A 54,800-nucleotide genomic window follows, 5' to 3' on the forward strand; every position below is an offset into this window, starting at 1 on the left:
CCCCGGGCGTCACGACTTCCGGGACCCGAAGGTCATCTGGGACGCCGACCGCGGCCGCTGGTTCATGGCCAACGCCGAGGGCAACCGGCTGGGCTTCTACGCCTCGGCGAACCTGCGCGACTGGGAGGAGGTGGGTTCGTTCCATCGGGACGACCTCGGCCTGCTGGAGTGCCCCGACATCTTCCAGATGATCGCGGACGACGGCACCGCCCACTGGGTGCTGGGCATCAGCGCCAACGGCAAGGCGCGCGACCTCCCGGCCACGTACGCCTACTGGACGGGCACCTTCGACGGTGCCTCGTTCACCCCCGAGGCGGCCGAACCGGAGTGGCTGGACCGGGGCTTCGACTTCTACGGGGCCGTCACCTACGAGCACTACGACGACGCCGGCCGGCTCGATCCGTCGTTGCGCCGGGCCATCGGCTGGGCGAACTTCTGGGACTACCCGCACAACTCGCCCAGCCTGATCACGGACGGCTACAACGGCGACGACATGATCGTCCGCGACGTCCGCATGGTCCGCGCGGGCGAGCGGTACGTGCTGGTCTCGCAGCCGACGGCGGCGCTGGCCGATTACACGTCGAAGGCGCACGAGATCGGCACCATCCGGCTCTCCGGCAACCGCGACCTGGAACTGCGCTCCCGCGCCTACGAGTTGGCGTGCACGCTCGTCTGGGATCCGGCGAACCGGCCGGACAACATCGGGTTCGAACTGTGCCGGGCTCCCGGCGGCGGCCGCCATGTTGCGGCCGGGGCCTTCCTGGGCGGCGGCTTCACCTATGTCAACCGTCGGCCCACCTTCAACCCCGGCAACGGCGGCGAGTCGCAGGTGCCGTTCGACGTGGGCTCGGGCCGCCTCGACGTGCGGATCCTCGTCGATCATGCCAGCGTCGAGCTCTTCGTCGGGGACGGTCGCGTGGTGCACTCCCACCGAGCTTTCCCGCTGGCCGGGGACGACGGCATCCGCCTGTTCGTCCACGGCGGCGAGGCGGCCTACGAGAACCTCGTGATCCGAGAACTCGACGTCACTGGCTGACCGAGACACCGACTAGGCGGCCTCGCTCCCGGCGAAACGGGCCATGCCTGGCGCACAGCTTCATTCCCGGCGGGTATGGCGCGGTATCGATGCGGACTGCGCCATACCCGCCGGGATCCGGCACGCCATAGCCTGATCTCCATCCCATCGGCGGACGAATCAGCGGCCGCCGGGAGAATGGAGGCCCCCTGACGCAATGCACCGCCAAGAGAGCCGCTGCTCCGCCGACCGGGGATGGCGCGCATGACGACACTGCCTGACCCGACGACTCCGCCCGACCGCACGGGCGACCCCTCCCGCGGTCGTGGCGCCGAGCCGCTGCTGGCTCGGCTCGCTCTGAACGACGGCGAACGAGACAACAGAATCGGACCCAGCGAGGACGTGTCTCCTGTGCGGACGGCCGGGGCGTATTTCGCTGCGCTGCTGGCCCCGTTCGAGCGGTTCCTGCTGCCGGCCGGAGCGGGCGCCCCCGCCCCGCTGCTACTGGAGGAGGCGGAGGGTCCCGGCTACGTCCGGCAACGCTGGCAGCTCGAGCTGTACGCGGGCATGCCCCTCGGCGTCTACGTCCTGCGTCCCTCCGGCCCCGGGGCCGCTGCCCGCGGCGAGCAGGACACCGACGCCGACGCGGCACGCGTCCTCGGAAGCGGCGTCCCCTCGGCGCGCCCGACGGTGCTGGCGATCCACGGGCACGGATACGGCAGCCGCCAGCTCGTCGGCCTGAAGGCCGACGGCACCGTCGATACGGACCGTACCGACGGCCACGCGCACTTCGGAGAGACGCTGGCCCGGCTGGGCGCGAACGTCGTGGTGCCGGACATCCTCGGCTTCGGCCCGCGACGCAGCGCGGCGGATCTGGAGCCAGCGGAGAACTCGGCGTGCGCCAGTCTGACCTCGCATCTCTCGGCGCTCGGGCTGTCGCTGGCCGGCGCCCGCGCGGCCGAACTGATCGGCGTCCTCGACTCCCTGCCCGCGCTCGGGCTCGATGCCTCCGCTCGCCTCGGAGTGGCGGGCCACTCCGGCGGATCCCTGCTAGCGGTGGTGACGGCGCTGGCCAACCGGCGGATCTCGGCTGTCGCGCTGTCCGGCTACGTCAACACGTTCGCGCAGAGCATCCTGGCCATGCGCCACTGCCCCTGCAACTACCTGCCGGGGCTGCTGCGGGTCGGCGAGATGCCGGACCTGCTCGCCGCCCTGGCGCCGCGGCACCTCCTCGTCGAGGGAGGAACCGCGGACCCCATCTTCCCCATCGCGGGGTTCCGCACCGCCGTCGTCCAGCTCCGGGAGGCGTACGCCGCAGCCGGCGCCGCCGGCTCCTTCCTCGCCGTCGAGCACGACGGCGACCACCGAGTCGACGGCGGCACAATCCACCCGGCACTCGTTGCCACGCTGACCCGTGGTTCAGTGGGGTGTACATGATTCCCCGCTTTCAGCGACGGCATTGGCACCTGGGGCCTACCTGATCAGGGCTGATCGCGCCCACGCCGGACGAACGAGGGCCGAAAAGGGGGAACCGTGCACGCCGCACTCCCGTGTCGGTACCCACCGACGTTCAGATGAGCAAGCGTGACCTACGCTGGAAGGACGGTTTGCTCAGATGAGCGGCGGGGACCATCCGCCGCCGTCGTCCGACCGGCTGCCCGCCAGGAGGAGGAGCCCATGTCAGCAGGTCATCAGGAGCTGTTGGCCGATATCGCCACGGCCTACTACGTCGACAACGCGCCCAAGGTCGAGATCGCCAAGGCGCACGGCCTCTCCCGGTTCCAGGTCGCCCGCTATCTCGAGGAGGCCCGGCGGGAGGGCATCGTGACCATCAGCATCCACCGCCCGGCGCGCGGCCGGATCGACGTCGCCGCGCTCGCAGCCGCGCTGGGCGTTGACGGCATCGAGATCGCCGATCGCCCGGGTGCCGACCAGACGGCCCGCGACAAGGTCGCGGAGGAGGCCGCCGCCGTCCTCGTCGCCACCGTCCGGGACGGGGACACGGTGGGCGTCTCCTGGTCGCGGACACTGAACCTCATGGCTAGCCGCCTCGCTCGGCTCCCGCAGTGCGACATCGTCCAGCTCGCCGGAGACCTGAAGGTCGGGAACGACGGCGGCTCGGGCCAGTTGCTGCACCGGCTCGGCGCCGCGGCGGGTGGGCGGACCTGGCCTCTGCCGACCCCGTTGATCGTGGAGACCGCCGAGACGGCAGCGAGCCTGCGTCGCCAGCCCGAGATCTCCGAGGCCCTGGCCAGGGCGGACGGCCTCGACGTCGCCGTCGTGGCTGTCGGCACCTGGGCTCCCCAGCGCTCGACCGTCTGGGAGCGGCTGGAGGAGCAGGAGCGGACCGAGCTGGCTGCGCACGGCGCCGTGGCCGAGGTCTCCGGCCGGGTGCTGGACGAGCAGGGTCGGCCGATCGAGAGCCCGCTGGACGCCCGGGTGATCTCCGTGACGCTGGAGCAGCTGCGCCGGGCGCGCACGACCATCGCCGTCGGCTACGGTCGCGACAACCTGCCCGGCCTCGTAGCGGCCCTGCGCGCCGGGTTCATCCAGCGCCTCGTCGTGGACGACGAGCTCGCCCTGGCACTCGCCGAGCACGCGGGCCTCTGAACGGCGCGGCCGCCGGAGCCCGGCGGCCCCGGCGGCGCCGAGGGTGCCGACTGTTGCTCAGCGTCCCGTCCAGCGCCCCGTTATTCAGTCCCCGATCAGCGCCGTGGCGGCTCCGCCACCGACGCGCGCTCGATGAGCCGGGTCTCGAGCGTGTGGAAGGCCGTGGCGGTGTCCGGGCCCTTCTCCTCTCCGTCGATCCCGGCGAGGAGGACCTCGGCGGCCTTGGCGCCCAGCGCCAGCGTCGGCTGCTCGATCATCGTCAGCGGCGGCTCGATCACGGCCGCCCACGAGCTGTCGTCGAAACCGATGAGCGAGATGTCCTCGGCCACCCGCAGCCCGGCGTCGCGGAGAGCCCGGAGCGAGCCCGTCATCGCATCGTTCTCCGTGCAGAACAGGGCGGTCGGAGGATCGGGGAGCTCGAGCATCCGCGCGACCTCGACTTGGGCGTGCTCCTCGGTCTTGGCACCGACCATCACGAGGTCGGCGTCGAACACGATGCCTTCGTCGTCGAGCGCGTCCAGATAGCCCTGCAGTCGCTCGCCGTCGGTCCAGAGATTCCGTACGGCACCGTCCACCAGGTCGCGCCGCCGCCGGGGCCGGCCCTCGATCGGCGGGCCCCAGACGAACCCGATCCGCCGGTGCCCCGCGGCGATCAACCGGGCCACCGCGTCCCGGGCAGCAGCCCGGTTGTCGATGAGGACGGCGTCGAGGTCCAGGCCCGGAACGGCGCGGTCGACGAGGACGACCTTGATGCCGCGGGCCCGCGCCTGCTCGATGTGGCTCGCGGACGCCGCGTCGAGGGCCGCCGAGGCGACGATGATGCCGTCGACCCGCTTGTCGATGAGGACGTTGGTCGCCGCCACCTCCTCGGCGAGGTCCTCGTGGGTGCTGAGGACCAGGGTGTCGAAGCCGCGCGCCCGCGAGGCATCCGAGATGCCGCGGACCACGCCGCCGAAGAAGGGGTTCGCGATGTCCGCGACGATGACGCCCAGCGTGTGGCTCACGCCGGTCGACATGCTGCGGGCCAGGGCATTGGTGCGGTAGCCGATGCGCTCGGCGGCGGCCAGGACCCGCTCGCGGACCTCGGGGCTGACGTACCCGTAGCCGCCGAGGGTCCGCGCGGCCGTGGAGCGCCCGACCCCGGCCTCGGCCGCGACGTCGGAGATGGTGGGCGGGACCGAGCGTTCGGTGGTCATCGCTCCCGCCCCCTTCCACGTCACCTGTTCACCGTTCAGCCACTGCGGACGGCGCCGCGCTGGGGCGGCCGTGCGCGAACGCGCCCTCCACCAGGCACTGGTCCCGCGCCGCCCGTGCACCCGCCTCGAGCCCGGCCTGCAGCTCGGTGGCCGCCGGCGGGCTGCCGCGGCGCCAGCCCAGACCGTGCAGCTCGACGAGGAATCCCGCGAGGAACGCGTCGCCGCAGCCCATCGTATCGACAACGGGCACGTCCTCCGGAACCAGCTGCGCCGGCGCCGTGGCGCGCAACCGCCCGTCCGTGACGAGCGCGCCGCCCGTCCCCCGCGTGCCGAGCGCGAGCCCGGCACCCCGCCGCACGGCGTCGTCGAGCAGGGCGAAGGACTCGTCCTCGTCCAGCCCGGCGCAGGAGAGCAGGACCAGGTCCGCCGACGGCGCGATCCGGTCCAGGTACTCCGGAGTCCGGAAGTCCGGCTCGCTGGAGAGGTCGAAGCTGACCAGGACGTCGTGCCGGCGGAGCCGGGCCAGTTCCGACTCGGTGCCGGAGTAGACACTCGAGTGCACGACGTCGAAGCCCGCCGCGTACTCCTCGCGGCCCTCGTCGAGGTCCACCGGCTGCCGGACCGTCACGCCGCCACCGTTCCAGCCGAGGAACACGCGCTCGCCGTCGATCACGCGCAGCGTCGAGACCCCGGACTCGCCGGGGCGGACCAGGCAGCGGGCGGTCCCGACCCCGGCGTCCTCGATCGCCTGCCGGAGGAACCGGCCGGACCAGTCGTCCCCGAAGACGCCCAGGTACTCGGCCTGTGCTCCCAGCCGACGCGCGTACACGGCCACGTTGACGGCGTTCCCGCCGGGGTAGTCGATCCCCCGGTCCAGGAAGCGGTCGACGATGTTGTCGCCGAACCCGAGCAGTCTCATGTCCTCTGCCCCGCCTCTCAGTACTGGAGGACGCGGTAGTAGCGGCGGAGGTCCAGCGAGTGGTCGCGCACGCGTTCCAGGTGCTTGCTCACGCGGCCCATGATCGTGTCCAGCACGATCGGGGCGATGAGGGCGCGGTTCTCCGGGCTGAAGCCCTCGAGCACGTAGTTGCGCGTGTCGAAGACCGTGACGTCCTCGGAGATGCGCTTGACGAAGTTCTCGGCCCGGTCCGTGAGCGGGCGCGTCCGGTCCTCGCCCTGGAACACGAGGACTGCGGTGTCCTTCTCGAGGAGCTCGAGCGAGCCGTGGAAGAACTCCGCGCTGTGGACGCGGGTGGTCCGGATCCACTGCATCTCCTCCAGGATGCACATCGAGTAGAGGTAGGTGAACGCCCAGAGCGGGCCGCCGCCGATGAGGAAGTAGTAGTCCGTGTCCCGGTGCGCCTCGGCGAAGGCCTCGGCCATCGGCTCGGCCTGCCGCGCGACGCTGACCATGGCCTCCGGCAGGTTCACGAGCTCGTCGGCGAGCGACGCGTAGCCGTCGAACTCGCCGCGCCGCTCCAGCAGCCGACCCACGAACAGCAGCAGCTGCATGTCGAACGGCCAGGTCTTCGGCTCGGAGACCAGCGCGTGGTCGACGGCGGTCGCGATCGGCGACTCCGGGTAGCCGGTGAAGGCCACCGTCGTCGCGCCCGCCGCCTGGACGTACTCGATGGCACGGACGACGTCCTCCGTCGTCCCGGTGACCGAGGTGAACACGGCGACCGTGCTCTCGCCGAGCAGGGCGTCGCCGGTGACCACGAGCTCGGCCGCGATCGCGGAGCGCACCGACAGCGTGGAGCGCTCGCGGGCCAGCAGCTCGTAGGGCCACATCTGCGAATAGGTGCCGCCCGCCCCCACGAGCAGCACGTTGTCGACGCCGCGGGCGAGCAGCTCGTCGACCAGCTGCTCGATCCGCGGCCGCAGGGCGACGGCGCTGGCGAGCTGGTTGCGGAAATCATTCTCTTCGAAGCCGAGCATGTTTGATCCTTTCTCGCGATCCGGCGCACGGGTCCCCGCAGAAACGGAATGTGGTACCGGTATCAGGTGTGCCTCATCGTGGCATAGGTCGGCGAAAAGCGTCAACACCCCCGATTTATCAGGGATTCAGAGTCTCAGGAAAGAGATTCGGAAAAACTCTGGTACCGGTATCAGGTTTTGGTTACACTCGCCTGACAGCTACACCGACGTTCCGACGGCGGTCCGGCGACCGCTCCAGGGCGGCCCCGGCCGCCCCTCAGAGAGGCAGACATGCGCACGAAACGCACCATCACGGCCGTGGCGGCGACCGCCGCGACCGCACTCGCACTGGCCGGCTGCTCCAGCGGGGCGGCCCAGCCCGCGGCCGACGTCACCGGCGAGCCCGTCTACGAGGGGAAGCTCTCGATCCTGACCAAGTTCGCCGGCGAACCGCTCGAGTCGTACTTCGCGGACGTGGCCGCGGAGTACGAGGCCGAGCATCCCGACGTCGACGTCGAGCTGATCCAGGAGACCGATCAGTCGATCAAGGACAAGACGAAGACGCTGACGGCGTCGGGCGCCCTGCCTGATGTCTACTTCACCTGGACCGGCGACTGGGCGCAGAACTTCGTGGAGGGCGGCCTCGCGGCGGACCTCACGGAGCTGATCGCCCCGGGCACCGAGTGGGGCGAGCGCTTCGGCGAGGCCTCCCTCTCCGCCTTCGAGTACGACGGCAAGTACTACGGCGTCCCGCTCTACAACAACGGCAAGTTCATGGGCTACAGCAAGTCCGCCTTCGCCGAGGCCGGCGTCGAGGTGCCGACGACCTTCGACGAGCTCATCCAGGCGTGCGGACCCCTCCGCGACGCCGGCTACGAGCCCATCGCGTTCGGCAACAAGGACGGCTGGCCGGCCCTCCACTACCTCCAGCAGCTGTTCGCCTACAACGTGCCGAGCGATGTCCTGCAGGCGGACTTCGACCCGGAGACCGCGCAGTGGACGGACCCCGGCTACGCGAAGTCGCTGGAGCAGTTCCAGACGCTCGTGACCGAGTGCACCGACACCGGCACCGGGACCAACGGCGTTCTCTACACCACCGCGCAGGAGGCCTTCGCCGGCGGCCGCGCGGCCATGTACTACCAGGAGGTCCTGGAGTTCGACACCGTCACCGCCGAGGGCAGCACGCTCACGGAGGAGGACTTCGGGATCTTCCCGCTCCCCGCCACGGCCGACGCCGCCGGCGACCCCCAGGCGCTCGAGGGCGCTCCCGAGGGGTACCTGATCAATGCGAAGTCGCCGCAGGCCGCCCTGGCCGCGGACTTCATGAAGTTCGCGACCCAGGAGGAGCACGCCACGACGCTCTCCTCGCCGCCGTACGGCCAGCCGAGCAGCGTCGTCGGAGCCGTCACCGAGGAGACCTCCAGCAAGGCCGTCTACGAGGGCATCACCCAGGTCAACGAGGCGTCGCAGCTCGTCGCCTGGCTGGACACGGTCACCGTGCCCGAGGTCGCCGGCGCGTGGCTCGCCGGTGGCGAGGCGCTGATCAGCGGCAGCTCCACTCCGGAAGAGGTGCTCGAGAGTGTTCGCGCAGCGAACGACGACGCCAAGTGAGGCGCGGGTGCCGGGCGACGCCGCCCGGCACCCCGGCCCCACGGCCGCGCCGGCACCGGCCGGACGCGCCGGGGCCATGAGCCAGCCGGGCCCGACGCGCACGGCGCGGCGCTGGCGGCGCGGGAGCGTCGGCGGAGCGAGCCCGAAGTCGCGCCGGGCGCGGATCCTCGGCCTGGCCTGGGTCCTGCCGGCGCTCGTGGTCCTCGCCGTGTTCGTCTACCTGCCGCTGGTGCAGAACTTCGTGTTCTCCACGCAGGAGTGGGACATCTACTCCGGCGCCTCGGAGTCCGTGGGGCTCGAGAACTACGAGAAGCTGCTCGGCGACGAGGTCTTCTGGCGGGCGCTGGGCAACAACGTCCTGTACGCCCTGCTGTCCATCGCCTTCCAGGTCGCGGGCGCCCTGGTGCTCGCCGCGATGATCGAGAGCCTCCGCAGCGCCCGGTGGCGGAAGGCCCTCCGGGCCATCTACTTCATCCCGTCGGCCATCTCCCTCACCGTGGCCGGCCTGCTGTTCTACTTCATCTACGAACCCAATCTGGGCCTGCTGAACCACCTGCTCGACGCGGTGGGACTCGGCTTCCTCGCCCAGCCGTGGCTGGGGCAGGGATCGACCGCCATGGTCGCGATCATCGCGATGAGCCAGTGGCAGGGCTTCGGCTACTCGACGCTGCTGTTCGCCGTGGCGATCCAGCGCGTCCCCACCGAGCTCTACGAGGCGGCCGCCCTCGACGGCGTCGGACCGATCCGCCGCTTCTTCCACGTGACCGTGCCGCTCGTCCGGGAGATGACCGGACTGATGGTGATCATCACCATCTCGGGTGCCTTCCAGGTCTTCAACGAGGTCATGGTGATGACCAGCGGAGGCCCCGACAACTCGACCCAGGTGCTCGCCACCTGGCTGTACCGCAGCGGCTTCGTCCAGAACGACTTCGGCTACGCCGCGGCGATCGCGACCGTCATCTTCGTGGTGACGCTCGGCGTCGCCCTCGGCCAGCTCTGGTACACGCGACGCAGAAGGGTGGATTTCTGATGACCCGCACTGGATTCCTCGGCGCGATCAGCCGCGTCTTCCTGTGGTCGTTCCTGCTGGCGCTGGTGGTGGTCGTGGCCTATCCGCTGCTGTGGATGGTGCTCAACGGCTTCAAGACCAACGCCGAGCTCTTCGGGAACCCGTTCGCGCTCCCGCTGCAGCTGAACTGGGAGAACTACGCACTGGCCTGGAACAACGGCGTGAGCGACTATCTCACCGCCAGCGTCCTGGTCACGGTGACGTCGACGGTCGCGACCGTGTTCATCAGCGCGTGGGCCGCCTTCGGCCTGACGCGCGTGCGGATGCCCTTCGGCCGGACGATCTCCGGGATCATCCTCGGCGGCCTGATGCTCGCGCCCGCCGTCGCACTGGTCCCCCTGGTCCGGATGTTCCAGGCCATGGGCCTCTACAACACGTTCTGGGCGCTGCTGATCCTCTACACCGCCTTCCGGATCCCGTTCACCACGTTCCTGATCCGCGCGTACATGATCGATCTGCCGCGCGAGATCGACGAGGCGGCGGAGGTGGACGGGGCGAGCCGTTGGACGACGTTCTGGCGGATCACCCTGCCGATGTGCAAGCCGATCATCATCTCCACGGTGATCCTGCACATCCTCTTCGCCTGGAACGAGTACCTGTTCGCGATGGTCTTCACCAGCGGTACCGCGGTCCAGACGCTGCCGGTGGGCCTCACGAGCCTGATGAGCCGGCACGGCACCGACTACCCGGTGGTGTTCGCCGGCATGGTGGTCGCGGCGCTGCCGGTGATCGTGCTGTTCTTCGCGAGCCAGCGCTACTTCATCAAGGGCCTCTCGGAGGGGATCGGTAAATGACCCGCACGCCGCTCGTCGACCGCGTGGCCGGCTCGAACTTCGCCTACCAGCACCTCCCGCTCGAGCGCTGCCTCGACGACCTCGCCGACCTCGGCCGCACCAGCTTGGAGCTATGGGGCGTCGCCCCGCACGCGCACGTGCCCTGGCTCGAGGACGACGACGCCCGCCGCATCCGGTGGGCGGCGGAGGAGCGGGGCCTGCGGATCGCGTGCTTCACGCCCGAGCAGGTCGCGTACCCGGTCAACGTGGCGTCGCCGGATCCGCGGTTGCGAGCGGCCAGCATCGCGATGTTCCGGCGCGCGGCCGAGCTCGCCGCCGGGCTGGGCGCGCCGATGCTCCTCGTCACCGCCGGTCGCGGCGGCGAGGACGAGCCGCGCGCGGCGGGGTGGGCGCGCGCCGTCGATGCCCTCGCGGAGATCTCCGCGCACGCCGCCGGACTGGGGGTGGAGTGCGTGCTCGAGCCCCTGCAGCGGGTCGAGTCGAACCTCGTGAACACGGCGGCAGACGCCGCGCGGATGCTGGCCGACGTCGCCGACCCACGCCTCGGCGTCGTTCTGGACACGGTCGGCGCGGCGGTCGCCGGCGACACCGTGGACGACTACGCGGAGCTCCTCGGCGAGCGCGTGCGCCACGTCCACCTCGTCGACGGCGCCCCCGCCGGACACCTGGCGTGGGGCGACGGGGAGCTGCCGCTGGGAGAGATCGTCGCCGCGCTCGACCGCTGCGGCTACGCGGGGCTCGCCACGGTCGAGCTGTTCGGCGACGGCCGCTACGCGCTCGAGCCGCGGCCCGCGCTGGAGCGCTCCCTCGCCGCCATCCGACGCGCCGGCACCGGGCTCCGGATCGCCTGAGCTGCGGTGCCCGGGAGCCGGACCCCTCCAGCGGGCCTCACTCCTCCCAGACGACGTCGTCCGGGGCCTTGTCCGGGCGCCAGCCGCGCCAGACGGGATGGCGGAGCCGGCCGCCGCCGGTGACCTCCGAGTAGCGGACCTCGCCGACCAGCCGGGGCGTCACCCAGTGGGCGTCCCGGGCGTCCGCCCGCGGGACGTCGGCCGGCGGCGTCTTGCGCTCGAGCCGGCGCAGCTTCGCGGCGGCGTCCTCGAGGTCACGGTCGTCGAACCCCGTCCCGACGCGTCCCGCGTAGACGAGCTCGCCGTCCTCCGGCACGGCGACCAGGAGCGACCCGATGCTGGAGGCGCGCGAGCCGAGCCCGGTGCGCCAGCCGATGACCACGACCTCCTGGTGCTTCTCGTTCTTGATCTTGATCCAGTTCCGGCTGCGCCGACCGGGCTGGTAGGTGGAGTCGGCGCGCTTGGCGATGATCCCCTCGAGGCCCAGCTCCTGGCTGGACTCGATCGCGTCGTCGACGCCGCGGCGTCCGTCGGCCGTCGTCCTGCCGTCGTCGTCCCGGCTGGATCCGTGGGCCGGCGGCAGGTGGATGTGCCCGCCCTCCTCGACGGCCGCGAGGAGGGCCTCGCGCCGCTCGGTGTAGGGGTCGCGCATCAGGGCGCGGATGCCGCCGCCGTCGGGGACGCGGAGCGCGTCGAAGAGCATGAGGTGCACGGGGACCCGCTCTGCCGCGGCCTCGATCTCCTTCTTCTTCGTGAGCTTCATCCGGGTCTGCAGGAGCCCGAAGTCCGGGCGGTGGCCCGCGCCGAGCGCGACGATCTCGCCGTCGAGCACGGCCCCGTGGAGGTCCGCCCCGTCCTTGCCGAGTCCGGCGAGCTCTTGCAGCTCCGGATAGAGGGCGGACATGTCCCGTCCGTTCCGGCTGGTCAGCTGGACCTTCCCGTCGACGATGCCGACGATCGCGCGGACCCCGTCCCACTTCATCTCGAAGACCCAGTCGTCGTCCGGCGCGAGGTCGCCGACCCCGCCGGCGGTCGCGAGCATGGGCGCCGGGGGCTCCTCCAGCTCCTCGGTCCAGCGCGCATCGCCCTGCTGCGGCTTCGACGGGGCGGAGCTGCGCTGGGCCTCGCGCCGGGCCGCCCGGGCCCGCGGCGACCGCGGCTGGTCCTTCATGAGCTTCAGCAGCCAGTTGTCCTCGCCGCCCATGCCGGGCGCGTTGATGAGCGCGAAGCGCCGCGGCACCCCGCCGAGCCCGCCGTCGGGCCGGCCCGAGAGCACCGCGATGACCTCCTTGCCCTCGCGCCACTTCTCGATCTCGATGGTCCCGCTGTCCCAGATGGAGACCTGCCCGGCCCCGTACTCGCCCTTGGCGATCTCGCCCTCGAAGGTCGCGTACTCCATCGGATGGTCCTCGGTCTGGACGGCGAGGCGGTTCTCGTCCGTCTCCAGCGGCGGCCCCTTGGGCACGGCCCAGGAGACCAGGACGCCGGAGTGCTCCAGGCGGAAGTCGTAGTGCAGTCGCCGGGCGTGGTGCTCCTGGATGACGAAGATGGGCTCCTCCCCCTCGCGCGGGGCGGGCGATTCCTCGGGCACCGGCTCGCGGGTCTTCGTCGCGTCCCGTTTGGCGCGGTACTCGGCGAGCCGGTCCGCGGGCGCCGGCGCAGCGCCGCCGTCCTCCTTCTTCCCCGTCCGGCCCGCGGCGTCGCTGCCGCCGGGCTTCTTCGACTCCTTCGACTCCTTCGATCCATCGCTGGCGGACGACGGCTGCTCGGCGGCCTTCCGGCCGGCCTTCGGACCAGGCCCCTCGGTCTCCGAGGTGCCCTGCCAGCCCTGCTCGGCGATCGGATCCAGCCCGGACTCGACGCGCTCGAGCACGTCGAGGTAGTCCAACTGGGCGAGGTCCGGGCGCTGGATCTCCTTCCAGGTGCGCGGCGCCGCGACCATCGGCTGGGCCCGGCCGCGCAGGGAGTACGGGCAGACGGTGGTCTTGTTGCCGTTGTTCTGGCTCCAGTCCACCAGCACCTTGCCCTTGCGGAGCGTCTTCTTCATGTCGGAGACCACCAGGTCCGGGTGGTCGGCCTCGAGCGCCCGGGCGAGCTCGTGCGCGACGTCGGAGACCTGCTCCGTGGTGTAGGTCCCGTCGAGCGCCACGTACAGGTGGATGCCCTTGGATCCGGAGGTCACCGGGACCGCGGTGAGGTCCATGCCCTCGAGCAGCTCCCGGCACAGCACCGCCACCTCGGCGCACTCGGCGAGCCCGGCGCCCTCCCCCGGGTCCAGGTCCAGCACCATCCGGTCCGGGTTCCGCGGCGTCCCGTCCGGGGCGAACCGCCACTGCGGGACGTGGACCTCCAGCGCGGCCACCTGGCCGAACCAGGCGAGCACCGCGGGGTCGTTGGCCAGCGGGTACGTGTTCGTGTGGTCCTTGTGCTTGATGGCCGCGCGCGCGATCCAGTCCGGCGCCGAGTCCTCCAGGTCCTTGCGGAAGAAGACCTTGCCGGGCTTCTCCTCCGTCCCGACGCCGTCGACCCAGCGCTTGCGGGTGACGGGCCGCCACGCGGCCTGCGGGATGAGCACGTGGGCCACCCGCGCCAGGTAGTCCAGCACGTCCGCCTTGGTGGTCCCGGCCTCGGGGTAGAGGACCTTGTCCAGGTTGCTCACGCGCAGCCGCTGTCCGGCGACCTCCACCGTCTGCCGCTGCGATCCGCTCCGTCCCGCCATGCTCTCCTCCATCCCGTCGGCATCCGGCACCCCGCGCCCGGCAGTCCGTGCCGACGATCCGCGCCTGCCGTCCGCGCCAGCAATCCCCGGCCGACCAGGGCCGCAGGGCACCGCACTGCTCCCACCCTGTCCGTCGCGGGCGGACTTGGCCAGAGGACCCAGCGAATCCCTAGCCAACTCCAAAGGTCCGGTGGTTCACTGTGCCCATGAGGGCCATATGGACGGGCGCTGTCGCCTTCGGACTGGTCAACGTGCCGGTCAAGGTCTACGGCGCGACGACGGACCACGACATCCGCCTGCACCAGGTGCACGACGCCGATGGCGGGCGGATCCGCTACGAGCGCCGCTGCGAGGTCTGCGGGAAGAAGGTCGAGTACGAGGACATCGACAAGGCCTACGACGACGGCGACCGCACCGTGGTCCTCTCCGATGAGGACATCGAGTCGTTGCCGGCGGAGAAGAGCGACGAGATCGACGTCGTGCAGTTCGTCCCGAGCGACCAGATCGACCCACTGCTCATGGACAAGAGCTACTACCTGGAGCCGATGTCCAAGTCGCCCAAGGCCTACATCCTGCTGCGGCGCACGCTGGAGGCCAGCGACCTGACGGCGATCGTCCGGTTCTCCCTGCGCCGGCGCACCAATCTGGGCGCGCTGCGCGTGCGGGACAAGGTCCTGATCCTCCAGCAGCTGCGCTGGGCCGACGAGCTGCGCGAGGTGGACTTCCCCGCTACCCAGAGCAAGGCCAAGGTGAGCGACCAGGAGCTGAAGATGGCCGCCGCACTCGTCGACCAGTTCTCCGGCGACTTCACACCCGAGGACTATGTGGACGAGTACCAGGAGGAGCTGCAGGTCCTCATCGAGGAGAAGCTGGAGAAGGGCGACGCCCTGGACACGGACGCCACCTTCGGCGACGCCGAGGCCGCGCGCGAGGAGGCCGAGACCGACCGCGGCAACGTCGTCGACCTGATGGAGGCGCTCAAGCGCAGCGTCGAGACCAAGCGCGGCGGCGGTTCCCAGCGCACCTCCGCGGCTGACGCGGACGACGACGAGAGCGACGACGACACAGACGCAGACGCAGACGCAGACGAGAAGTCTGAGTCGTCGCGGAAGTCGGCCTCCTCCAAGAGCGGATCGAAGACCAAGGCGAGCGGGAGCAAGTCGAGCGGATCGAAGTCGTCGGCCAAGAAGTCGACGGCGAAGTCCGGGACCGCCAAGAAGTCCTCCGCGGCGAAAAAGTCCGGGACCGCCAAGAAGTCCTCCGCGGCGAAGAAGTCCGGGACCGCCAAGAAGTCGTCGGGCTCCTCCGGCCGCTCCTCCTCCGACAGCAGCAAAAAGACCACCAAGAAGAGCGCCTAGGTGAAGGCCGAGTCCCTGTCGCCCGCGGCCGACGGGCTGATCCACGTCGAGCCCGGGGAGGGCGGGATCCGCCGTCGTCGTTCCGGCCGGGGGTTCGCCTACTACTCGGCCAACGGGCGCAAGCTCGGGCCCGGGCAGCAGCTGGACCGGATCAAGGCGCTGGCCATTCCGCCGGCGTGGAACGACGTCTGGGTCTCCTCCCACCCCGAGGCCCACATCCAGGCGACCGGGGTGGACGACGCCGGCCGTCGCCAGTACCTCTACCACCCCGCCTGGCGCGAGCAGCGGGACGCCGAGAAGTTCACGCACTCGCTCGCCTTCGCGCGGCGGCTGCCCACTCTCCGGCGGGCCGTGACGCGGGACCTGCGCCAGTCCGACGACGGCCGGCGCCGGGCGCTGGCGGCCGCGGTCCGATTGATGGACCGCGCCGGTCTGCGGGTCGGCGGGGCCGAGTACGCGCAGGAGAATGGCTCGTTCGGCGCGTCCACGCTCCAGCGACGGCACGTGAGCGTCGAGGACGGGACGGTCCACCTGAGGTTCCGGGGCAAGTCCGGCAACGAGTGGGACGTGCGGATCGAGGACGAGCTGCTGCTGCAGTACTTCGAGTCCGTGCCGGCGGGGCCGCGTCCGGCACCGGCCCTCTGCTTCGCCGTCCCGCGCGACGGCGGGCGGGGCGGCCGCCGCTGGGCCTGCATCGACGCCGCCGCCATCAATGCGTACCTGGAGCGCATCGCCGGCCCGGGGTTCTCGGCCAAGGACTTCCGCACCTGGCAGGGCACCGTGGCGGCGGCACGCTCGCTGGCCCGCTCCTACCGCGCCGGCGACACGTCGCCGGCGGCGGTGGCCGCGGCGATGAAGGCGGCCGCCGAATGGCTCCACAACACGCCGGCCATCGCCCGGGACTCCTACGTCGATCCCCGCGTGGTCGAGCTGTTCGAACGCGGCCGGGTCGCCGACTTCTCCCAGCAGCCGGACCGCGCCGTCGTCGCACTCCTCGCCGAGGGCGAGAGCGCATGAGGACCCGCGCCACCGCGCGCGGCTCACGCGCCGTCCTGGTGCCCGCACTCGTCGTCGCGGCCGTGGCGGGCTGCACCGGCGCCACGGATCCGGCGGCCGAGCGGAGCGCCTCGCCCACGTCGGAGGGGCCCGCTTCGGGCCCGTCCGGCCTCGAGGCGGAACCCTCCGAGCTCGACGTCTCCACCGTCGCCTCCGGTCTCGACGCACCCTGGTCCATCGCGTTCCACGGTGACACGCCCCTGCTGAGCGAGCGGGACACGGGACGGATCCTGGAGCTCGCCGAGGACGGCGCCGCACGGGAGATCGGTGCGATCGCCGAGGCCGCACCGAGGGGCGAGGGCGGCCTCCTGGGAATCGCCGTCCGCGAGGACTACCTGTACGCGTATTTCACCGCACCGGACGAGAACCGGATCCAGCGGTACCCGTTGACCGGCGAGCCGGGCGCTCTGGGCCTCGGCGAACCGGAGCCCCTCCTCGGCGGGGCGGACGGCCTCGACGGGTTCGACGCGCCGGACGCCGCGAGCTACCACAACGGCGGACGGATCGTCTTCGGTCCGGACGGGATGCTCTACGCGACCGTCGGCGACGCGGGCGACGCCGCCAGTGCGCAGGATCGGGAGGACCTGAACGGCACGATTCTCCGCCTGACGCCCGACGGCGGGGTGCCCGAGGACAATCCCTTCGAGGGCTCCCCGGTGTACAGCTACGGGCACCGGAACCCGCAGGGCCTCGCGTGGGACGAGGAGGGCACGCTCTACTCCAGCGAGTTCGGGCAGAACACGTGGGACGAGCTCAATGTGATCGAACCCGGCGGGAACTACGGCTGGCCCGAGGTCGAGGGCGTCGGCGGGGACGATCGGTTCATCGACCCGGTCCAGCAGTGGTCGCCCGCGGACGCGAGCCCGAGCGGCATGGCGATCGTCGGCGGCGGCCTCTGGATCGCCAACCTGCGCGGTGAGCGCCTCCGCGAGGTCCCACTGGAACAGCTGCCGCAGGAGGACGAGACGCAGGAGGACCTCGACGCCGCCACGGAGCACCTGGTCGGCGAGCACGGGCGCCTCCGCGATGCAGCCCGTGCGCCCGACGGATCGCTGTGGGTGCTCACGAACAACACGGACGGGCGCGGTACCCCCGGGCCCGACGACGATCGCCTCCTGCGCGTCGAGAGGACGCCCTAGTCAGACCGGCCAGGCAGTCGCCGCCGCTCATTCGGCCGCGGCCTGCCCGGTCGCCGGGGAGTCGAGGTCGCAGGCGCGGGCCACCCGGTCCACGGATCAGGCCAGGCCGGTCCAACCCGAGTCGCGGAGCGCCTCGAGCGTCGCGCGCGAACCCACCGTCTTGAAGCTCCGCAGCGCCGCGGCGTAGTGGCGCGCGAACTCCTCGCTCTCGACCAGTTCGCCGAACAGCTCGGCGTCGCGCAGGAACGCGAGCTCGTCGTCGTCCTGGCGCGCTGCCGCCGCCATCACCCGGTCCTTGAGCCGGTCCACGACGTCGATCGGCGCGGCGGCCTCGTCCACCCCCTCGGCGTAGCGGGCCCACGAGGCGACGATCGCCGCGCTCAGGGCGACGGACCGCCCGGCGGACGCGCCGCCGTCGTGCAGGTTTTGGACGATCACCGGGACCAGCCACGTGGGGATGCGGTCCGAGGACTCGGCGCAGAGCCGGGCGAGGGTGTCGCGGACCTGCTCGTTGGAGAACCGCTCGAGGAGCTTGGCCTGATAGGCGGCGAGGTCGATGCCGGGGACCGGTTTGAGGGTCGGCTCGGCCTCGCGTCGCATGTACTGCGCGAAGAACTCGGCGAACAGCGGGTCCTGCGCGGCCTCGTGCGCGTAGCGGTAGCCGGCCAGGTAGCCGGTGTAGGCCATCGCCTGGTGCGTGGCGTTGAGCAGGCGCAGCTTCATGAGCTCGTACGGCTCGACGTCGTCCACGACCTGGACGCCGGCCTCCTCGAACGGCGGGCGGCCGGCCGGGAAGTCGTCCTCGAGCACCCACTGGATGTAGTCCTCGCAGACCACGGGCCAGCGGTCGGCGATGCCGTACTCGGCCTCGACGGCGGCGCGGTCGGCGTCCGTGGTGACCGGGGTGATGCGGTCCACCATGGAGTTCGGGAACGCGACGTGTTCGCCGATCCAGGCCCCGAGGTCCGGGTCCTTGAGCTCGGCGAAGGCGGTGAACACCGTGCGGGCCAGGTGCCCGTTGCCCTGGATGTTGTCGCAGCTCATCACGGTGAAGGGCGCCGTGCCCGCGGCACGACGGCGGCGCAGGGCCTCGGTGATGTAACCGAAGGTGGTGGTGGGGAACGCGCCGGCGCCGGAGTCCGCCGTGAAGTCCGCGGCGAGATCGGCTGCGACGGCGGGGGTCTCCGCGAGGAACTCGCCCGTGCGGGGGTTGTAGTTGTAGCCGCCCTCGGTGACGGTCAGGGAGACAATGCGGACCGCCGGATCCGTCAGCCGGGCGAGGACCGCCTCCGGCTGGTCCGGGGCGAAGAGGTACTCGGCGAGAGAGCCGACGACGCGTGCATCGCGACGGCCATCAGGAGACTTCTCGACCAGTGTGTAGAGGCCGTCCTGGGCCGTGAGCGCGTCGCGCATCGCGGCGTCGTGCGGCATCAGGCCCACGCCGCAGATCGCCCAGTCGAGGGCGAGACCGCCGTTCATCAGCCGGTCCAGGTAGAGCGCCTGATGGGCGCGGTGGAAGCCGCCGACTCCGAAGTGGACGATCCCCACCCGCCGGGCCGAGAGATCGTAGCCGGGCACCTGCGCGCCGCCGGTGGAGGCGGCATCGAGCGTCCGGAGCGAGAGGTCGACGGCGGAGTGCGCCGCACGGGGTTCGTTCATGACTGACTCCGCTCGTCTGTTGGGCGCGGCCGCCGCCCCGCACCGGGCGATTCGCGCCGGGCCGGACAACCCCGATGGGTGGTGCGGCGCACCTTCGTGGACCCAGTCTAACATTTGAGCGCATGGTGAGCATCATATGAGCAGGCCGGCTTCCCGGCGGGTCAGCTCTGGACTTCCGGCCCCGCAGGTACTGGACTGGAACCACGACGACGGAGCGACCCGAGGCGATGAGGCACAGTGGCACACGAGACGCGGACACGGACAGGAACGGCCGGCGCGGTTGGCGCGGTTGGCGCGGTCCTCTGGTTGATCGCCGGACTGGTGATCGGGGCAGCCGTCTTCTACGCGGGCAACTGGGGCTACTCCCTCATCTTCTGGTCTGGGGCCTCCGTCACCGCGCTGCTCCTCGGCGGCGGACTGATCCTGCTGGCGCTGCTGATCGCCGCCCTGCTGGCCGGCTGGTCGCGGGCCGCCGCGGTCGGGCTCCTCGTCTGCCTCGGCGCCCTCGCCATCGCCGGCGCCGTACCGCGACTGCTCGGACTGCCCCTGGCCTTCTCCAGCCTCGGGCTGTTCCCGAGCTTCGCCCAACTCGTCGACGCCGCCCGGATGAGCCCCATGACCTTCCTGCTGATCGGCCTGGCGGCGGGAGCGCTCATCCCCCGGCGGAGGCGGGGCGCCCGGTCCGAGTGACCGCCGGCCGACGCACGGGGACCTCTGGAGCGGCGGGGAGGTGCACGGTTCCCCGTTTCGGCAGAGCGGAAGGGCCAGCTACCAAGCTCAGGCTTTGTCGACCGCCGCGGCCCCGGCCCCAAAAGGGGGAGGCGTGCACGGTCCGCCCGCGTTCTCGCCGGGAGGACGGCTGCGGGCCACGCCCACCGGGGTGGACGCGGCCCGCACGGCGCTTCAAGCGTTCAGGTCAGCCCTTCGGCTTCCACTGCTCGAAGTCCGCGGCCACGTCGCGGTCCCACGGGGTCTCCAGGGCGCCGTCGATGTAGTCGTCGAACCACGCCTCGACCTCCGGCGACTGGAGTGCGGCCTGCAGGGCCTTGCCCTTCTCGGACTCGGCGAACCCGGGCTGCCCGGCGACCAGGCAGATGTACGGCAGCGCCTCCTCGATCGACTCGAACGCGAGGGCGTCGGCCGGCGTGTGGCCGATCTCGGCGGCCAGGCGGACGAACATGAACCCGGCGTCGACGTCCGGCAGCGTGGTGGCGAGCGACTGCTGGTCGACCTCGACGAACTCGAAGTTCTTCGGGTTCGCGGTGATGTCTCGCTGGGACAGCTCGATGACCGACTTCGACTCGTCGACCTCGATCAGTCCCTCCTGCGCCAGCAGCTTCAGGCCTCGGCCGTTGTTGGACGGGTCCACCGGCAGGGCGATCTGCGCGCCGTCCGGCAGCTCGTCGAGGGAGGCGTACTTGTCGCTCCAGATGCCCGCCGGCGACGAGTACACGTAGAAGCTCGCCTCGAGCTCCAGGTTGTTGTCCGCCGCGAACTGCTCCAGGTAGGCCCCGTGCTGGAAGAAGTTCGCGTCGTACTCGCCGTTGGCGACGGCGATGTTCGGCTGGACGATGTCCGTGACGAACGTCGGCTTCAGCTCCCAGCCCTCCTCGGCCAGCAGCTCCTTCGCGATGTTCAGCGGCTCCTGGTAGGGCGCGGACTCGGTGGCGATGATGGTGATGGTCTTGTCCTCGGCGGCGCCGGCCAGGCCACAGCCCGTCGTCGCGGCGAGCCCGGCGATCGCCGCGGTCGCGGCCAGTCCGCGGAGGGCGGTGCGGCGGGTGATGTCGAAGGTCATGCGTTCTCCTTGAGTTCCTCGGATGCGAGTGGTGATGCGGTGGAACCGCCGCGGACGGCGTCGCCGATGGCGCTGAGCCCCTCCGGCGTGGTCCCGTTGATGTAGTAGTCCCCGAGCGAACGCGCTCGGAAGGCGATGGGGTTATGCGTGGCGACGGTCTGGGCGTTGCGCCAGTGCCGGTCCAGCCCCTTGGCGGAGCTCGTCGCCGAGGCGCCGACGGTCTGGAACAGGGCCTGGGCCGCGCCGAGCGCCAGATCGGGCACGCTGACGTGCGCCGCCTCCACCGCGAGCTCTGCCGCGTACGCCTCGGCGGGCACGTCGCCCGGCTCGTTGGAGAAGCGGACCGCGCACGCGTCCCAGGCGGCGTCGAGTGCCCGCGCGGCCGCGACGACGGCGGCCTCGGCCGCGAACGCCTGCGCCGCGATCCGCCCGACCTCCGCCTGGATCAGCGGGTCCTCCCGGAACGGCACACCCGACCCGGTGTTGAAGGTGCGCTTCCGCCCGGCGACGAGCGCCGCGGCGTCGTCCCGGGCCGCCCGCGCGATGCCCGCCTGCACGGCGAGCAGGACCAGCTGGAAGAACGCCGCCTCGTGGACCGCCTCCTGGGTGCCCTTCACACGCGGCAGGACGTCGGCGTCGTCCACCGCGACGGCCTCGAACTCCGTGGTGCCGGTGCCGGTGAGGCGCTGGCCGAAGCCGTCCCAGTCGTCGTGCACGCGCACGCCGTCGGCGTCCACGCGCACGACGGCGAACTGCCGTTCCCCGGTCGACGCGCCGTCCGGCCCCGTCACCTGGGCGCTGACGCGCGTGTAGGTGGAGTAGATGGTGCCGGTGCAGTAGTACTTCTCGCCGGTCAGCCGCCAGACGCCGTCGGCGTCGCGGCGGAGCGAGGTGTTGAGCTCGCCGAGGGCGTTGCCGCCGCGCTCGGTGGATGCGTTGCCCACCGTCTCCCCCGCGACCAGCCGGGCGTACCAGCGGGTCCGGACGTCGTCGGGCTGCCAGAAGAGTGTCTCCGCGAACCCGAAGTGGGAGCGGTACAGGTGCCCCACGTTGGAGTCGGCGGCGGAGAGGTCCACGAGGAGGCGGATCACCGTCTCGAGGCTCGCGCCGTAGCCGCCGCGCTCGGTAGGGACGCGCAGGGCGCCGAAGCGCTCGGCGTCGAGCCAGGCGACCGGCTCGACGGGCAGGACCCGCTCGCGGTCGCGGTCCCAGGCGCCCGCGGCGATGCGGGCGAAGACGGGCGCGAAACGCTCGCGCAGGATCTCGTAGGTGCTCATGCGTTCGCTCCCTCCGGCACGGCGGCCGCGGTCGGGTCGGCCGGCGCGGCGGCCGAGTTCAGGTCGGTGCCGCGTCCGCGGAAGGCCGCCGCGGGGTGCGAGGCCTCGACGCGGGCGCCGCGGCCGAAGACCTTCTCCCGCAGCGTGCCGGGCGCGTACTCGGTCTGTGCGAGGCCGCGGCGGCGCAGCTCCGGCAGCAGGCCCTCGATGAAGTCCGTGTAGGAGTCCGGGAGGACCTGGTTCATGACGTTCACGCCGTCGATCCCGGCGTCCTGCCACTGCTCCAGGCGGTCGGCGATCTGCTCCGGCGTGCCGGCGATCTGCTGGCCGAACGCCCGGGCGCGGGCGATCTCGCGCAGCGACGGGTTGCCGTCCGGGGCGAGCCGCCGCAGCGTCTCCAGGTGGCCCTGCGTGCCCTCGGTCTGCACGGAGCCGGCGCCGAGATCGTCCAACCGCGCGTCGAGGTCGTGCCCGCCCAGGTCGACGCCGAGGCCGCCGCCGATGTGCGCCAGGATGTACTCCAGGTCCAGGGACTCCTCGAGGCTCTCCTGCTTCCGGCGCGCCTCCTCCTCCGTGCCGCCGATGACGAACGAGAGGCCGGCGAAGACCTTCACGTCGTCGGCCACCCGCCCGGCGGCGACGGCCTGCTCGCGCACCAGGGCGCTGTTGCGAGCCGCGCTCTCCGGCGACGGGGCGAAGATGAACGTGGCCTCCGCATGGCGGCCGGCGAACGCCCGCCCGCGCGGTGACGATCCGGCCTGGAACAGGAACGGCGTCCGCTGCGGGCTCGGCTCCACCAGGTGGGGACCGTCGATACTGTAGCGCTCACCGCGGTGGTTGATGCGGCGCACCTTGGCCGGGTCCGCGTAGCGGCCGGCCGCCTTGTCGGCGAGGACGGCGTCGTCGTCCCACGAGCCCTCCCACAGCGCGTAGACCGCCTCGGCGTACTCCTCGGCCCAGGCGTAGCGCTCGTCGTGCTTCTCGAGCTCGCCGGCCCCGAAGTTCCGGTGCGCGTTCTCCAGGACGCTGGTGACGATGTTCCACGCGACGCGGCCGCCGGTGAGGTGGTCCAGGGTGGAGAGCTGCCGGGCGAACTGGAACGGCTCGGCCTGGATGATGGAGCTGGTCAGGGCCAGGCCGATGTCCTCGGTCGCGCCGGCGAGGGCGGAGGCGAGGACCAGCGGATCGTTCGCTGGCACCTGCAGGCCCTTCTCGACGTGGCGGTGCCACCCGCCGTCGTACTGGCCGTAGAGGCCGGCGACGTCGGCGAAGAACAGCGCGTCGAACTTGGCGTCCTCGAGCTGGCGGGCCAGGCCGGTCCAGAGGGACAGCTCGTTGAAGCGGTGCTGCTGGGCCTCGGGGCGGCGCCAGTGGCCGCCGAGGATGTGGTTGGGGGTGTTCATCAGGAACGCGCTGAGGAGCAGGCGCGGACGGGGCGAGGGCATGGGTGTCCTTAGGCAGTGGGGACGGACGGGACGCGGTGTGGTGCTGCGGGTGGCTCGACGGCGTCGGGCACGACGGCGGTCGCCGGCCCGCGGTGCGGGTGCGGCTAGCGCTTGTCGAGCACTCGGGCCAGGCGGGTGCCGCCGATCTGGACGACCTGCACGAGGGCGATCATCAGGACGATCGCGGCGAGCATGACGACGGTCTCGTAGCGGTAGTAGCCGTACCGGATGGCGAAGTCGCCGATGCCTCCGCCGCCCACCAGGCCCGCCATGGCCGAGTAGCTGATGAAGCTCACGGTCATGATGGTGATGGAACCGATCAGCGCCGGGCGGGCCTCCACCAGGAGCACGTCCCGGACGATCTGCCCGCGCGTGGCGCCCATGGCCCGGGCGGCCTCCACCACGCCGCTGCCGAGCTGCGTGAGGTTCTGCTCCACGAAGCGGGCGAAGTACGGGATGGCGTTGATGGTCAGCGGGACGATCACCGCCGCGGTGCCGATGGTGGTGCCGACGATGAACCGCGTGATCGGGATGATGGCGATCAGCAGGATCAGGAACGGGAAGGACCGGATGGTGTTGACCAGCGAGTCGACGATCCGGTGCGCCCGCGGCCGCGGCTTCAGGCCCACCGGCGAGGCCGAGTAGAGCCACACGCCCAGTGGCGTGCCGAGCAGGATCGCCAGCGGGATCGCGACGAGGAGCATGACGAAGGTCTGCCCCATCGCGACGCCGATCTCCGGCAGCAGTTCGATGATGCGGTCCAGGCCGAGCCCGGACTCGCTGCCCGTGGTGGGCGCGGAGGCGCTAAGCATGGGCGAGCTCCTTCCCGTCGCGGCCGCGGAGCGGTGCCCCGGAGGCCGGGTCGCGGCGGCCGGCGAGCGGCGTGCGGTCCAGGTGGATCTCCTCGTCGAGGAGGTAGCGTCCGATCTCGGTGCCCGGCTCGAACGTGCCCGCGGCGAGGTCGGCGACGTCGAACCGCTCCACGACGGCGCCGTTCTCCATGACGGCGACGTTGTCGGCGATGGCCTTCACGACGTTCAGCTCGTGGGTGACCACCACCGTGGTGATGCCGAGACTCTGGTTGATGTCGGCGATGTACTGCAGGACGGAGGCGGTGGTCCGCGGGTCGACGGCGGACGTCGGCTCGTCGCAGAGCAGCACCTTCGGGTGGGTGACCAGGGCGCGGGCGATGGCGACGCGCTGCTTCTGCCCGCCGGAGAGCTGGGCCGGGTAGCTCGTGGACTTCTCGGCGAGGTCCACGATCTCCAGGGCCTCCTGCGCACGCCGACGGCGCTCGGCCTTCTCGATCCCCGCGAACTTCAGCGACAGCTCGACGTTCTGCAGGGCCGTGCGGTTGTTGAGCAGGTTGAAGTGCTGGAAGATCATGCCGATCTGGTGGCGCTCCCGGCGGAGCCGCTCGTCGTCCAGGGCGGTGAGGTCGACGCCGTCGAGCACCACCTGGCCGCGCGTGGGGCGCTCGAGCAGGTTAATGTTGCGCAGCAGCGTGGACTTGCCCGCCCCGGAGAACCCGATGATCCCCTGGATCGAACCGGCCGGGATCTCGAGGCTGACGTCGTTCACCGCGGTGAAGTCGCCGTCCTTCCCCCGGAAGGTGGTGGACACGTTGCGAAGACTGATCATGCTCTCCTCCATCGGTTCTGGCGTTAGCACCGTTGCCGGTCCGCCCGTGGAGGGCGGCGACCGGGTGGTTGCTGCGGCGTCGTCGAGCCAGATCTCTCGGCCGCTCTGGATGGTTGTTTCGCGAAGATTCTCGTGGCGCGGGGCTCGCGATGACCCGTTGCCTCCACTGAATCGTGTGACGCTCCCTCGACACAAAACACCGGACTCCGGAAGTCACCCGGCGACCCCGGCGCCGTCACATGACAGCTTGTGAAGCCTGCATGACGTTCTGTGACGCGGCCTCAGGCGTAGGACTCGGGGACGTCGCCCGCGGAGTCGTGCGTCACCGGGGCCCGACCGTTGACCTCGTAGTCGCCCACGATCCGGGCGCGGTAGATCGCCGGGTTGTGCGTGGCGATGGTGCGCGCATTGCGCCAGTGCCGGTCGAAGTTGCAGCTCGTGGAGGTCGACGACGCGCCGAGGCCGTCGAACATCTTGGACGCGGCGGCGAGCACCAGCGGCTGCACGGCCGTGTGGGCGCGGTTCGCGGTCAGCTCGCAGACCAGGTGGCGCTCGTCCTCGCTGAGCCCCTCGTCGGCGAGCAGGGCCTCGACCTCGGCGACGGCCGCCAGGACGATCGACTCGACGGCGAGGACCTGCCCGGAGATCTCGCCGATGAGCTGCAGCACCTGCGGCTCGTCGCGCAGCGGAACACCGGTGCCGGTGGTGAAGTTGCGCGTGCGGGCCTGGACGGCGAGCCGCGCGTCGGCCAGGACGGCCCGCGTGATGCCGGCCTGCACCGCCAGCAGCACCAGCTGGAACACCGTGGACTCGACGTGCTCGAACTGGTCCACCGGCACGATCAGCGTGTCGACGGGGACCGTATCGAACTCGGTGGACCCGGTGCCGGTGAGCTGCTGGCCGAATCCATCCCAGTCGTCGTACATCCTCACGCCGCTGTGCTGGGTGGAGACGACGGCGAGGTGCCGGCCGGGGCGCTGCGGGTGCGTCGCGGCCACCACGGTCCAGTCGGCGAAGATCGTGCCGGTGCAGTAGTACTTGGTCCCGGAGACGAAGACGCCGTACGGCGTGGCGCTGATGGCGGTGTTCCAGGTGCCCAGGGCGTTGCCGCCGCGCTCGGTGTAGGCGTTGCCGACGATCTGCCCCGCGACGACCCGGTTGATCCACTTCTCCCGGACAGCCGGATCCGGGTGCATCTGGATCTGCTCGACGAAGGCGATGTGGGCGCGCAGCAGGTGCGCGACCTGCGAGTCCGCCTCGGCGAGCTCGATGAGCAGGCGGAACGTGTCGAGGAGGGAGGCACCGAAGCCGCCGTGTTCCTGCGGGATCCGCAGCGCGCCGAACCGGGCCGCGTTGAGCCAGCCGACCTGCTCGATCGGAAGCTGCCGCTCGGCGTCGCGCTGGCGGGCGCCCTCCGCGATGCGGGCGAAGACGGGGCGGAACACGCTGGCCAGATAGTCGTAGTGGTCGCCCACCGGGGTTCCGGGCGTGAGCTTGATGAGGTGCCGGGGCTCGCTGGCAACGTCGGTCATGAGAGATCTCCCTCCATCGGTCCTGGCGGTAGCACCTTCCCGTTCCCACGCGAGCCTGGACGGTTCGCGTTCGGGTGGGGGTTGCTGCGGCGTCGTCGAGCCAGATCTCTCAGCCGCTCTGGATGGTTAGTCGTTTACATTCCGCCACAGTCCGACGCATTCTGACAAACGCGCCCCGGCTCACGGCGTCATATTCACCGGTCGGCCGCCGTCCCGCGAGCCCCACGCCGACGCGGCCCAGCGAACCCGCCCAGCCTCCGCGCGCTACCCCTCGCCGTGCAGCGCCGTCCGAGTCCGGCGGCGCTGCAGGCCGGCCAGCAGGAACAGCGCCAGCGGCGGTACGGCGCGCGTCAGGGCCTCGACGACGGCGGCACCGAGCGGGATGCCCTGCGCCTCCAGCGACATACCGAAGGCCCCGACGGGGACCAGGAGGGCGGCCAGCGCGACGCCGGCGCCGATCGCGAGGAGCCGCCGTCGCACCAGCACCGCCCAGAGGACCAGCGGGACCGCGAGCTGCACCGTCAGCGACCCGAGCATGAAGAAGAGCACGGCTGCCACGACGGCGACCAGCACGGACACCCCGGCGACGAGCCGATACCCGGCAACCCGCGGATACCCGGTCCGCCGGGCCTGCCGCAGGGCTGCGATGGGGGCCAGCGTCGGCGCCAGCATCGCCAGGTAGACGAGCGCCACCCACCAGTACCCCGTCGTCCCGGCGAGCGCCGGCACCACCAGCTGGGGCACGTACGCGACGGCATGGATCCACAGCAGCGCCTCGGCGAAGCGCTCCGTCGGTCTCCGGGCTCCGTCGCGGCCGTCCGCCGCGCCGCCGGGCGTCCCGGACGGCGGCCGGGAGGATGCTCCCGACGACGCCGTCCCCGGGCTGGGCCCGCGCCCCGGGTTGGGTCCGCGCCCCGGGTCCCCCGATGGTCGACTGCTCATGCCTCCGAGTCTGCCGCCAGTCCGGCGGATTTCCCAGCTCCACGAGGGGGCGTCCGCAGCGCCGGCTCGTCTTCTGTGCACTTCCCCGGCCGCGGTGCCCCGGGTTGGCCTATGATCCTCGCAGGGGTACGGCGCGCTCGGTGCCGGAGTCCCTTCCACTGCTTCCCCGGGAGTTCTCATGTCCAGTGTCGGGCTTCTCTATGTCGGCGCGGTGCTCTGCGTCAACGGTCTGGTTCTGATCGGCCTCGTCCGCCCGCGCGGCGCAACCGTCCTCAACTTCCTCGTCGGCGCCCTGCAGGTGGTGTTCCCGACGATCCTGCTCAGCGGCGCCGGCGGCGATCCGGACGCGATCCTCGCGGCGTCCGGCCTGTACCTCTTCGGCTTCACCTACCTCTGGGTCGGCGCCATCAACACCTTCGACCTGCCCGCCGAGGGCTTCGGCTGGTTCAGCCTGTACGTGGCGATCGCCGCCGTCGTCTTCGGCGGGGCGGCCGTCGTCCTGCAGGCCGACCCGGTCTCGGCCGCCATGTGGTGGCTGTGGGCCGCCCTCTGGTTCCTCTTCTTCCTCCTCGACGGGTTCGGCCACACCTGGCTGCGCGTCCCGATCGGCTGGTTCGCGATCTTCTGCGGCATCGCCACGTGCACCCTCCCGGCTCTGCTCCAGCTCCTCGGGCTGTACGCGCCGTCGCCCGTCGCCGGCGCCGCCCTGGGACTGGTGGGCACCGCGGTTCTCGTCCTCGCCCTGACGCTGGGCCGGCGCTCGCTGCGGCCCCGGCGCATCGAGACCGACGCCGAACTCACCGGGGATCCCGAGGCCGCCGTCGCCCGCCCGGCGGCCTCGGCCCCCGCCCCAGCGGAAGGCCAGTCCGACGCGGAATCCGGCGCGGCCCGCCCGAGCGATGGCGTCTCAGAGCCGGGTCCGACGGAGATCGCCGCGCGGATCGTCACCCGGCGCTGACCTTCCCGCACTCCGCTCGCCGGGCCCGGACCTGCTCCTGGGCCTAGGCGTCGGCGTCGGCGGACGACGGCTCCGCTGCCGCCGCGTTCCGGCGGAACTGGAGAACCGCGAGCACGAGGAGCGCCGCCGGCGGCACGATCCGCACGGCCCAAGCCAGCGCCAGGCCGTTCAGCAGGAACAGGGGACCGTCGAGGGCTACCGTGACCTCGTAGAGGACCGTCGGCAGGGTGATGGCGGCGAAGGCGATCCCGGCCCCCACCATCAGCAATCGGTGCCGCAGGATGAGCGCCCAGGCGATGAGCTGAATGAGCCTGACGTCGTGCCCAGTCACCACCGTCAGCACCGTCGCCGCCACGGCGATGGCGCCCACTAGCCACGCCGCTCGACTGAGATGGGGGAAGCGGCGCGCCATGACCAATACCGCCGCCGCCGCGAGCAGCGGCACGGCGCTCAGGACCAGCGATGTCCAGAAACCCCAGGCCAGGAACTCCGGGGTCAACGTGGAGCTCTGGGGGACCATCATCCACGCGAGGCTCGGCAGATAGGCCACGCCGAAGATCACCAGCAGCCGCGCAACGAACGCGTCGTCCTGTGCGGTCGTCGGTGCGGGGAAGGACGGCGCGCCGCCCCTCTGCCCGTTCGTCGCGTCACTCAGCATCGGCTTCCCCATGGCCCGAGTCTGCCGCCAGTCGCCCGGGAAGACCACCCCGGTCCGGTCACGTTTCCGCCTCTTGTGCCACCCCCTGCGTCGCCTGCCCGTGCCGATAGCACCGACGTCATCACATTGTTGCGTGCGGCGTCACCGGTTTTGCCCGGTGCCGGATCGCGGCGTTTAGTGGTGGAGAACCCATCCCGAGCGGCCGAGAGATCTGACTCGACGACGCCGCAGCAACCACCGGGGACCGCGCACGCGGCCCGGACGGTGCTACCGCCAGGACCGATGGAGATGAGCATGAGCACTTCAGCCCCCCACGCCGTCGTACCCGAGAGCCTCGCCGACGGCCCCGCGTACCCACACGCCGCCCTGCCCCGCACGGACGCGGAGGCGGCCGAGCAGCAGTGGACCGAGTCCGAGCGACTGGCCCACTGGGACGCGGCGGCCCGCCGCCTCGACTGGGCCGAGCCGTGGCACACCACGCACACGTGGATCCCCGCGGACCCGGATGCCAGGCGCGGGCCGCAAATCACCTGGTTCGACGGCGGCCGGCTCAACGCCGCGGTCAACTGCACGGACCGCCATGTGGCGGCCGGGCGCGGAGACAAGGTCGCGCTGCATTTCGAGGGAGAGCCGGGCGATCGCCGCACCGTCACGTACGCCGAGCTCACCGAGCTGGTCTGCCAGGCCGCCAACGCGCTGGAGGAGCTCGGCGTCGGCCGGGGCGACCGTGTGGTGATCTACCTCCCGGTCCTCGTGGAGACGGTGGCCATCACCCTGGCGTGCGCCCGCATCGGCGCCATCCACTCGCTCGTCTTCGGCGGGTTCTCCGCCGAGGCGCTGAAGTTCCGCGTCGAGGACACCGGCGCCAAGCTCCTGGTCACCACGGACGGCCAGTTCCGCCGCGGCCGCGCGGTGCCTGTGAAGGAGAACGCCGACGCGGCCGTCGCCGGCGAGAACAGCATCGAGCACGTCCTCGTGATCGACCGCACCGGCCTCGCGGACGTCCCCTGGACGGAGGGCCGGGACGTCTGGTGGCACGACGTCGTCGACCGGCAGCCGCGCACCCACACGGCCGAGGCGTTCGATTCCGAGGCGCCCCTGTTCATCATGTACACCTCCGGCACCACGGGGAAGCCGAAGGGGCTGGTGCACACCACCGGCGGCTATCTGGTCAACGCCAGCTGGTCCCACGAGTTCCTCTTCTCCCACCCCGACCCCGCCCGACGCGAGCAGGACGTGCACTGGTGCACCGCCGACCTGGCCTGGGTCACCGCCCATACCTACGAGATCTACGGGCCGCTCTCCAACGGCGTCACGCAGGTGATCTACGAGGGCGTCCCGAACGCTCCCCACCCGGGCCGGCATTTCGAGATCATCGAGCGCTACGGCGTGACCAGCTACTACACCGCGCCCACCCTGGTCAGGTCCCTCATGGGCTGGTTCCCGGACGGCGTCCCCGCCGACTACGACCTCTCCTCCGTCCGCCTGGCCGGGACCGTCGGCGAGGCCGTGAACCCCGAGGCGTGGCGGTGGCTGCGCACCCAGGTGGGCCGCGACTCCCTGGTGCCGGGCGATCCGGCCGCCGGCATCCCCATGGTGGACACCTGGTGGCAGTCGGAGTCCGGGGCCACGGTCCTCTCGCCCCGCCCGACGGACCCCGCCTTCAAGCCGGGCTGCGGCACGCGGCCGCTCCCGGGCGTCGCCACGGACGTGGTGGACGACGACGGCCACCGGACCCCGCCGAACACCCAGGGCAGCATCGTGGTCACCCGGACAGGCCCCTCGATGGCGCGGACCGTGTGGGGCGACCCGGAGCGCTACTACGCGTCCTACTGGGAGAAGTTCGTGGAGCAGGGCTGGTTCCTCGCCGGCGACGGCGCCAAACTGGACGACGACGGCGACACCTGGATCCTCGGGCGGACCGACGACGCCCTCAACGTCTCCGGGCACCTGCTCTCGACCATCGAGATCGAGTCGGCGCTCGTCTCCCACCCCGCCGTCGTGGAGGCGGGCGTCTGCCCGACGGTCGATCCCACGACGGGGCAGGCCGCCACCGCCTTCGTGGTCCCCGTCGACAAGTCGCTCGTCGGCGGCCCCGGCTCGGGCACGACGGCGGCGGTCGACTCCCCGGCGCGACGGGCCCTGATCGAAGACCTCCGCGCGCATGTCGCCCGCGAGATCGGGCCGATCGCGAAGCCGCGCGACGTCGTGCTGGTCCCCGACGTGCCGAAGACCCGCTCCGGCAAGATCATGCGCCGGCTCCTGACGCAGCTGTTCGAGGGGACGCCGCTCGGCGACACCACCAGCCTGCAGAACGAGCCCTGCATCCCCGAGCTGCGGCGGATCTGCACCCCGGACTAGGACCCGGTGGAGATCTGCGGATCACATGCGACCGCCGGTAGCCACCCACACCTTCCGAAGATTCTCCTCCTTGATCCGCAGGTACTCGCTCTCCTGCGCGGCGGCCCGCGCCCAGTTCACGCGGTAGAACTGGACCACGGCGCGCAGGATCCGGAGCACTCTGGAGCGTCGGGGCGCCTCCGTACCCGGTGAGTCTGGTCCGAGCGCGTCCGGGTCGGGTGAGTCCGGTCCGGACGCGTCCGGGCCAGTCCGGTGGTCCGTGGTGTCCTTGAAGGCCGCCGCGGGGTCCTGCGACGCAGGAGCGGACGCGAGTGCAGCGGGCTCGGCGAGGCCGCGCGGGGCACCGTGGTCGGAGGCCCGAGTCGTCGTTGCATGCCGTGGTCCGAGGGTGTGGTTCGTCGTCATGCACTCAGCGTCCGCGCGGCAGCCCACGGCCGCCACGATTCGGTCCACACCGAATCGTCGGGGTCTGCCCCGAGCGGGCCTACGCTGATCCACATGCACATCAGACTGACGGCGGAGGACCTGACCAGGATCCGCTTCGAGTCCTCGCCCCTGTGGGAGGCTGCCGCCAGCATCCGGGCGCTGCAGCGCCGGCCGGCCATCCACAGGCCCTGGATCGAGGCGACCCGTGCCGCACTGGAAGGCTCCTCCGAGCCGGACAAGGCGCGGCACCTGGACATCCTCACCACGCTGGTGCGTCCGCGCGGCTACATGGCCGACGCGCTGACGCCCACGCCGAGTCGGCAGGGGACCTTCGCCGACTCGCTGGCGGACGTCGCCGCCGTCGACCACGAGATCTGGCGGGAGAGCCTCGCGCACCTGCGCCGCTTCGAGCCGACGTCGCGGATCGTCGCGACCATCGACCTGTTGGAGCGGGACCTGGCGGCCGGCCTCGAGATGATCGTCGAGGCGCTGGCCTGGTACTGGGCGCTGGCGCTCGAACCCTGGTGGCCGCGCCTGCGCTCGCTCCAGCTCGAGGACATCGACTGGCGGCTGGCGCAGATCGCCCGCAACGGCATGGCCGAGGTCCTGAAGTCGCTCCATCCCAGCGTGGTCCCGACGCCCGACGGTCTCGACATCGTCCGCGACTGCGACGCGACCGGCCACCCGGATCCGGGCGCCGGGCTGATCCTGGTCCCCAATGCGTTCATCTGGCCGGAGACGCTGGTGCTGAACGTCGCGCCCTTCGTGCCGACGCTGACGTACGCACCGCGCGGCGTCGGGCGGCTGTGGGAGTCCGCGCCGTCGTGCCCGGACGCCCCGCTGGCCAAGCTCCTCGGCAGGACGCGCGCGCAGATCCTGGCCCAGCTCGACGTCCCCATGACGACGACGCAGCTCGCCTGCGCGCTGGACCTCGCCCCGGCGACCGTCAACACGCATCTGAAGGTGATGTCGGAGGGCGGCCTGGCCGAGTCCCTCCGCACCGGGCGCGAGGTCTTCTACCGTCGCGCCGACGTCGGGGAGAGCCTCCTCGCAGGGCGCTGAACCGGTCCGACCCGCCAGGGCGCCCGGCTACCGCCGGGGAGTGCCCCTGTTTCCGGGGCCATGCTCACTCATTCGGCGTCTCCGCCGCCCTCGGCTCGCGCCGTCGCTGCCCGTTCGAGTGCCTGCCGCCAGAAGCTCAGCCCCATGAGGTAGGCGATGACGAGCGTGAGTGCGCCCAGGAGGACGTTCCAGATTCCCGGGTCGCTGCCGGCGATGAAGGACGCGGCGATCGCGACGGCGGCCGGGAGCAGCAGCCCGTCCCCGGCCCGGAGGCCCGGCCCCGCGAACCGTTCCCGGATCCTCCGGTCGAGCAGGGGGATCCCCACGACGATGGCGAGGCCCAGAGCGACGACCACGAAGACGACGGGCTTCCCCAGTGTCGGCAGCAGCGCGATGGCCGCCATCGCCGCGGCGTAGCCGGAGCTGGACGCGTGCCGGTAAGTGGCAGGTGACATGTCTCCCCTTCGTCGAAGCGCGACCCACGGTACCGTACGCCGGATGCCCGGCACCTCAGTCCGGGCCGCCGGCCGGGTCGCGGTCCGCGTAGGCTTCCGCGGCCCAGAGGTGGAACAGGGCGTAGGACCTCCACGGACTCCACCGCTCGGCCTCGCGGGCGGCCTGGCGTGGCGTCAGGGGCCCGGCCCCCAGTGCCCTGGCCATGGCTCGGCGTGCCACGAGGTCCCCGGAGACGAAGACATCGGCATCGCCGAGCAGGCGGACGGCGAGGTAGTCGGCGGTCCACGGGCCGATACCGGGCAGCGCCAGCAGCGCGGCACGCCCTTCCTCGGGTGAGAGTACGGCGAGCCGGAAGCCCTCCGACCACGCCGCGACGACCCCGGCCAAGGTCCGGGCGCGGGCGCCGGTGATGCCGACCGCCTGCTGCAGCTCCGTCGCCTCGAGGCCGGCGTACCGTTCGGGTCCGGGGAACGGCACCAGCCCTGCACCGGCCATGGTGCGGCCCGCTCCATCCGGTCCACCGTGCCGCCGACGAGCGTGCCCAGCTGCGCCGGGCATGACGTCGAGGCGGGCTGCGGCGACGAACCGTCCGGCGAAGGTCCGGCAGGCGGCCAGCGACACCTGCTGGCCCAGCACGACCGTGACCACCGCCTCGAACTCGTCGACGCATCCGGTCACCCGCAGCCCAGGTCGTGCCTCGATCAGGGGCGCGAGCACGGGATCCCCTGCCAGCGCGCGGTGCGCCGGCTCCAGATCGACGTCGAGGCCGAACCAGCGCGTCACGAGCCCCCTCAGGGACCGCCGCATGCCGTCATTGAGCACCGGTCCGGCGTCGGGCCTCGCCGCCCGCCCTGGAACCTGCCAGCCTGCGGGTACGAACGCTGCGTCGATCACGATGTCGACCCCGACGTCCTCGATCAGCGCGAGCGTCACCGGGACCTGCCGCCCTCCAACGCGGATCCACCTCCGGTGCCGACGGGCCGTGACGTCCGTCGCGGAGACGCCGGGAACATCGTGGGCGGCCAGGACACGGGCCGCGATCACTGCGTCGAACGGGCCGCGGGCGGGAACTCTCATGCCGGACCGGGCCTCACGCGTCGAGCCCGGTCTCGCGCAGCGTGATGTTGATCCGCCCCTTCGGCAGGCCGCACCCGGCCGGGGCCGTGCCCGGGTGCATCCGGGTGACGCCGTGGAAGGCGAGCCGCGCCGGCCCGCCGAACACGAAGAGATCCCCGGAGGCGAGCAGGATGTCCTCGTAGGGCTTGTTCCGGTGCTCGGTGTTTCCGAACCGGAACGTGCAGGCATCCCCGATCGAGAACGAGACGACTGGTGCCGTGGACTTCTCGTCCTTGTCCTGGTGCATGCCCATCCGGGCCGAGCCGTCGTAGTAGTTCACCAGAGCGGCATCCGGGGTGTAGGAATCCGCCTCGAACGCGGTCTCGGCGAGCGCGAGTCTCCCGGCCCTCACCAGCCAGTCGGGGAAGGGGAGGACGCGGGCGCCGTTGACGTCCGAGGCCTCCCGCGTATAGCGGTAGGGCTGCCAGTGCCAGCCGAGGCAGACGGTCTTGACCGACATCTCGTGGCCGGCGACCCTCGCGCCGCGCGGGGGCACCGGGCCCTGCGACCACTCCCGGTAGCGCTCGACGATCCAACGCTGCTGCCGGGGCTCCAGCCACCCGGGCAGGTGATAGGCGCCGGGGGCGAGGCGACGCGGTTCCCGGGCGCCGAAGTCGGCGTCGAAGAGAGCCTCCATCAGCCGTCTCCCCGCGACCCCGGGACGGGGAGCGGTGCGGCGCCACGCTCGAGGTCCAACAGGGCGGCCTTGGCCGCGAATCCGCCGAGGTACCCGCCGAGCGAACCGTCGGTGCGCAGGACGCGGTGGCAGGGGACGACGACGGGCAGCGGATTGGTCGCGCAGGCGGTGCCGACGGCGCGGACGGCCTTGGGGTTCCCGACGAGCTCGGCCATCTCCCGGTACGTCATCGTCCGTCCGTAGCCGATGCCCGTCAGCTCCCGCTGGACGGCCTGGCGGAACCCGCTCGATAGCGAGAAGTCGAGCGGAACGTCGAACGCCTGCAGCCGACCGGCGAAGTAGGCGTCCAGTTCGCGCGCGGTCTCGTCGAGTCGTCGGCGGAGCGTTCCCGGCGCGGACCCGTGCGACGAGCCGCCGCTGCGGAGGATCCGTGGGCTGATCCTGGCGCTGAGGACGTCGAGGACGGCGTCATGGCCTTCCGACTCGAAGGCGACGCGGACGAGGCCGCGCTCCGTGGTGGCCACCAGCAGGCGCCCGACCGGGGAGTCGACGGTCCGGAAGGCGACGTCGATGAGCTCCGCCGCGCCGGCCTCGTGCTCGAGGCGTTCGCGCAGCTGGCGCAGCATCTCCTGTTCGATCGGGCTCGGCTCCCGGTCGTCCCGAGCCGGTCCGTGGTTGAGGGTGCTCTTCACAGCATGACCTTCCTGAGTTTCTTCATTCCGTCGGCCGCGGCCCGGCGGACGGCCTCGGGCGTGCCGCCGATCTCCGCCGCGACCTCGGCGTAGGGCAGCCCGGCCAGGTGGTGGTAGGCCACGGCGAGTCGCTGCCGTTCCGGCAGGGCGACGATCGCCTGCCAGAGGTCTCCTTGGGCGTCGAACGGCCCGGGCGCCGTGCCGTCCCGGGAGCCTGCGCTCTGGCCGCTCCGGACGTCGTCGAGGTCTGCTCCGTTGCCGGCTGGCAGCGCCCTGCGGCCTGCGGCGCGATAGAGGTCGATGGCCTTCCGGTGGGCGATGCGCACCAGCCAGGCCTCCACGTTCGCGTCCGCCGGGAGGTCCGGGTACGCCCGGAGCGCCGAGAGGAACGTCTCCGACCAGGCGTCGTCGGCGTCGTGGGGTCCGAGCGCGGCGCGGCAGACGCGCAGCACCGTCACCCCGTGGCGCTCCACGATGCTCTCGAACGGCGGCTTGGCCGCGCTGTGCTTCACCTGACTCACAATCTGTAGACGCCCGGCCCGGCCGAAACGTGAGCCGGTCCCTGGGAAATTTCCGCCGACAAGCTCTCGGAGCCCGCCGGTGCATGGCCGTTCGCGGCTTTGACGTGTAGTTTCATGACAACAGGAAGCCTCGTCACCGCCAGGAGGACGTTCGATGCGCAATCAGGATCCCACCACACCCGACGCCGGCGCCACGCCGACCGGCTCCGGTGCCCACGACCTCGGCCGCGAGACGGCCGACAGGATGGAGCCCGAGGCGACGAACACGCAGGCCGAGGTGGCCGGCGTCGTGCGCGAGCCCCGGAACGAGCCGACGTCCACCGAGGTCGCAGCCGACCGGCGGAACGCCGAGAAACAGCCCAACGACGACGCCGGAGCGGAGCGCGACGAGGAGTACCGCGACCGGATGACGACGACGCGCTCCGGCGCGGTGTGGGCGGCGACGATCTTCTCGCTGGTCATCCTCGTGCTGTTGATCATCTTCATCGCGCAGAACCAGGAGACCACCACCCTGCGGTACTTCGCGTGGGAGGGAACCGTGAACGTCGGCCTGACGGTGCTCGCCGCAGCCGTGGCCGGAGGCATCATCGTGTCGCTGGCGGGCGCGGCGCGGATCATCGCGCTCAAGGCCCAGCGGCGCCGTCAGCGTCGGCAGTCCCGCAGCTGATCGGGCCGTCCCACCCGCGCCGAAAGCCGGAGCAGATCCCCGGAACCGCTGTCCGCAGGCACCGTTGTCCACAGGCCGGGAGCACTTCTAGCTCGCGTTCAGGTTGGACGACTAATGTTCTGGTGTCGCTTGAAATACAGCGGCAAGAGGGCGGCTACCCGAGTTTCCCCCCAACGATCCGGGTAGTCGCCTTCTTCATGCCCGCCCGGCGTTCGGGTCCGCGTCAGGAGGCCGGCTGCTGCTCGGTCTCCCCGGTCGGCTGAGGGGTCTCCCGACGGGTGCTCTCGACGAACTCCGCCAGGCGCGCGGCGTCGATCTCCACCGCGACGCCGTTGGGGATCCGCGGCGTCTTCTGGTCCAGGATCCGGTTGGCCGTGAGCCGGATCAGGGTCCCGTGCGCGACCACCACGACGTTGCCGTCCGGGTAGTGCCCCGCGATCCGGGCCAGCGCGGCGGCCCCACGCTCCGCCACCTGCTCCTCCGGCTCGGCGGTCACGATGAGGCGCTGGCGCTCGTGATCGTCCAGCTCGGCGCCCACGAGGCCCTCGAGCTCGCCGTACGCGCGCTCCACCAGATCGTCGTCCTGGTCGCCCACCTCGACCCCGAGCACCTCGGCGATGAGCTCGGCGGACTCGACGGCCCGGCCCAGTGGGGACGTCGCCACGATCTCCCACGTGAAGCCCTCCTCCGCCGCACGGCGTGCGAGCGCCTCGCCGGCCTCCCGGGCCTGCGCCTTGCCGGTCTCGTTGAGGGGGATGTCGACCTGCCCCTGCAGCCGTCCCGCGGCGTTCCAATCCGTCTCGCCGTGCCGTACCATCACCAAACGCTTTGCCATGCGCCAAGACTAACCGGCGCCGGAGGGCGTTACGGCAACACCAGCTCGCCGCCGAGTTGCCGCGCCAGGTGGGTGCCGGCCCGCCGGGCCGCGGCCTTGAAGCTCCGGTTGGTCACCCCGCGCTCGGGGTAGAGCCGGTGCAGCAGCAGGTCCCGTCCCACCCGCTGGGCGTCCACGCGGCCGACGAAGCGGTCGCCGTCCAGCACGGACATGACGTACGCGCCGTAGGTGCGCTTCGCCGCCGGGACATAGGCCTCGAACAGGTACTCGTACCCGAAGACCCGGGCCGCCCGCCGCCGATTCCGCAGCAAGTTGTCGAACGGGCCGATGAGCCGGCTCCCGCGTGCCTGCGTGACCGGCACCTCGGTCAGGTCCGGGTCCGGCAGCGCATAGCCGGGCTCCCCCCAGCCCTCGATATCCAGGACGACGGCGCCGGCGGCCTCCAGGCCATCCCGCACCTCGTCGGCGGTGAGGCGGTAGTGGCGGCGCAGGTCGGCGATCGTCGCGACGCCCAGCGCCCGCAGCGCCGACGCGATCAGGCCGGCGCAGACGTCGTCGTACGACGGCCTGGCCTCGAGCAGGTGCGTCGGGACGCGGCGCTCCGGCAGGTCGAAGACCCGCTTGATGCCGCGGCGGCGCGTGCAGACCAGCTCGCCGGACCACAGCATGAACTCGGCGGCGCGCTGCCGGGCGCTCCAACTCCAGTTGCCGCCGCGCTCCGCCCCGGTCTCGAGGTCGCCGATCGTCGCGCCGTCCTCCGCCTCCGCCGCGATCCGGAGGACCTCCCGGCGGGGTCCGGCCAGGCCGTCCGCGAACTCCTCGGCGTGCCGGTCGCGGAACCACTGCCGCGAACGCTCGAACAGGGGCCAGTCCTCGATCGGGAACACGCAGGCGACGTCGGTGAACGTCTCGAAGGAGACGGCCTCCCCCTCGGACCAGAGGGCGTCGTCGTACTGCTCGGCGCGGCGGCGCGCCGGCAGGCGGGCCGCGCACGAGAGCCGGTGCGCCTTGTCCACCCGGCTGATCCCGTCCAGCTGCAGGAGCCGCTCGTTCCGCAGGACGTCGAGGGCGTCGCGCGCCCCGGGGGCGAAGTGGGCGTTGACGACGGCGCGGCGCGCCTCCGCGGCTGAGAGTGCTCCGGTTCCGGCCGAGTCGATGCTCATGCCCCCAGCCTACGGACGTGCACCCGCGCCGGTGGCCTGACGGGGCGCGGACACCGCGGGTGAAACTCGCGTACACATTCCTTGCCGATCCGTCCGGGGCACCCCAGACTGGGAGGCGCACACCATCCCGAGCGGCTGAGAGATCTGGCTCAACGACGCCGCAGCAACCACCCGGATTCCTCCGGAAAGGTGCTACCGCCAGAAACGATGGAGAATGCGTCAGCATTTCGATCCACCGCAGGCCGGCCTACCCGCCTGCCCGCCGTGGACCGCCGTTGTTCCGGGAGCCCCACCACGCGCACGCGCGCCAGCACGTCAGGAGCCTCGATGACCACCACCGTCAGTCCGATCGCCGACCTCGAAACGCCGCTGAAGTTCGCCTACTGGGTCCCCAACGTCTCCGGCGGGCTGGTGGTCTCCACCATCGAGCAGCGCACGAGCTGGGACTTCGACTACAACAAGAAGCTCGCGCGCATCGCCGAGCGCGCCGGCTTCGAGTACGCGCTGACCCAGACGCGCTACGCCGCCAGCTACGGCGCCGACAAGCAGCACGAGGCCACCAGCTTCTCCCTGGCGCTGCTCGGCGCCACCGAGCGGCTCAACGTCATCTCGGCCGTCCACCCGGGCATGTGGCACCCCGGCGTGCTCGCGAAGTTCATCATCACCGCAGACCACATCTCCGGCGGTCGCTCCGCCGTGAACATCGTCTCCGGCTGGCTGAAGGACGAGTTCACCAAGTTCGGCCTGCCGTGGCTCGAGCACGACGCCCGGTACGACCGCACGCAGGAGTTCATCGACATCCTCCGCGGCCTCTGGACGGAGACCGGCTTCTCCTACAGCGGCGACTACTACGACATCGACGAGTTCACGCTCAATCCACCGCCCCTGGACATCCCGGGCCGGGCTCACCCGGAGATCTTCTTCGGCGGCAACTCGACGGCGGCCCAGTTCGCCGCCGGCAAGACCGCCGACTGGTACTTCTCCAACGGCCGCTCCCTGGAGGGCTTCCAGGAGAACATCGCCGGCGTCGTGAAGTCCGCCGCGGCGGGCCGCCGGGCCCCGAACCCGCCGAAGTTCGGCCTCAACGGCTTCGTCATCGCCCGCGACACCGAGGCCGAGGCCACCGAGACACTCCGCGAGATCATCGCCAAGGCGCACCGTCCGGCCGTCGAGGGCTTCGCCGAGGCCGTCAAGGAGGCCGGCCAGGCCACCCGGGACGGCAAGGGCATGTGGGAGGACTCGACGTTCGAGGACATGGTCCAGTACAACGACGGTTTCCGCTCGAAGCTGATCGGCACCCCGGAGCAGATCGCGGAGCGGATCATCGAGTTCAAGAAGATCGGTGTGAACCTCATGCTGACCTGCTACCTGCACTTCCAGGAGGAGGTCGAGGCGTTCGGCCGCGATATCCTGCCGATCGTGCGCGAGCTCGAGGCCGACCTGGCCCGCCGGAACGGCACCGAGCTGAACACCGACCTCCTGCCCAGCACCGACCTCGAAGGGGCCCTCGCCTAGATGACAGACCACCAGTTCGGGTTCCGCACGCGCGCCCTCCACGCCGGCGGCACCCCCGACGCCGAGCACGGAGCCCGTGCCGTGCCGATCTACCAGTCCACGAGCTTCGTCTTCAAGGACACGGACGACGCCGCCAACCTGTTCGCGCTGCAGAAGTACGGGAACATCTACTCGCGCATCGGCAACCCCACGGTCGCGGCGTTCGAGGAGCGGATGGCGTCGCTGGAGGGCGGGATCGGGGCGGTCGCGACGGCGTCGGGCATGTCCGCCGAGTTCGTCACGTTCGCCGCACTCGCCCAGGCGGGCGACCACATCGTGGCGTCCTCGAAGCTCTACGGCGGCACCATCACCCAGCTGGACGTGAGCCTGCGCCGCTTCGGGATCGACACCACGTTCGTGGACTCCACCGAGGCGGACGACTTCGAGGCGGCGATCCAGGAGAACACCAAGGCGCTCTACACCGAGGTCGTGGCGAACCCCTCCGGCGACGTCGTGGACCTCGAGGGCCTCGCCGCGGTGGCCCGCCGCCACGGCGTTCCCCTGGTGGTCGACTCGACGCTCACGCCCCCGTACCTGCTACGCCCGATCGAGCACGGCGCGGACCTCGTCATCCACTCGGCCACCAAGTTCATCGGAGGCCACGGCACCACGCTCGGCGGCGTGGTGGTCGAGGCCGGCACGTTCGACTGGGGCAACGGCAAGTTCCCCACCATGACGGATCCGGTCCCGAGCTACGGCAACGTCTCCTGGTGGGGCAATTTCGGCGAGTACGGCTTCCTGACCAAGCTCCGCTCCGAGCAGCTGCGCGACTTCGGGCCGTCGCTGCCGGCCCAGTCCGCGTTCCAGCTGCTGCAGGGCGTGGAGACCCTGGCCCAGCGCGTGGAGAACCACGTGGCCAACGCCGAGCGGGTCGCCGCCTGGCTCGAGGCCGACCCGCGGGTGACCTACGTGAACTACGCCGGACTCGAGTCCCATCCCCAGCACGAGCGCGCCCGGGAGCTGTTCCCGCGCGGCGTGGGCTCGGTCTTCAGCTTCGGCGTCAGGGGCGGACGGAAGGCCGGCGAGCGCTTCATCGAGGCTCTGCAGCTCGCCTCCCACCTGGCTAATATCGGCGACGCGCGCACCCTGGTGCTGCACCCGGCGTCGACCACGCACCAGCAGCTCACCCCGGAGCAGCTCCTGGCCGGCGGCGTGCCGGAGGACCTCATCCGGCTCTCCGTGGGCATCGAGGACGTCGAAGATATCCTCTGGGACCTGGACCAGGCCCTGGAGGCCTCCCAGCGGGAGGCCGCGACGGCGTCGGGCCCCGCACCCGGGCACGCTGAGCCGACGTACGACGGCGCCGCGTGCGCCGTCCCGTCCGCCGGTGCCGCTCCATCCAGCACCGCACCCTCCACCAGCGCGCTGGCCACCGACGCGCCGTCCACCACAGAGCAGATCGGAGCCGCCCAGTGAGCGCCCCGGGAACCACCGCAGCGTCCACCGCCGTCTCGGCACCGGCCCGTTCCTGGCAGGGCCCGAGCGCGGGCGAGCGCCTGCGCATCCTCGGGGAGACGACGTCGATCGCGATCGTCGGCGCCTCCAACAAGCCCTCGCGGGCGAGCTACTTCGTGGCGACCTACCTACTCTCCTCCACCCGGTACCGCGTGTACTTCGTGAACCCCGTGGTGGACGAGATCCTGGGCCAGCCGGTCTACGCGTCGCTGGCCGACCTCCCCGAGTCGCCCGACCTGGTGGAGGTCTTCCGCAAGCACGACGACCTGCCGGGCGTGCTGGAGGAGGCGAAGGCCGTGGGGGCGAAGACCCTGTGGCTGCAGCTCGGCTCGTGGCACGAGGAGGTCGCGCGGGATGCCGAGGCCGCCGGGCTGAACGTGGTGATGGACCGCTGCGTGAAGATCGAGCACGCGCGGTTCCACGGTGGGCTGCACCTGGCCGGGTTCGACACCGGCGTGATCAGCTCCAAGCGCCAGATCCTGGCCTGACGGCTGGCTGCGGCCCAGGCGGGCCGCAGCCAGCCGTCCCGCGGTACGCGTCGTCGGCGCACCGCCGGCAGGGCAGTCATCGTCGGAACGGGCGACGCCGGGACACGCGTTGTCGGGACACGCATTGTCGGGACACGCGTCGCCCGCGAGGGGAGGCTACTTCCCGTTCTGCTTCGTTCCCTTGCTCTGGGTGCCCTTGCTCTGGGTGGCCGCGCTCTTGGACGTCTTCTCCGCCGTCTTCCGGACCTGCTCCTCGGCCTTGGCGCCGGCCCGCTCCGCCGTCCGGGCGGCCTTGTCCTCGGCCCGGGAGGCCTGTTCCGCGGCGCGCTCGCGGACGCGCTCGGCCTTCTCGGCCTGCTGCGCGGCCCGACGCTCGGCGCGCTCCGCCCGGTCGGAGGCCGGTGTCGGCCCCGCCGCGGGCGTGCTCGAGCCCGGTCCCCCGGCGTCCGACGATCCGTCCGCACCCTCGGAGGCGTCGTTTCCGGAGGCCTCGCCCTCGGTCACGCCGCTCTCCGGCGCCGCGGAGGACTTCACCATCGGGAGGTCGAGCGGCTCGCTCTCCACCTGCGGCGACACGTGGACCACCAGGCTGATCTCGGGCGCCTGCGGCGGCTCGGGTTCGGCAGCCGCCGTGCCGGCGATCCCGGCCGCACCCAGCGCGATGACTGCGAGTCCCGCGGTGAACCCGCCGCCCCGACGACGACGGCGCGCCTCCCCCAGGTCGACGACCTCCGGCCCCCGCTGGATCCCCTCAAGGGGCACCTCGCCGGAGAGCAGGCCGGCCAGCAGGCCCGCGGGGGCCGGCGGCTGGGTCTTCGCGGCCGCGGCGAGCTCGGCGATCTCCTCGCGCACATCGCCGATGCCCTGGAGTTCCGCCTCGGTGAGAGCCTCGCGCAGGAACGCGTCGGCGCGCTGATGGTCGTCGGGGCCCGGTGTCGGCATCGATTCACGCATGCTCGCCCGCCTCCTCCAGGGACTTGCGCATCGCCAGCAGGCCGCGGCGCTGGAGCTGCTTCACGGCGCCCGCGGACTTGCCGAGGATCTCGGCCGTCTCGTCGACGCTCATGCCCGCGACCACGCGGAGGAGGATGCAGTCGCGCTGGTCGGCGGCGATCGAGTCGAGGACCCGGTTCAGATGGCTCGACTCGAGCTGGTCCAGCAGCGCGTCCTGCGGCGACTGCTCCAGGCGGGGGTCCGCTCCGGCGTCGTACTCCACCACGTGGGGCGCGCGCGCCCGGGCACGGGTGGCGTCGACCATGCGTGCGTGCGCCACGGAGAAGGTGAACCTGCGCAGTCCATCGACTCCGCCGGTCACTTCGGCAAGACGGGAGAACACCGTGAGGAAGACCTCCTGCGCTGCGCCGTCCGGATCCTCGACGCCCTTGGCGGTGAGATAACCGGTGACTTGGCCTGCCAGCGACTGGTAGATGAGGGTGAGGGCTGCGGACTCGCCGCGCCGGGCCTGCTCGAGCACGTCGTGCGTCAGCGTTGCGGCCATCTCACCCCCCGATCAGTTCCGAGACTTCCGTGTCGGAACTATATCAGCGGGGACGAAGAAGGAGCCGGACCGAAAATCGTTGGGGGGAAACTCTCGGCCCGGCTCCACAGACGTAATCGCGCGGTTCGGCCCGGAGGTTACGGTGGAGACGAACTTTTCTGAGAATTTTCTGTCGCGGCCCGAGATCCGCATGATTCCGGGGTTTCGGACGTCCGGCGGCTTGAGCCGACCTTGAGACTGACGTCCGAGAGCGTCCGCCGGGCGGCTCAGAGCCGACGGTTGGCGAGCACGGGGAGGAACTCGCGCACCTCGTCGATCCGCTTGCGGTTCACGTCCACGGTGACCAGCCCCTCGGGCTCGTCGTCGAGGTAGTCGACGGGGATGCCGAGCGGGTCCAGCACCGCCGAGTGCCCGACCGTGTTGGCGGAGCTGGTTCCGGCCGCCGCGATCCAGACGGTGTTCTCCACGGCCCGGGCCTTCAGCAGGGTCTCCCAGTGCTCGATCTTGTGGTCGCCCTTGAACCAGGCCGCGGCGACCAGGAGGAGCTCGGCCCCCTCGACGGCGAGCCGGCGCGCCATCTCGGGGAAGCGGATGTCGTAGCAGGTCATGACGCCGACCTTGAGGCCGCCCAGCTCGACGACGCCGAGCTCGCTGGTCTCCCCGGGCTTGATCCGGCTGGACTCCTGGTAGCTGAACGCGTCGTAGAGGTGGACCTTGCGGTACGTCTTGACGATGCGGCCGGTCTCGTCGACCGCCACGAGCGTGTTGTACGGACGCTCCTCGCCGCTGGACTCGTAGCCGCCGGCGACGATCGCGATCGACTCCTCGGCCGCGAGGAGGCTCAGTTGCTGGACGAACGTGCTCCAATCCCGCTCGACCGCCGTGCGGAGGTCCCCCTCGACGTGGCGGACGGTGAACATGGTCTCCTCCGGCAGGAGGATCAGCTGGGCGCCCTCTTCCTTGGCCCGCCGCGTCAGCCGGCGGACCGTCTGCAGGTTCTCCTGCAGATCGCCTGACGGGTTGAGCTGCCCGACACTGACTCTCATCGCTGCCTCCTGAGGCGAAACCGGCCTGATGCGTCCACCCTACTCACCGCCGGGCGCCGACGCACGGGGTGCCGTGTCGACGACGTAGGCGCCGGCGTCGGCCGCCGCGGGAGCGCGCCGGAACCCGACCCGCTCGTAGAGCCGGACGGCCGCCTCGTTCTCCGCCTCGACGCTGAGGCTTACGCGGGCGATCCCCCGCACCGCGGCCTCGTCGATCGCGACCCGCAGCAGCCGCTCCCCCAGGCCGGCACCGCGATAGCCGGACCGCACGCAGAGGCTGAGCTCCGGGACGCCGTCCGCGATGTACCCGTAGCCGGGATCGCCCGCGTCGAGGAACAGGAGCCACACCAGGCCGGCGGCGCGGCCGTCGATCTCGGCCACGAACCCGAAGTCGCCCCGGGCCGGCGCCAGCGCGCAGTAGTGGCGGAACTCGGGCGCCTCGTCGATCCGGCGGAACGTGAACGCCTCGCCGCCGCGCCAGTTCATGTTCGCGTGCGTGGCCTGGCGGGCCAGCTCGCCGTCCGCTGCGGTCATCGGGCGGATGACCACGCGGCCGGGATCGCCCCCGGACGCCGCGCCGCCCGCCGGGACGGCGTCGTCGGACGGCACCCCCAGCCCGCTCACCCCTCGATCAGGTCGTGGCGCACGATCGTCTGCTCGCGGTCCGGACCGACGCCGATCGCGGAGATCCGCGTCCCGGACATCGCCTCGAGCGCCAGCACGTAGTTCCGCGCGTTCTCGGGGAGGTCCTCGAGCGTGCGGGCTCCGGTGATGTCCTCGGTCCAACCGTCGAAGTACTCGAAGATCGGCTCCGCGTGGTGGAACTCGGTCTGCGTCATCGGCATCTCGTCGTGGCGCACGCCGTCGACGTCGTAGGCCACGCACACCGGGATCCGGTCGAGCCCGGTGAGCACGTCCAGCTTCGTCACGAAGTAGTCCGTGAAGCCGTTGACGCGCGACGCGTGGCGGGCCAGCACGGCGTCGTACCAGCCGCACCGGCGCGGGCGCCCGGTGTTCACGCCGAACTCGCCGCCGGTCTTCTGCAGGTAGACGCCCATCTCGTCGAAGAGCTCCGTGGGGAACGGGCCGGCGCCGACGCGCGTGGTGTAGGCCTTGATGATGCCGACGGACCGGTCGATCCGGGTGGGGCCGATGCCCGAGCCCACGGACGCGCCCCCGGCGGTCGGGTTGGAGCTCGTCACGAACGGGTAGGTGCCGTGGTCGACGTCGAGGAACGTCGCCTGGCCGCCCTCCATGAGCACCACCTTGCCCGCGTCGAGGGCGTTGTTCAGCTCCAGGGTGGCGTCGATCATCAGCGGGCGCAGGCGCTCGGCGAAGGACAGGAAGTACTCGACGATCTCCTCGGCCTCGACGCTGCGGCGGTTGTAGACCTTGAGCAGGAGCTCGTTCTTCTGCCGCAGCGAGCCCTCCACCTTCTGGCGGAGGATCGACTCGTCGAAGACGTCCTGGACGCGGATGCCCAGGCGCCCGATCTTGTCCATGTAGGCGGGGCCGATGCCGCGGCCGGTGGTGCCGATGGCGCGCTTGCCGAGGAAGCGCTCCGTGACCTTGTCCATGGTCTGGTGGTACGGCGCCACCAGGTGCGCGTTGGCGGAGACGCGGAGCTTGGAGGTGTCCGCGCCGCGGGCCTCCAGGCCGTCGATCTCCTCGAACAGGGCCTCGAGGTTCACCACGCAGCCGTTGCCGATGATCGGGACGGCGTTCGGCGAGAGGATGCCGGCGGGAAGGAGCTTGAGCTCGTACTTCTCGCCGCCGACGACGACGGTGTGGCCGGCGTTGTTGCCGCCGTTGGGCTTGACCACGTAGTCGACGCGGCCGCCGAGCAGGTCAGTCGCCTTGCCCTTGCCCTCGTCGCCCCACTGGGCCCCTACGATCACGATTGCTGGCATGGGATCCTCCCCCTTGCTTGGGTCAGCGTCCGGTCCTTGGCTGCGCCGTCCGCCGGTGGGCGGGCGGCGCGGAACCGGGTTCCGGCTTCGACCGGACACACGAAAGCCCCTGGTCTCCCACCGGCGATAGTCCTCGTCGAGATCCGCATCGGTTCCACGATCCGGGCACGCCAGTTGTAAGAGTCAGGGGCTCTTACAACCTGAGTTTACCGGTCGGCCGGGGTTTCCGCGAGCTTCCGGTACCAGTACGTCCGTATACTTCGAGAAATTGTGCCGTTCCACGGCACCGCCCGCTCGCCCATCGAATCGAGGGAACCGTGCCGTACACGCTCGTCACCGGCGGCGGCCGGGGCATCGGCGCCGCGGTCTGCCGCCGGCTCGCCCGCGACGGGCACGACGTCGCCCTCGACTACGTGCACGACGGCGAGGCGGCCGAACGCGTGGCCGCCGACGTCCGCGCCCTGGGGCGCACCGCCGTCGTACTGCGGGCCGATGTGGCGGATCCCGGCCAGGTCGAGCGGCTCTTCGCCGAGGCCGGTGCCGCCGGCACGCTGACCGGCCTGGTCAACAACGCCGGGGCCGCGACCGCCGTCGGCCCCCTGGCGGGGCTGGAGCCGGAGGCCATCCGGCGGGATCTCGAGGTCAACCTCTACGGCGCCGTCCTCTGCGCCCGCGAGGCCGTGCGGGCCTTCACCGCGGACGGGAGGACTCGTCCCGGCGCCACGGGATCCGCCGGGGCGGTCCCTCGAGAGCGCGGCTGCATCGTCAACCTCTCCTCGGCCGCGGCGCAGCTCGGCGGCCCCGGGACGTACGTGCACTACGCCGCGGCGAAGGCCGGGGTCGAGGCGCTCACCGTGGGCCTCGCCAAGGAGGTCGGCCCACTGGGGATCCGCGTCAACGCGGTCTCGCCGGGGACGGTCTGGACCGACTTCCACGCGGACCCCCGGCGCCCGGCGCGCATGGGCGAGACGGTCCCGCTGGGCCGCGCCGGCGAGCCGGACGAGATCGCGGGCGCGGTCTCCTGGATGCTCTCGGCCGACGCGGCCTACGCCAACGGCAGCATCCTGAAGGTCGCCGGCGGGCTGTAGCGGGGCGGTTCAGGCGTTGGGCGCGGCCGCGGTCCCGGCGCCGCGTCGGCGCAGGGCTGGCCTGTCGACGCCCGCTGCGGCGGGGGCCGCCGGCTGCTCGGCACGGCCGAGCACGCGGAAGCCGGCGTCGGCGATCATCTCCAGGTCCGCCTCGGCGGCCTGCCCCTCGCTGGTCAGGTAGTCGCCGAGGAAGATCGAGTTCGCGACCTCGAGGGCGACCGACTGCAGCGAGCGCAGGTGCAGTTCGCGGCCCCCGGCGATCCGGACCTCGCGGTCCGGGCAGGCCAGGCGCACCATCGCCAGGATCCGCAGGCACTTCAGCGGGGTCAGTTCCCAGGTCCCCTCCAGCGGCGTGCCCTCGAAGGGCATAAGGAAGTTGACGGGCACGGAGTCCGCGTCGAGGGCGCGCAGGGCGAACGCGGCCTCGACGAGCTGCTCGTCGCTCTCGCCCAGGCCGACGATCAGACCCGAGCACGGGGACAGGCCGGCGGCCTTGGACGCCTCGACGGTCGCGACGCGGTCGGCGTAGGTGTGCGTGGTGCAGATGTCCTCGTACTGGGACTCGGCGGTGTTGAGGTTGTGGTTGTACGCGTCGGCGCCGGCGGCCGCGAGCTTGCTCGCGTGCCGCTCCTTGAGCAGCCCCAGGCAGGCGCAGACCTCCACGCCGGGGTTCTCCTCCTTGACGCGCCCGATCATGTCGGCGACGCGGACCACGTCGCGGTCGGTGGGGCCGCGGCCGGAGGCCACGAGGCAGACGCGCGAGGCCCCGCCGCGCACGCCCAGGCCGGCCTGCGCGGCGGCGTCCTCCGTGGAGAGCCACTTGTACTTGAGGATCTGCGCCTCGGAGCCCAGCCGCTGGGAGCAGTAGGTGCAGTCCTCCGGGCAGAGCCCGGACTTGAGGTTCACGAGGTAGTTCACCTTGACGGTGTCGCCGAAGTGCCTCCGGCGCAGGCGGCCGGCCTCCGCGACGAGCGCGAGCGTCTGCGCGTCCGGCGTCGCGAGGACGGCGAGCGCCTCCTCCGCGGTCAGCGCGTGTCCCGCCTCGATGCGGTCCACGAGGCCCGCGGCCTCCGCCGCCTCGACCACTAGCTCCATTGCCGTGCCCCTTCTCTTGAACAGTGTTCAATTCGTGGGTTCACGGTACACCACGAGGGGGCCGGCGCAAGGCGCCGACCCCCTCGGTCCGGTCGTGTGACGGCTCGGGGACGTCCGTGGGCCCGCCCGGGACGGCCCTGGGCGTCAGGTGACCGCGTTGCGCCGCCGGTGCTCGGGCGCGTCCCAGGCGCGGGTGTCGAGGATGTCGCGCAGATGCTCGACGGCGTCCCACACGTCGGCGTAGGACGTGTAGAGCGGGGTGAAGCCGAAGCGCATGGCACCCGGCTCCCGGTAGTCGCCGATGACGCCGCGCTCGATCAGCGCACTGACCACGGCGTAGGCCTCCGGGTGGGCGACGCTCACATGGCTGCCGCGCTCGACATGCGCCCGGGGCGTGATGATCTCCAGCCCATGGTCCGCGCAGCGCTCCTCGATCAGCTCCATGAAGAGGTCCGTCAGCGCGAGCGACTTGGTGCGCAGCACCGCCGGGTCCGCCTCGAGCGAGAGGTCGAGCCCGCATTCGAGCGTCGCCAGCGAGATGACCGGCTGGGTCCCGCACAGGAAGCGCCCGGCGCCCTCGTCGGGCTCGTAGCCGTCGGTCATCGCGAACGGCCGGGCGTGGGACCACCAGCCGGACAGGGGCTGCCAGAAGCGGTTCTGGTGGCGCCGGTTCACCCAGATGAAGGCGGGTGAGCCGGGGCCGCCGTTGAGGTACTTGTAGGTGCAGCCGACCGCATAGTCGGCGTCGGCCGCGTTCAACGCCACGGGGACCGCGCCCGCCGCATGGGCGAGGTCCCAGATCACCAACGCCCCGGCGTCGTGGATCCGTGACGTCACGGACGCCATGTCCCACATGGCACCGGTGCGGTAGTTGACGTGGGAGAGGGAGACGACGGCGACGTCGTCGCCCAGGGCGTCCTCCAGGCTCAGCTCGTCGTCGATGAGCCGGACCTCGTAGCCGCCCTCGACCGAGTTGAGCAGGTCGGCCAGCCCCTCGGCGATGTAGATGTCGGTGGGGAAGTTGTCCCGCTCGGTGACGATCACGCGGCGGCCGGGCGCGTCCTGCTGCTGGATCCGCACGGCGGAGGCGAGGGCCTTGAAGAGGTTCAGGGTGGTGGTGTCGGTGACGACGCACTCCCCATCGGCACCGCCGATGATCCGGGCGAGCTTGTCGCCGAGCCGGCGCGGCAGATCGAACCAGCCGGCGGTGTTCCACGAGCGGATCAGCCCCTGGGCCCACTCGAGCTCGACGACCTCGGCGGCACGGGCGGCGGCGCCGCGCGGGCTCGGCCCGAGGGAGTTGCCGTCCAGGTACACGACGCCGTCGGGCAGGACGAAGCGGGACCGGAACCCGGCGAGCGGGTCGACGGCGTCTCGGTCGAGGCAGCGCTGCCGGTCGCGGACGGTGGACGACGGGACCATGGGAACCTCTCGGACGTGCTGGGGGCCTGGAAGGGCTCGGTAATCACCACCGAGCGTAGAATCGATGGCAAGTCGCGGCCAGTCCATCCGAAGATCTGCGCAGAGAAGGGGGGAAATACCATGCTGAGTTCACGGAGCGTGGAGAACTACCATCCCCCGCGGAATCCGGTTCGACTCGACGAGACGGACCTGACGATCCTCCGCGAACTGGCCCGCGACGCCCGCCTGGCCAACAACGTCCTGGCCTCCCGCGCAGGCGTCGCCCCGTCGACCTGCCTCGGCCGGGTCCGGGCGCTGCAGGCGGCGGGCGTCATCCGCGGCTACCACGCCGACGTCGACCCGCAGGCGCTGGGGCTGCAGGTCCGCGCGATCATCTCCGTGGTCCTCCGGCCCGAGATGCGGGACCGCATGCTGCCGGCAGCGCGGCAGCTGCGCCGCCGCCCCGAGGTCACCGACGTCTTCGTCCTGGGCGGGACGGTGGACCTGCACGTGCATGTCCTGTGCCCCACGGTCGAGGCCCTGCGCGACTTCATGGCCGCCCACCTGGGCGCCAATCCCGTCTTCGCGTCCACGCAGACGGCGCTGGTCTTCGAGCAGATCCGCGACGACGACGATTGATCCCTAGACTGAGCGTATGGCGCTGACTCAGGAGACTGTGGTGGAGACGGCCGTCGGGCTCCTGCGCCGGTTCGGACTGGGGGACTTGTCGATGCGTCGGCTCGCCCGCGAGCTGGAGGTCCAGGTCGGCGCCCTCTACTGGCACGTCAAGAACAAGCAGGAGCTGCTCGTCGAGGTGGCGGCCGCCATTCTCGGCGCCCCCGCCCTCGCGGCCGGGCCGGACGGACCGGAGCGGTCGGCTGGAGGGAGCCCGTCGGACGGGTCGGGCGATCGGCTCGACGCGCGCGGGAGGATCCTCCACCTCGCGGCGACGCTGCACACGACCTTGCTGCCGGTGCCGGACAGCCCCGAGGTCGTCAACGTCGCGCGAGTGCTCGCTCCCGGACGGCTCGAGCCGCTGACGCGGCTGACCGAACTCCTCGAGACCGCCGGCCTCGACCGCGCCGGCGCCGTCAGCGCCCAGGCGATGATCGTCAACCACGTGCTCGGGTCGGTCGCCGAGGCGCAGAACCGGGCCGACTTCGACGTGCCCGGCAGCGACGCACCCGACTTCCGGTGGGCGCTCGAACGAGCCCTCGACGGGCTGCTGCACCCTTGACGACGACGGCCGGCCGGGACGCGTCGTCGTCCCGGCCGGCCGCTGGCGGCATCGCCGTGCGATGCCTGCCCCACCGACGCTAGTTGCGCGTGATCATGCCGTGCGGGTCCAGCACGAACTTCTGCGCGGCGCCCTCGTCGAACGCGGCGTAGCCCTGGGGCGCGTCGTCGAGGGAGATCGGCGTGGCGTTGACGTTCTTCGCGATGCTCACCTTGTCCGAGAGGATGGCCTGCATCAGGCCGCGGTGGTACTTCATGACCGGGCACTGGCCGGTGACGAAGGTGTGGGACTTCGCGAAGCCGAGGCCGAAGCGCATCGAGAGGGAGCCCTCCTTGGCCGCCTCGTCGCTCGCTCCGGGGTCGCCCGTGACGTAGAGGCCGGGAATGCCGAGGCTGCCGCCGGCGCGGGTGATCTCCATCAGCGAGTTCAGGACGGTCGCCGGCTGCTCCTTGCCGGCGTCGTGCCCGTGGCCGCGCGCCTCGAAGCCGACGGCGTCGATGCCGCAGTCGACCTCGGGGGTGCCCAGGATCTGCGCGATCTGCTCGCCCGGGTCCCCGAGGGAGACGTCCACGGTCTCGCAGCCGAAGCTGCGCGCCTGGGCGAGGCGGTCGGCGTTGAGATCGCCCACGATCACGGTGGCCGCGCCCAGCAGCAGGGCGGACGTGGCTGCGGCGATCCCGACCGGGCCCGCGCCGGCAACGTAGACGGTCGAGCCCACGGTGACGCCGGCGCCGACGGCGCCGTGGAAGCCGGTGGGGAAGATGTCGGAGAGCATCGTCAGGTCCAGGATCTTCTCCAGGGCCTGGTCGCGGTCCGGGAACTTCAGCAGGTTCCAGTCGGCGTAGGGCACCAGCACGTACTCGGCCTGGCCGCCGACCCAGCCGCCCATGTCCACGTAGCCGTAGGCGGAGCCGGGGCGGTCCGGGTTCACGTTGAGGCAGATGCCGGTCTGGCGCTCCTTGCAGTTGCGGCAGCGTCCGCAGGAGATGTTGAACGGGACGGAGACGACGTCGCCGACCTTGATGAACTCCACGTCCCGGCCGACCTCGACGACCTCGCCGGTGATCTCGTGGCCCAGCACCAGACCCTCGGGGGCCGTGGTCCGGCCGCGCACCATGTGCTGGTCCGAGCCGCAGATGTTGGTGGCGATCGTCTTGAGGATGACGCCGTGGTGCACCTTCCGACCCACGTTGGCCGGGTTGACGCCGGGTCCGTCCTTGAGTTCGAACTCCGGATACGGAGTGTCGATGACCTCGACCTTGCCGGGGCCTGCGTAGCTGACTGCCTTGTTACCCATTTTTCGAGCCGCCCATCTCTGAAATATCAGTCGCCTATTAGTGTGGCTTCAGCCAGTTTGATGATCTCGGTGGGTCCGTGTCAATGGGTACGGGCGAACTCGTGGGGGCTATCCGCCGAGACGTCCTCCGGAGGCCTCCAGGTAGCAGGTGGCGCACAGGGACTCGTACTGGACGTCCTCGCCGTCGATCGCCACCTGGTCGCCGTCGAACACGTACCCACTGCCGATCCGGCGGGTGTTGAAGACGGCCTTACGGCCGCAGCTGCAGATGGTCTTCAGCTCCTCCAGACTGTGGGCGAGCTCCATGAGCCGCGCCGCGCCGGGGAACGCCTCCGTGCGGAAGTCGGTGCGGATGCCGTACGCGAGGACGGGTACGCCGTCGAGCACGGCGATGCGCAGCAGGTCGTCCACCTGGGGGCGGGAGAGGAACTGCGCCTCGTCGATGAGGAGGCAGGCCACGGGTTCGACGTCGACGTGCTCGAGCAGTGCGTCCGGGTCGTCACCGGAGGCGTAGCGGCGGAAGACGGCGCGGGCGTCGTCGTCGGGCGCGATGGTGAAGTCGACCTCGCGGGCGACGCCGAGGCGGGAGACGATCATGGCGTCGCCCTTCGTGTCGATCGCCGGCTTGGCCAGCAGGACCCGCTGCCCGCGCTCCTCGTAGTTGAAGGCCGCCTGCAGCAGGCCCGTGGACTTTCCGGAGTTCATGGCTCCGTAGCGGAAGTACAGCTTGGCCACTGGGCGGGATTCCTTTCGACAGGCGGGGCGGGGGATCATCGGGGAGATCCGCCGCCCCATCCTATGCGCGCGGGTCCGCGTCCGGCTCAGCTCGACCGGCGGGCCGCACCGGGTGCCAGAGCCTCCAACCACGACCGCTCCAGCGTGGCAACCTCTATCGTGCGTCCATCCACGGTGAAGGTGCCATCCGGCTGCCGCTCGATCGTCCCCCACAGCTTGCCGTCGACGAAGGCACGCCAGACCGCGCCCGGAGCCTCGGTGTCCCGGAGGAAGTCACCCGCCCAGCGGCCGGCCGATGCCGGATCGATGAAGTCCAGCCGGTAGGGCGTGTTCACCTTCCTGCGGGTTCCGTGCGTGGCCATCAGGCGCAGCCGCTGCTGGACGGAACGCTCGTCCGTCAGCGCGCGTTGATCTCCCGGCCACCAGTCCTCCTGCCAGAGGACGACGCCGTTGATCTCGTCAGCGCGCAGGATGAAGTCGCGGTACTCGTCGGCGGGGCCGCCGGCGATCGGGCGGGAGACGGCGACGTACAGGTTCGCTGCCGCACGGCGCAGTGGCATCGCCGCGCCGTGGACCTCGGGCACCGCCCGACCGTCTCCGTCGAGCATCCCCAGGTCCCGGAGGGCCTCCGACTCGACGGACTGTGCGAAGCGCTTCCAGCCGTGCCCCATCCAGTTCCGATACAACCAGTCGACGGCGGCCGGCCCGAGGAGGGGGCCCCGACTGTCGGCGAGAGCCGTTCCTGCGCATGCGGCCGACCACTCCGGAAGTGGTGCCGACGTCCCGTCAGCGGTGGTCACGTCCGCGATGCCCTC

General features: G+C 71.5%; 52 protein-coding genes and 3 riboswitches (2 of these 55 cut by a window edge). Of the genes, 21 read left to right on the forward strand and 31 right to left on the reverse strand.

Annotated elements, in window-relative coordinates:
• The 3 genes from RIN46_RS01720 to RIN46_RS01730 form a co-directional block, all read left to right on the forward strand.
• Positions 1-1,036: the 3' portion of a glycoside hydrolase family 32 protein gene (locus RIN46_RS01720; RefSeq protein WP_309081450.1), read on the forward strand. 599 nt of this gene lie to the left of the window's left edge; only the last 1,036 of its 1,635 coding nucleotides appear in the window; the start codon falls outside the window, past its left edge; the stop codon is at positions 1,034-1,036.
• A gap of 243 nt (positions 1,037-1,279) precedes the next feature.
• Complete coding sequence (locus RIN46_RS01725; protein ID WP_309081449.1) at positions 1,280-2,452, forward strand: hypothetical protein; 1,173 nt, start codon at positions 1,280-1,282, stop codon at positions 2,450-2,452.
• A 240-nt stretch (positions 2,453-2,692) separates the two neighbouring features.
• Complete coding sequence (locus RIN46_RS01730) at positions 2,693-3,625, forward strand: sugar-binding domain-containing protein (RefSeq protein ID WP_309081448.1); 933 nt, start codon at positions 2,693-2,695, stop codon at positions 3,623-3,625.
• Between the two features lie 95 nt (positions 3,626-3,720).
• Here RIN46_RS01730 and RIN46_RS01735 read toward each other — a convergent pair whose 3' ends face one another.
• Genes RIN46_RS01735 through RIN46_RS01745 form a run of 3 tightly spaced genes read right to left on the reverse strand, consistent with a single transcriptional unit; the run spans position 3,721 to position 6,759 of the window.
• Entirely contained in the window at positions 3,721-4,821 is a 1,101-nt protein-coding gene (locus RIN46_RS01735) for a LacI family DNA-binding transcriptional regulator (RefSeq protein ID WP_309081447.1), read from the reverse strand.
• Positions 4,822-4,849: 28 nt separating this feature from the next.
• Positions 4,850-5,740 (reverse strand): PfkB family carbohydrate kinase, encoded by an 891-nt coding sequence (locus RIN46_RS01740; RefSeq protein ID WP_309081446.1) that lies wholly within the window; start codon positions 5,738-5,740, stop codon positions 4,850-4,852.
• A 17-nt stretch (positions 5,741-5,757) separates the two neighbouring features.
• Positions 5,758-6,759, reverse strand: coding sequence for an SIS domain-containing protein (locus tag RIN46_RS01745; protein ID WP_309081445.1), 1,002 nt, complete (start codon positions 6,757-6,759; stop codon positions 5,758-5,760).
• A 270-nt stretch (positions 6,760-7,029) separates the two neighbouring features.
• Here RIN46_RS01745 and RIN46_RS01750 point away from each other — a divergent pair, with 270 nt between their 5' ends.
• From RIN46_RS01750 to RIN46_RS01765, 4 genes are read left to right on the forward strand one after another with little or no spacing between them, the layout of a single operon-like run.
• The gene (locus RIN46_RS01750) at positions 7,030-8,349 is read left to right on the forward strand and encodes an extracellular solute-binding protein (RefSeq protein ID WP_309081444.1); all 1,320 of its coding nucleotides are present in this window, start codon (positions 7,030-7,032) and stop codon (positions 8,347-8,349) included.
• On the forward strand, positions 8,318-9,379 hold the full coding sequence (locus RIN46_RS01755; protein WP_309081443.1) for a sugar ABC transporter permease: 1,062 nt from the start codon (positions 8,318-8,320) through the stop codon (positions 9,377-9,379). The genes RIN46_RS01750 and RIN46_RS01755 overlap by 32 nt, the downstream gene beginning before the upstream one ends.
• Positions 9,379-10,212: a carbohydrate ABC transporter permease gene (locus RIN46_RS01760; RefSeq protein ID WP_309081442.1), complete on the forward strand. Its 834-nt coding sequence runs from the start codon at positions 9,379-9,381 to the stop codon at positions 10,210-10,212. The genes RIN46_RS01755 and RIN46_RS01760 overlap by 1 nt, the downstream gene beginning before the upstream one ends.
• Entirely contained in the window at positions 10,209-11,063 is an 855-nt protein-coding gene (locus tag RIN46_RS01765) for a TIM barrel protein (protein WP_309081441.1), read from the forward strand. Before RIN46_RS01760 ends, RIN46_RS01765 begins: the two co-directional genes overlap by 4 nt.
• A 37-nt stretch (positions 11,064-11,100) precedes the next feature.
• Here the strand turns inward: RIN46_RS01765 and RIN46_RS01770 are convergent, their stop codons facing one another.
• On the reverse strand, positions 11,101-13,782 hold the full coding sequence (locus RIN46_RS01770; protein WP_309081440.1) for an ATP-dependent DNA ligase: 2,682 nt from the start codon (positions 13,780-13,782) through the stop codon (positions 11,101-11,103).
• A 206-nt stretch (positions 13,783-13,988) separates the two neighbouring features.
• Between RIN46_RS01770 and RIN46_RS01775 the strand changes: the two genes are divergently transcribed.
• The 3 genes from RIN46_RS01775 to RIN46_RS01785 are packed head-to-tail and all read left to right on the forward strand — an operon-like array spanning position 13,989 to position 17,335.
• Positions 13,989-15,140, forward strand: coding sequence for a Ku protein (locus RIN46_RS01775; RefSeq protein ID WP_309081439.1), 1,152 nt, complete (start codon positions 13,989-13,991; stop codon positions 15,138-15,140).
• The gene (locus tag RIN46_RS01780; RefSeq protein ID WP_309081438.1) at positions 15,141-16,157 is read left to right on the forward strand and encodes a DNA topoisomerase IB; all 1,017 of its coding nucleotides are present in this window, start codon (positions 15,141-15,143) and stop codon (positions 16,155-16,157) included. It abuts the gene before it with no gap.
• Positions 16,154-17,335 carry a PQQ-dependent sugar dehydrogenase gene (locus RIN46_RS01785; protein WP_309081437.1) on the forward strand — a complete coding sequence of 394 codons (1,182 nt, stop codon included), beginning with the start codon at positions 16,154-16,156 and terminating at the stop codon, positions 17,333-17,335. Before RIN46_RS01780 ends, RIN46_RS01785 begins: the two co-directional genes overlap by 4 nt.
• A 96-nt stretch (positions 17,336-17,431) precedes the next feature.
• Here RIN46_RS01785 and RIN46_RS01790 read toward each other — a convergent pair whose 3' ends face one another.
• On the reverse strand, positions 17,432-18,994 hold the full coding sequence (locus RIN46_RS01790; RefSeq protein ID WP_309081436.1) for a mannitol dehydrogenase family protein: 1,563 nt from the start codon (positions 18,992-18,994) through the stop codon (positions 17,432-17,434).
• Between the two features lie 306 nt (positions 18,995-19,300).
• On the opposite strand from RIN46_RS01790, the gene RIN46_RS01795 reads away from it, so the two are divergent.
• Positions 19,301-19,684, forward strand: a complete 384-nt coding sequence (locus tag RIN46_RS01795; protein WP_309081435.1) for a hypothetical protein — start codon at positions 19,301-19,303, stop codon at positions 19,682-19,684.
• Positions 19,685-19,910: 226 nt separating this feature from the next.
• Here RIN46_RS01795 and RIN46_RS01800 read toward each other — a convergent pair whose 3' ends face one another.
• From RIN46_RS01800 to RIN46_RS01830, 7 genes are all read right to left on the reverse strand, one after another.
• Entirely contained in the window at positions 19,911-20,792 is an 882-nt protein-coding gene (locus RIN46_RS01800) for a MetQ/NlpA family ABC transporter substrate-binding protein (protein ID WP_309081434.1), read from the reverse strand.
• Positions 20,789-22,069, reverse strand: coding sequence for an acyl-CoA dehydrogenase family protein (locus RIN46_RS01805; RefSeq protein ID WP_309081433.1), 1,281 nt, complete (start codon positions 22,067-22,069; stop codon positions 20,789-20,791). The genes RIN46_RS01800 and RIN46_RS01805 overlap by 4 nt, the downstream gene beginning before the upstream one ends.
• Positions 22,066-23,514 carry an LLM class flavin-dependent oxidoreductase gene (locus RIN46_RS01810; RefSeq protein WP_309081432.1) on the reverse strand — a complete coding sequence of 483 codons (1,449 nt, stop codon included), beginning with the start codon at positions 23,512-23,514 and terminating at the stop codon, positions 22,066-22,068. Before RIN46_RS01810 ends, RIN46_RS01805 begins: the two co-directional genes overlap by 4 nt.
• Before the next feature lie 104 nt (positions 23,515-23,618).
• On the reverse strand, positions 23,619-24,326 hold the full coding sequence (locus tag RIN46_RS01815) for a methionine ABC transporter permease (RefSeq protein WP_309081431.1): 708 nt from the start codon (positions 24,324-24,326) through the stop codon (positions 23,619-23,621).
• A complete protein-coding gene (locus tag RIN46_RS01820; protein ID WP_309081430.1) occupies positions 24,319-25,155 on the reverse strand; it encodes an ATP-binding cassette domain-containing protein in 837 nt (278 codons plus the stop codon). The genes RIN46_RS01815 and RIN46_RS01820 overlap by 8 nt, the downstream gene beginning before the upstream one ends.
• Positions 25,156-25,160: 5 nt before the next feature.
• Positions 25,161-25,271, reverse strand: a riboswitch (SAM riboswitch).
• A gap of 165 nt (positions 25,272-25,436) precedes the next feature.
• A complete protein-coding gene (locus tag RIN46_RS01825; protein WP_309081429.1) occupies positions 25,437-26,687 on the reverse strand; it encodes an acyl-CoA dehydrogenase family protein in 1,251 nt (416 codons plus the stop codon).
• A 10-nt stretch (positions 26,688-26,697) separates the two neighbouring features.
• Positions 26,698-26,816, reverse strand: a riboswitch (SAM riboswitch).
• A 135-nt stretch (positions 26,817-26,951) separates the two neighbouring features.
• A complete protein-coding gene (locus RIN46_RS01830) occupies positions 26,952-27,629 on the reverse strand; it encodes a hypothetical protein (protein WP_309081428.1) in 678 nt (225 codons plus the stop codon).
• Between the two features lie 178 nt (positions 27,630-27,807).
• On the opposite strand from RIN46_RS01830, the gene RIN46_RS01835 reads away from it, so the two are divergent.
• Positions 27,808-28,587: an AmiS/UreI family transporter gene (locus RIN46_RS01835; protein ID WP_309081427.1), complete on the forward strand. Its 780-nt coding sequence runs from the start codon at positions 27,808-27,810 to the stop codon at positions 28,585-28,587.
• 43 nt (positions 28,588-28,630) lie between these two features.
• Here RIN46_RS01835 and RIN46_RS01840 read toward each other — a convergent pair whose 3' ends face one another.
• On the reverse strand, positions 28,631-29,257 hold the full coding sequence (locus tag RIN46_RS01840; protein WP_309081426.1) for a hypothetical protein: 627 nt from the start codon (positions 29,255-29,257) through the stop codon (positions 28,631-28,633).
• 282 nt (positions 29,258-29,539) lie between these two features.
• On the opposite strand from RIN46_RS01840, the gene acs reads away from it, so the two are divergent.
• Complete coding sequence (gene acs / locus RIN46_RS01845; RefSeq protein ID WP_309081425.1) at positions 29,540-31,606, forward strand: acetate--CoA ligase; 2,067 nt, start codon at positions 29,540-29,542, stop codon at positions 31,604-31,606.
• Positions 31,607-31,627: 21 nt separating this feature from the next.
• On the opposite strand, the gene RIN46_RS01850 is transcribed toward acs, so the two are convergent.
• The gene (locus RIN46_RS01850; RefSeq protein WP_309081424.1) at positions 31,628-32,011 is read right to left on the reverse strand and encodes a hypothetical protein; all 384 of its coding nucleotides are present in this window, start codon (positions 32,009-32,011) and stop codon (positions 31,628-31,630) included.
• A gap of 93 nt (positions 32,012-32,104) precedes the next feature.
• Between RIN46_RS01850 and RIN46_RS01855 the strand changes: the two genes are divergently transcribed.
• Positions 32,105-33,094: a helix-turn-helix domain-containing protein gene (locus RIN46_RS01855; protein ID WP_309081423.1), complete on the forward strand. Its 990-nt coding sequence runs from the start codon at positions 32,105-32,107 to the stop codon at positions 33,092-33,094.
• A 68-nt stretch (positions 33,095-33,162) separates the two neighbouring features.
• On the opposite strand, the gene RIN46_RS01860 is transcribed toward RIN46_RS01855, so the two are convergent.
• The 5 genes from RIN46_RS01860 to RIN46_RS01880 all read right to left on the reverse strand — a co-directional run bounded on the left by RIN46_RS01860 (position 33,163) and on the right by RIN46_RS01880 (position 36,507).
• Positions 33,163-33,549 carry a hypothetical protein gene (locus RIN46_RS01860; RefSeq protein WP_309081422.1) on the reverse strand — a complete coding sequence of 129 codons (387 nt, stop codon included), beginning with the start codon at positions 33,547-33,549 and terminating at the stop codon, positions 33,163-33,165.
• A 55-nt stretch (positions 33,550-33,604) separates the two neighbouring features.
• Positions 33,605-34,627 carry an AlkA N-terminal domain-containing protein gene (locus RIN46_RS01865; protein ID WP_309081421.1) on the reverse strand — a complete coding sequence of 341 codons (1,023 nt, stop codon included), beginning with the start codon at positions 34,625-34,627 and terminating at the stop codon, positions 33,605-33,607.
• Between the two features lie 13 nt (positions 34,628-34,640).
• Complete coding sequence (locus RIN46_RS01870) at positions 34,641-35,303, reverse strand: alpha-ketoglutarate-dependent dioxygenase AlkB (RefSeq protein WP_309081420.1); 663 nt, start codon at positions 35,301-35,303, stop codon at positions 34,641-34,643.
• Positions 35,303-35,929: a methylated-DNA--[protein]-cysteine S-methyltransferase gene (locus RIN46_RS01875; RefSeq protein ID WP_309081481.1), complete on the reverse strand. Its 627-nt coding sequence runs from the start codon at positions 35,927-35,929 to the stop codon at positions 35,303-35,305. The genes RIN46_RS01870 and RIN46_RS01875 overlap by 1 nt, the downstream gene beginning before the upstream one ends.
• 62 nt (positions 35,930-35,991) lie before the next feature.
• Positions 35,992-36,507 carry an RNA polymerase sigma factor gene (locus tag RIN46_RS01880; protein ID WP_309081419.1) on the reverse strand — a complete coding sequence of 172 codons (516 nt, stop codon included), beginning with the start codon at positions 36,505-36,507 and terminating at the stop codon, positions 35,992-35,994.
• A gap of 163 nt (positions 36,508-36,670) precedes the next feature.
• Between RIN46_RS01880 and RIN46_RS01885 the strand changes: the two genes are divergently transcribed.
• Positions 36,671-37,183, forward strand: a complete 513-nt coding sequence (locus RIN46_RS01885; protein ID WP_309081418.1) for a lipopolysaccharide assembly protein LapA domain-containing protein — start codon at positions 36,671-36,673, stop codon at positions 37,181-37,183.
• A gap of 223 nt (positions 37,184-37,406) precedes the next feature.
• On the opposite strand, the gene RIN46_RS01890 is transcribed toward RIN46_RS01885, so the two are convergent.
• On the reverse strand, positions 37,407-38,018 hold the full coding sequence (locus RIN46_RS01890) for a histidine phosphatase family protein (RefSeq protein ID WP_309081417.1): 612 nt from the start codon (positions 38,016-38,018) through the stop codon (positions 37,407-37,409).
• 29 nt (positions 38,019-38,047) lie between these two features.
• A complete protein-coding gene (locus RIN46_RS01895; protein ID WP_309081416.1) occupies positions 38,048-39,181 on the reverse strand; it encodes a DNA glycosylase AlkZ-like family protein in 1,134 nt (377 codons plus the stop codon).
• Positions 39,182-39,300: 119 nt separating this feature from the next.
• Positions 39,301-39,395, forward strand: a riboswitch (SAM riboswitch).
• A 113-nt stretch (positions 39,396-39,508) separates the two neighbouring features.
• On the opposite strand from RIN46_RS01895, the gene sfnG reads away from it, so the two are divergent.
• The 3 genes from sfnG to RIN46_RS01910 are packed head-to-tail and all read left to right on the forward strand — an operon-like array spanning position 39,509 to position 42,678.
• Complete coding sequence (sfnG, locus tag RIN46_RS01900) at positions 39,509-40,696, forward strand: dimethylsulfone monooxygenase SfnG (RefSeq protein ID WP_309081415.1); 1,188 nt, start codon at positions 39,509-39,511, stop codon at positions 40,694-40,696.
• On the forward strand, positions 40,697-42,151 hold the full coding sequence (locus tag RIN46_RS01905) for an O-acetylhomoserine aminocarboxypropyltransferase/cysteine synthase (protein ID WP_309081414.1): 1,455 nt from the start codon (positions 40,697-40,699) through the stop codon (positions 42,149-42,151).
• Entirely contained in the window at positions 42,148-42,678 is a 531-nt protein-coding gene (locus RIN46_RS01910) for a CoA-binding protein (protein ID WP_309081413.1), read from the forward strand. The genes RIN46_RS01905 and RIN46_RS01910 overlap by 4 nt, the downstream gene beginning before the upstream one ends.
• Positions 42,679-42,834: 156 nt before the next feature.
• Here RIN46_RS01910 and RIN46_RS01915 read toward each other — a convergent pair whose 3' ends face one another.
• From RIN46_RS01915 to RIN46_RS01935, 5 genes are all read right to left on the reverse strand, one after another.
• Positions 42,835-43,632 carry a hypothetical protein gene (locus RIN46_RS01915; protein ID WP_309081412.1) on the reverse strand — a complete coding sequence of 266 codons (798 nt, stop codon included), beginning with the start codon at positions 43,630-43,632 and terminating at the stop codon, positions 42,835-42,837.
• Positions 43,625-44,176 carry an RNA polymerase sigma factor gene (locus tag RIN46_RS01920; RefSeq protein WP_309081411.1) on the reverse strand — a complete coding sequence of 184 codons (552 nt, stop codon included), beginning with the start codon at positions 44,174-44,176 and terminating at the stop codon, positions 43,625-43,627. The genes RIN46_RS01915 and RIN46_RS01920 overlap by 8 nt, the downstream gene beginning before the upstream one ends.
• A gap of 266 nt (positions 44,177-44,442) precedes the next feature.
• Positions 44,443-45,222: a carbon-nitrogen hydrolase family protein gene (locus tag RIN46_RS01925; RefSeq protein WP_309081410.1), complete on the reverse strand. Its 780-nt coding sequence runs from the start codon at positions 45,220-45,222 to the stop codon at positions 44,443-44,445.
• A 39-nt stretch (positions 45,223-45,261) separates the two neighbouring features.
• The gene (locus tag RIN46_RS01930) at positions 45,262-45,846 is read right to left on the reverse strand and encodes a GNAT family N-acetyltransferase (RefSeq protein ID WP_309081409.1); all 585 of its coding nucleotides are present in this window, start codon (positions 45,844-45,846) and stop codon (positions 45,262-45,264) included.
• Complete coding sequence (locus RIN46_RS01935) at positions 45,843-47,132, reverse strand: adenylosuccinate synthase (protein WP_309081408.1); 1,290 nt, start codon at positions 47,130-47,132, stop codon at positions 45,843-45,845. Before RIN46_RS01935 ends, RIN46_RS01930 begins: the two co-directional genes overlap by 4 nt.
• A gap of 317 nt (positions 47,133-47,449) precedes the next feature.
• Here RIN46_RS01935 and RIN46_RS01940 point away from each other — a divergent pair, with 317 nt between their 5' ends.
• Positions 47,450-48,220 carry an SDR family oxidoreductase gene (locus tag RIN46_RS01940; RefSeq protein WP_309081407.1) on the forward strand — a complete coding sequence of 257 codons (771 nt, stop codon included), beginning with the start codon at positions 47,450-47,452 and terminating at the stop codon, positions 48,218-48,220.
• Positions 48,221-48,229: 9 nt separating this feature from the next.
• Here RIN46_RS01940 and bioB read toward each other — a convergent pair whose 3' ends face one another.
• A complete protein-coding gene (bioB, locus tag RIN46_RS01945; protein ID WP_309081406.1) occupies positions 48,230-49,315 on the reverse strand; it encodes a biotin synthase BioB in 1,086 nt (361 codons plus the stop codon).
• Positions 49,316-49,459: 144 nt separating this feature from the next.
• Positions 49,460-50,737, reverse strand: a complete 1,278-nt coding sequence (gene kynU, locus RIN46_RS01950) for a kynureninase (protein WP_309081405.1) — start codon at positions 50,735-50,737, stop codon at positions 49,460-49,462.
• A 120-nt stretch (positions 50,738-50,857) separates the two neighbouring features.
• Between kynU and RIN46_RS01955 the strand changes: the two genes are divergently transcribed.
• Entirely contained in the window at positions 50,858-51,355 is a 498-nt protein-coding gene (locus RIN46_RS01955) for an Lrp/AsnC family transcriptional regulator (protein WP_309081404.1), read from the forward strand.
• 16 nt (positions 51,356-51,371) lie between these two features.
• On the forward strand, positions 51,372-51,953 hold the full coding sequence (locus RIN46_RS01960; protein WP_309081403.1) for a TetR family transcriptional regulator: 582 nt from the start codon (positions 51,372-51,374) through the stop codon (positions 51,951-51,953).
• A 79-nt stretch (positions 51,954-52,032) separates the two neighbouring features.
• Here RIN46_RS01960 and fdhA read toward each other — a convergent pair whose 3' ends face one another.
• The 3 genes from fdhA to RIN46_RS01975 form a co-directional block, all read right to left on the reverse strand.
• Positions 52,033-53,250, reverse strand: coding sequence for a formaldehyde dehydrogenase, glutathione-independent (gene fdhA, locus RIN46_RS01965; RefSeq protein WP_309081402.1), 1,218 nt, complete (start codon positions 53,248-53,250; stop codon positions 52,033-52,035).
• 108 nt (positions 53,251-53,358) lie between these two features.
• The gene (locus tag RIN46_RS01970; RefSeq protein ID WP_309081401.1) at positions 53,359-53,985 is read right to left on the reverse strand and encodes a thymidine kinase; all 627 of its coding nucleotides are present in this window, start codon (positions 53,983-53,985) and stop codon (positions 53,359-53,361) included.
• An 86-nt stretch (positions 53,986-54,071) separates the two neighbouring features.
• On the reverse strand, positions 54,072-54,800 hold the 3' portion of the coding sequence (locus RIN46_RS01975; RefSeq protein WP_309081400.1) for a hypothetical protein. 315 nt of this gene lie beyond the right edge of the window; 729 of the gene's 1,044 nt are visible here — the last part of the coding sequence; its start codon lies beyond the right edge, outside the window; the stop codon is at positions 54,072-54,074.

The sequence above is a fragment of the Zhihengliuella sp. genome (assembly GCF_031178195.1).
Lineage (GTDB): Bacteria > Actinomycetota > Actinomycetes > Actinomycetales > Micrococcaceae > Zhihengliuella.

What these genes read in the sequence shown, in the direction of transcription:
- RIN46_RS01725 (WP_309081449.1), top strand. Translation starts at nt 1,280, where the DNA reads ATGACGACACTGCCTGACCCGACGACTCCGCCCGACCGCACGGGCGAC.
- RIN46_RS01730 (WP_309081448.1), top strand. Translation starts at nt 2,693, where the DNA reads ATGTCAGCAGGTCATCAGGAGCTGTTGGCCGATATCGCCACGGCCTAC.
- RIN46_RS01735 (WP_309081447.1), bottom strand. Translation starts at nt 4,821, where the DNA reads ATGACCACCGAACGCTCGGTCCCGCCCACCATCTCCGACGTCGCGGCC.
- RIN46_RS01740 (WP_309081446.1), bottom strand. Translation starts at nt 5,740, where the DNA reads ATGAGACTGCTCGGGTTCGGCGACAACATCGTCGACCGCTTCCTGGAC.
- RIN46_RS01745 (WP_309081445.1), bottom strand. Translation starts at nt 6,759, where the DNA reads ATGCTCGGCTTCGAAGAGAATGATTTCCGCAACCAGCTCGCCAGCGCC.
- RIN46_RS01750 (WP_309081444.1), top strand. Translation starts at nt 7,030, where the DNA reads ATGCGCACGAAACGCACCATCACGGCCGTGGCGGCGACCGCCGCGACC.
- RIN46_RS01760 (WP_309081442.1), top strand. Translation starts at nt 9,379, where the DNA reads ATGACCCGCACTGGATTCCTCGGCGCGATCAGCCGCGTCTTCCTGTGG.
- RIN46_RS01765 (WP_309081441.1), top strand. Translation starts at nt 10,209, where the DNA reads ATGACCCGCACGCCGCTCGTCGACCGCGTGGCCGGCTCGAACTTCGCC.
- RIN46_RS01770 (WP_309081440.1), bottom strand. Translation starts at nt 13,782, where the DNA reads ATGGCGGGACGGAGCGGATCGCAGCGGCAGACGGTGGAGGTCGCCGGA.
- RIN46_RS01775 (WP_309081439.1), top strand. Translation starts at nt 13,989, where the DNA reads ATGAGGGCCATATGGACGGGCGCTGTCGCCTTCGGACTGGTCAACGTG.
- RIN46_RS01785 (WP_309081437.1), top strand. Translation starts at nt 16,154, where the DNA reads ATGAGGACCCGCGCCACCGCGCGCGGCTCACGCGCCGTCCTGGTGCCC.
- RIN46_RS01790 (WP_309081436.1), bottom strand. Translation starts at nt 18,994, where the DNA reads ATGAACGAACCCCGTGCGGCGCACTCCGCCGTCGACCTCTCGCTCCGG.
- RIN46_RS01800 (WP_309081434.1), bottom strand. Translation starts at nt 20,792, where the DNA reads ATGACCTTCGACATCACCCGCCGCACCGCCCTCCGCGGACTGGCCGCG.
- RIN46_RS01805 (WP_309081433.1), bottom strand. Translation starts at nt 22,069, where the DNA reads ATGAGCACCTACGAGATCCTGCGCGAGCGTTTCGCGCCCGTCTTCGCC.
- RIN46_RS01810 (WP_309081432.1), bottom strand. Translation starts at nt 23,514, where the DNA reads ATGCCCTCGCCCCGTCCGCGCCTGCTCCTCAGCGCGTTCCTGATGAAC.
- RIN46_RS01815 (WP_309081431.1), bottom strand. Translation starts at nt 24,326, where the DNA reads ATGCTTAGCGCCTCCGCGCCCACCACGGGCAGCGAGTCCGGGCTCGGC.
- RIN46_RS01820 (WP_309081430.1), bottom strand. Translation starts at nt 25,155, where the DNA reads ATGATCAGTCTTCGCAACGTGTCCACCACCTTCCGGGGGAAGGACGGC.
- RIN46_RS01825 (WP_309081429.1), bottom strand. Translation starts at nt 26,687, where the DNA reads ATGACCGACGTTGCCAGCGAGCCCCGGCACCTCATCAAGCTCACGCCC.
- RIN46_RS01830 (WP_309081428.1), bottom strand. Translation starts at nt 27,629, where the DNA reads ATGAGCAGTCGACCATCGGGGGACCCGGGGCGCGGACCCAACCCGGGG.
- RIN46_RS01835 (WP_309081427.1), top strand. Translation starts at nt 27,808, where the DNA reads ATGTCCAGTGTCGGGCTTCTCTATGTCGGCGCGGTGCTCTGCGTCAAC.
- RIN46_RS01840 (WP_309081426.1), bottom strand. Translation starts at nt 29,257, where the DNA reads ATGGGGAAGCCGATGCTGAGTGACGCGACGAACGGGCAGAGGGGCGGC.
- acs (WP_309081425.1), top strand. Translation starts at nt 29,540, where the DNA reads ATGAGCACTTCAGCCCCCCACGCCGTCGTACCCGAGAGCCTCGCCGAC.
- RIN46_RS01850 (WP_309081424.1), bottom strand. Translation starts at nt 32,011, where the DNA reads ATGACGACGAACCACACCCTCGGACCACGGCATGCAACGACGACTCGG.
- RIN46_RS01855 (WP_309081423.1), top strand. Translation starts at nt 32,105, where the DNA reads ATGCACATCAGACTGACGGCGGAGGACCTGACCAGGATCCGCTTCGAG.
- RIN46_RS01860 (WP_309081422.1), bottom strand. Translation starts at nt 33,549, where the DNA reads ATGTCACCTGCCACTTACCGGCACGCGTCCAGCTCCGGCTACGCCGCG.
- RIN46_RS01865 (WP_309081421.1), bottom strand. Translation starts at nt 34,627, where the DNA reads ATGAGAGTTCCCGCCCGCGGCCCGTTCGACGCAGTGATCGCGGCCCGT.
- RIN46_RS01870 (WP_309081420.1), bottom strand. Translation starts at nt 35,303, where the DNA reads ATGGAGGCTCTCTTCGACGCCGACTTCGGCGCCCGGGAACCGCGTCGC.
- RIN46_RS01875 (WP_309081481.1), bottom strand. Translation starts at nt 35,929, where the DNA reads ATGCTGCGCCAGCTGCGCGAACGCCTCGAGCACGAGGCCGGCGCGGCG.
- RIN46_RS01885 (WP_309081418.1), top strand. Translation starts at nt 36,671, where the DNA reads ATGCGCAATCAGGATCCCACCACACCCGACGCCGGCGCCACGCCGACC.
- RIN46_RS01890 (WP_309081417.1), bottom strand. Translation starts at nt 38,018, where the DNA reads ATGGCAAAGCGTTTGGTGATGGTACGGCACGGCGAGACGGATTGGAAC.
- RIN46_RS01895 (WP_309081416.1), bottom strand. Translation starts at nt 39,181, where the DNA reads ATGAGCATCGACTCGGCCGGAACCGGAGCACTCTCAGCCGCGGAGGCG.
- sfnG (WP_309081415.1), top strand. Translation starts at nt 39,509, where the DNA reads ATGACCACCACCGTCAGTCCGATCGCCGACCTCGAAACGCCGCTGAAG.
- RIN46_RS01905 (WP_309081414.1), top strand. Translation starts at nt 40,697, where the DNA reads ATGACAGACCACCAGTTCGGGTTCCGCACGCGCGCCCTCCACGCCGGC.
- RIN46_RS01915 (WP_309081412.1), bottom strand. Translation starts at nt 43,632, where the DNA reads ATGCGTGAATCGATGCCGACACCGGGCCCCGACGACCATCAGCGCGCC.
- RIN46_RS01920 (WP_309081411.1), bottom strand. Translation starts at nt 44,176, where the DNA reads ATGGCCGCAACGCTGACGCACGACGTGCTCGAGCAGGCCCGGCGCGGC.
- RIN46_RS01925 (WP_309081410.1), bottom strand. Translation starts at nt 45,222, where the DNA reads ATGAGAGTCAGTGTCGGGCAGCTCAACCCGTCAGGCGATCTGCAGGAG.
- RIN46_RS01935 (WP_309081408.1), bottom strand. Translation starts at nt 47,132, where the DNA reads ATGCCAGCAATCGTGATCGTAGGGGCCCAGTGGGGCGACGAGGGCAAG.
- bioB (WP_309081406.1), bottom strand. Translation starts at nt 49,315, where the DNA reads ATGGAGCTAGTGGTCGAGGCGGCGGAGGCCGCGGGCCTCGTGGACCGC.
- kynU (WP_309081405.1), bottom strand. Translation starts at nt 50,737, where the DNA reads ATGGTCCCGTCGTCCACCGTCCGCGACCGGCAGCGCTGCCTCGACCGA.
- RIN46_RS01955 (WP_309081404.1), top strand. Translation starts at nt 50,858, where the DNA reads ATGCTGAGTTCACGGAGCGTGGAGAACTACCATCCCCCGCGGAATCCG.
- RIN46_RS01960 (WP_309081403.1), top strand. Translation starts at nt 51,372, where the DNA reads ATGGCGCTGACTCAGGAGACTGTGGTGGAGACGGCCGTCGGGCTCCTG.
- fdhA (WP_309081402.1), bottom strand. Translation starts at nt 53,250, where the DNA reads ATGGGTAACAAGGCAGTCAGCTACGCAGGCCCCGGCAAGGTCGAGGTC.